Below are 55668 nucleotides of genomic sequence, written 5' to 3' on the forward strand. Positions count from 1 at the left end.
GCATGGTCGGCCGTCCGGTCGAGCTGCTTAACCGCGTCCTGCGACCGGGAAGCCGCGTGCTGGCGCTCAGCGCGGACGCCACCACGCCGGGTTCGATCGCCGGGCTCGCGACCTCAAGGGGTTACGGCGGTAGCGCGATGACCGTGCTGGAACAGCTCGGCGGCCCGCACGAGCGCCTGGTGAGGTCCACGGCCGCTCGATGGGAGGCGGAGGTGGATCCGCTGAACATCGTGGCCCTGGAGTGCCGGGCCGATCCGGACACGGCGGCTCTGGGGTCGGTCCCCGGCCTGCCGGACGACGCGTTCGAGCACGACGGGCAGCTGACGAAACGCGAGGTCCGCGCCGTGACGCTGTCCCGGCTGGCGCCCGTGCCCGGTGAGCTGCTCTGGGACGTGGGCGCGGGGGCGGGAAGCGTGGCGATCGAGTGGATGCGTACCCATCCGGCCTGCCGGGCGGTCGCCGTGGAGAGCCGTCCCGAGCGGGCCGCCCGCGTCGGGCGCAACGCGTCGGCGCTCGGCGTACCCGGGCTGCGGGTGGTGACCGGAACGGCCCCCGCGGCTCTCGCGGGCCTCGAACCACCCGACGCGGTCTTCGTCGGAGGCGGGAGCACCGCGCCGGGCACCGTCGAGACCTGCTGGAACGCCCTGCGCCCTGGCGGACGGCTGGTGGTCAACGCGGTGACCGTGGAGTCCGAGGCGGTGGTCGCGGCCTGGCACGCCAAGGTCGGCGGCGACCTCCTGCGAATCGCGGTCCAACGGGCCGGCCCGGTAGGAGGCTTCACCGCGTGGCGCCCGTCGATGCCGGTGACGGTGTGGACGGCGGTCAGCGGATGACACCGGGGCCGGGAACGGGCGACGCGGACGGCGGTCCGCGGATGACACACGGGGCGGGAACAGGCGTGAGGCAAGGGGAGGCATGACGTGGCGGTGCACTTCATCGGGGCGGGGCCGGGAGCGGCCGATCTCATCACCGTGCGGGGACGCGACCTGATCGCCTCCTCGCCGGTCTGCCTGTACGCCGGTTCGCTGGTGCCGAAGGAACTGCTCGACTTCGCGCCGGCGGGCGCGCGACTGGTGGACACGGCGCGGATGACGCTGGACGAGATAGTGGAAGAGATGCTCTCCGCGCACGCGGCCGGGCACGATGTCGCGCGGTTGCAGTCGGGTGACCCGTCCATCTTCAGCGCCATGGCCGAGCAGATGCGCCGCCTGGAGGCCGCCGGGATCCCGTACGACGTGACCCCTGGCGTTCCCGCGTTCGCGGCGGCGGCCGCCTCGCTGGGCCGCGAGCTGACGGTGCCGGGAGTGGGACAGACGGTGGTGCTGACCCGCACGTCCGCCCGCGCCACCGCCATGCCCGACGGCGAGGACCTCGGGACGCTCGGCCTCAGCCGTTCGACGATGGTGCTGCACCTGGCCGTCCAGCGGATCGACGCCCTGGTGGAGGAGCTGACGCCGAACTACGGCGCCGGCTGCCCGGTGGCGGTGGTGGCACGGGCGAGCCGTGACGACGAGGTCGTCCTGCGGGGGACCCTGGCCGACATCGCCGAGCGGGTGCACGAGGCGGGCGTGGTACGCACCGCCGTGGTCATCGTCGGCGGCGTGCTCACGGCCTCGGAGTTCCCCGACAGCCACCTCTACTCCACCGCACGCGAACGCGACTAGCGGTGCGCGGAGATCAGAAGGAGATCGTGATCGACTACATCCGAGACGGGGCGGAGATCTACCGCCGGTCTTTCGCCACCATCCGCGCGGAGGCCGAACTCACGGGTCTGCCGGACGACGTCGCGCGAGTGGCCGTCCGGATGATCCACGCCTGCGGCATGGTGGACCTGACCACCGACCTCGCCTGGTCGCCCGGCGTGGTGTCCGCCGCCCGTACGGCCCTGCGTGCCGGGGCGCCGGTGCTGTGCGACGCGAACATGGTGGCGTCCGGCGTGACGCGCGCCCGCCTTCCCGCCGGGAACGACGTGCTCTGCACGCTGGGAGACGCCCGGGTGCCGGACCTGGCGCGCCGGCTCGGCACCACGCGCAGCGCGGCGGCGCTGGAGCTGTGGCGGGACCGGCTGGACGGCGCCGTGGTGGCCGTCGGCAACGCGCCCACCGCGCTGTTCCGGCTGCTGGAGCTGGTCCGGCAGGGGGCGGGCAGGCCGGCCGCCGTGCTCGGCGTCCCGGTCGGGTTCATCGGCGCCGCCGAGTCCAAGCAGGCCCTCGCCGCGTACGGCGACGGCCTCGACTACCTGGTGGTAAACGGCCGCCGGGGTGGGAGCGCGCTGGCCGCCGCGGCCGTCAACGCGATCGCGAGCGAGGAGGAATGAGCGACAGCATGGACGACGATGCCGGGGGCACGGGGCGTGCCGAGGGGTCCGGGGGAGCTCAGGGTGGGGAGCGGGCTCTCGGACGTTTGTGGGGGGTGGGGCTCGGGCCCGGTGATCCGGAGCTGGTGACGGTGAAGGCCGCGCGCCTGGTCCGCCAGGCCGACGTGATCGCCTACCACAGCGCCCGGCACGGGCGGAGCATCGCCCGCACGGTGGCCGAGCCCTACCTTCGCGGCGACCAGATCGAGGAGGCGCTGGTCTACCCCGTCACCACCGAGACCACCGACCACCCGGGCGGCTACCGGGGCGCGATCGACGCGTTCTACGTGACCTGCGCCGAGCGCCTGGCCGCGCATCTCGACGCCGGGCGCGACGTGGTCGTGCTGTGCGAGGGCGACCCGCTCTTCTACGGCTCCTACATGCACCTCCACAAGCGGCTCGCGCACCGCTACCCGACCGAGGTGGTCCCCGGAGTGACCTCGGTGAGCGCCGCGTCGGCCGTACTGGGCCGTCCGCTGGTCGAGCGCGAGGAGACCCTGACCATCCTCCCGGGCACGCTGCCATCGGAGGAGCTCGCGGCACGGCTGGCCACCGCCGACTCGGCGGCGATCCTCAAGCTGGGCCGCACCTTCACCTCCGTACGCGAGGCGCTCGCGCGGGCCGGCCGCCTGGACGAGGCCTGGTACGTCGAGCGGGCGACCACCGGCGGGCAGCGGATAGCCCCGCTCGCGCGGGTCGACCCCGGTGAGGTGCCGTACTTCTCCCTGGCCATCCTGCCCAGCCGGATGGACACCCCGTCGCCGGTGCCCGCCGGTCCGGGCGCGGGCCGCACGGACACGCTGTCCCCGATGCCCAGGACGGCCGGGCCGGGGGGCGGCCTCGGGGAAGTCGTCGTGGTGGGGCTCGGCCCTGCGGGCCGCCACTGGCTGACTCCGGAGGCCCAGGACGCTCTGGCGACCGCCGACGAGCTCGTCGGTTACGGCCCCTACCTGGACCGGGTGGCTCCCAACCCCCGCCAGCGCCGGCACCCGACCGACAACCGCGTCGAGGCCGAGCGGGCGGCGCACGCGCTGGAGCTGGCGAAGGCGGGCTCCCGCGTCGCGGTGGTCTCCTCGGGTGACCCCGGAGTGTTCGCGATGGCAGCCGCCGTGCTGGAGGTGGCGTGCGAGCCGAGGTTCGCCGGGGTGCCGGTGCGCGTGGTGCCGGGCCTGACGGCCGCGCACGCGGTGGCCGCTCGGGCCGGTGCTCCACTCGGTCACGACTACTGCGTGCTCTCCCTGTCCGACCAGCTCAAGCCGTGGGACGTCATCGCCGGGCGCGTCACGGCCGCGGCACGCGCCGACCTGGTGCTGGCGATCTACAACCCGGCGTCGCGCAGCCGTACGTGGCAGGTGGCCGCGGCGCGGGACCTCCTGCTGGAGCACCGCGCCCCGGACACGCCCGTGGTCGTCGGGCGGGACGTCGGCGGCCCTGCGGAGAGCCTGCGCGTCACCACCCTCGCCAAGCTGGACCCGGCCGGCGTCGACATGCGCTGCCTGCTGGTCATCGGCTCCTCGACGACCCGCACGGTGTACCGGAACGGCCGCCCCGTCGTCTTCACCCCCCGCCGCTACCCCGCCTGAACGGCGCGGCCCGCCCCGGAGCCCAGCGACTCACGAGGCCATGGAGCCAGGTGAGGGCCTCTTCCGTGGTCTCCACAGCGGGGATCCGGGGGAGGGGCGGGCGGCGTACGACGACGACGGGGAGGCCGAGTTCGCGTGCGGCCGACAGCTTGGCCATGGTCATCGTTCCGCCGCTGTCCTTGGTGACCAGCACGTCGACGCGGTGCCGGCGCATCAGCGCCCGCTCGCCGTCCAGCGTGTACGGACCCCGGTCGCGCAGGAGGCGGCAGTGGCGAGGAAGCGGCGGATCGGGTGGGTCGACCGTGCGGATCAGGAACCACAGGTCGTCCAGGCCGGCGAAGACCGGCAGGCCCTGGCGTCCGGTGGTGAGGAAGACCCGCCTTCCGAGCCCTGGCAGCGACGCGGCGGCTTCCGGCAGGGACGACGTCCAGTGCCAGTCGTCTGCGGCCTCCTGCCGCCATCCTGGCCGACGCAGCACGAGCAGGGGGACCTCCGCCGCCGCGGTTGCGCGTACGGCCGAGGCGGTGATCCGTTCGGCGAACGGGTGGGTGGCGTCAACCACGGCCCTGATGCCCTGCTCGCGCAGCCAGTCGGCCAGGCGTTCTGGCCCGCCGAACCCCCCGACGCGCACCTCGCCCTCAGGAAGGCGGGGATCGGTCACACGGCCCGCGAGCGAGGAGATCACGCGGACCTCGGGACGGGCCGCCAGCGCCGCCGCCAGCGCCCGCGCCTCACCCGTCCCCCCGAGAACGAGCACGCCTGACCTCACCAGACGCCCCTGTCCACGGACACGAACCCGGATCCCTCCATCACGCCCCGGACCGTCTGGACGTGCCGGCCACCTGGCGGGCCGCGGTGACCGCGGCCGTCGTCTCCTCGATGTCCTCGCAGTGCAGGCTCCGGCCGCCGGCGTCGACACGGTAGCCGTCGCCGGTGGCCACCACGAGTACGGCCTGCCCGGCGGGCCGTCCGCACCGGCGCTCGCACCCGGCCCAGTGCACGCGAAGCACACCGGCGCCCGGCGCGCGGGCGGTGGTCGCCTGGATGTGCGCGATCGACGCGGCGTCCGCCTGGACATCGGAGAGTGACTTCGCGCAGCCGGGTCGTCCGGTGCAGGCCGTGACCCCGGTCCACGGGGAGGCGGGATCGGTGACCAGGCCGGTGGCCGCGAGCCTGGACAGCCATGACTCCGCGTCCGCTCCGCTGACGCCGGGCACGACGGCGCCACGCCATGGCGTCAGCCGGATCTCGCCGTCGCCCGCCTGCGCCGCCGTCGCCAGTGCTCGCGCCTGGGCGCCGGTCAGCCGGCCGAGCGGCGGCATGACGACGAGCGCGACCCGGGGGACGGCCCTCTCCCCGGGCCCGGGTACGGCCCCCCGCGCGGGCCGGTGTACCAGGCCGAGCGGCGGCGATGACGGCACGTCCGGGGAGACCACCGGCACGGGGTCGTGCTCCCCGGACCCGGTGGGGCCGTCGGCGTGGGCGGGCGTCCCGACGCGGGCGGAGCCGCCGAGGTGGGTGGCGATCCTCGCCGGGCCGTCGTCGAGTTCGGCCATGCGCCAGGCCGTCGAGTTCTGGGCGGTTCGTTCGGCGAGGAAGGCCTCGGCCGCCGCCATCATCGCGGATACCGCCTGTGTCGGGGCGAGGCGTACTCCGTGGTCCTCTCCCGCCAGGAGGAGCGCCCCCTCGACCGGCTCTCCGCCGGCCGGCGCGGGGATCGGGACGAAGGTGAGGTCGGCCTTGAGGGCGGGCAGGTCGCCTCTGCCGTCGTCCAGGGCGAACAGGAACCGGCCGGGCAGTCCCGCGAGGGCCGGGCGGGAGCACAGCGCCTCGTCCAGTTCGCGTACGAGCGGTGCCACCTCGATCAGGCCGCGACCGTCGAGCCCGGCCATGGGGGAGGCCAGGATGTTCCGCACACGTTCATGGGTCGCGGAGGGGAGCAGCCCCGCGGCGGCCATCCTCGCGGCGAACGCGGTCTCCCCCTCGGCGTTCAGCCCTCGTACCTGCACGTTGGCACGGGAGGTCAGCTCGACCACCCCGGAGCCGAGGGACGTGGCGGCGGCGCCCAGCTCGCGCAACTGGGCGGCGGTGAGGACGCCACCCGGCACCCGGATACGGGCGACGGCACCGTCCGCGGCCGGATGCGTCTGCAACGCACCGGGACAGGCGTCCACCCGCGACCTGTCCGGGGGTTTCCGGACGTGGAATCGCGACGAGGACTCCGGAAAGTCGACGACAGACACGTTGAGGATGTTAACCCGACTTCTCGCAATAAGTCGGACTCCGTGATCTGATAGGGGAGCGACGGCACAAGGAGGAAGCCGGTGTGAATCCGGCGCGGTCCCGCCACTGTCACCGGGGAGCGAACCCCATCCAAGGCCACGGCCCGGCAACGGGCGGGAAGGCCGGGGTGAGCGTCGATCCGGAAGCCAGGAGACTCCAGGCCGTGTGGACCCACGACCCGGGGCGCGGACCCCGAGTGAGGATGTGCCGTGCGCCATCTCCCCGTACTTCTGCTGTCGACCTCCGACACCGACCTGCTGAGCGCACGCGCGAGCGGCGCCCCGTACCGCCTGGACAACCCGGCGCGGCTCGCCGTCGAGGACCTCTCCCCGCTGCTCGACGACGTGGAGCTGGTCGTCGTCCGCCTGCTCGGCGGGCGGCGGGTATGGGAGGAGGGGCTGGACATGCTGCTGGCGGGGCCCCGCCCCGTCATCGTGCTCGGAGGCGAGCAGGCTCCCGACGCCGAGTTGATGGAGCTGTCCACCGTCCCCGGTGGAGTGTGCGCCGAGGCGCACGCCTATCTGGCGCACGGTGGCCCGGCCAACCTGGCCGAGCTGTACAGGTTCGTGTCCGACACCGTGCTGCTCACCGGGCACGGCTTCGCGGCCCCCGCGCCCACGCCAAGCTGGGGCGTCCTTGAGAGGACCGACGGCGCCGAAGGTGAGGGGCGGCCGGTCGTGGGGGTTCTGTACTACCGGGCTCATCATGTCGCGGGGAACACCGGGTTCGTCGAGGCGTTGTGCGGCGCGATCGAGGACGCCGGAGGCCGGGCGCTGCCCGTGTACTGCGCGTCGTTGCGCACCGCGGAGCCCGGCCTGATGGAGGTTCTCGGCGGCGTGGACGCGCTGGTCGTCACCGTGCTGGCGGCGGGCGGCACCCGTCCGGCCACCGCCTCGGCGGGCGGCGACGACGAGGCCTGGGACGTGGGGGCGCTCGCCCGGCTCGACGTTCCGATCATCCAGGGCCTGTGCCTGACGGGAGACCGGGAGACCTGGGCGGCGAGCGACGACGGGCTGTCCCCGCTGGACGCCGCCTCGCAGGTGGCCATCCCGGAGTTCGACGGGCGGATCATCACCGTGCCGTTCTCCTTCAAGGAGGTCGACGAGGAGGGCCTGACCGTCTACGTGGCGGACCCCGAGCGCGCGGCCCGGGTCGCCGGCATCGCCGTACGGCACGCCGCGCTGCGGCACGTGCCCCCGGGGGACAGGCGGATCGCGGTCATGCTGTCGGCCTACCCCACCAAGCACGCGCGGATCGGCAACGCCGTGGGCCTGGACACACCCGCCAGCGTGGTCCGCCTGCTGGCCGCCATGCGCGCGAGCGGGTACGACATCGGGCCCGAGGGCGAGGGCGGCCTGCCGGGCGTGGACGGGCAGGACGGCGACGCGCTCGTCCACGCGCTCATCGCCGCGGGCGGCCAGGACCAGGACTGGCTCACCGAGGAGCAGCTCTCCGGCAACCCCGTGCGCGTCTCCGCCGCGCGTTACCGGGCCTGGTACGCCACGCTTCCCGAGGACCTCCGCGCGGGGATGGAGCGGCACTGGGGACCGCCGCCCGGCGAGCTGTTCGTCGACCGTTCGCGCGACCCCGAGGGGGAGATCGTGCTGGCGGCCCTGCGCGCCGGCAACGTCGTGGTGATGGTCCAGCCGCCGCGTGGGTTCGGCGAGAACCCCATCGCGATCTACCACGACCCCGACCTGCCGCCCAGCCACCACTACCTGGCCGCCTACCGCTGGCTCCAGGACGGGTTCGGCGCGCACGCGGTGGTACACGTCGGCAAGCACGGCAACCTGGAGTGGCTGCCGGGCAAGTCCGCCGGGATGTCCGCCTCCTGCGGGCCGGACGCCGCGCTCGGCGACCTGCCGCTGATCTACCCGTTCCTCGTGAACGACCCCGGCGAGGGGACCCAGGCCAAGCGCCGCGCCCACGCCACCCTGGTCGACCACCTGGTGCCGCCCATGGCCCGCGCCGACACCTACGGCGACATGGCGCGTCTGGAGCAGCTCCTCGACGAGCACGCCTCCATCGCCGCGATGGACCCCGCCAAGCTCCCCGCGATCCGCGCCCAGATCTGGACCCTCATCCAGGCCGCCCGGCTCGACCACGATCTCGGGCTGGACGACAGGCCGCACGACGCGGAGTTCGACGACTTCCTGCTGCACGTCGACGGCTGGCTGTGCGAGGTCAAGGACGTGCAGATCCGCGACGGCCTGCACGTGCTGGGTCAGGCGCCCGTGGGCCGGGCCCGCGAGGACCTCGTGCTGGCGATGCTGCGCGCCCGGCAGATGTGGGCCGGGGCCGAGGCGCTACCCGGGCTGCGCGAGGCCCTCGGCCTGGCGGAGGACGGCAGCGCCGCGCGGGCCGACACCGACCGGGCCGAGACGGTCGCGGCGGCGCTCGTCCACGGCATGGAGGAGCGCGGCTGGGATCCCGGCGCGGTGGAGGAGGTCTGCGCGGCCGTACCGCCGGTGGCCGGGGAGGCGGCGGGGGTGGCCGTACCGCCGATGGCCGGGCGGATCCTGCGCTTCGCGGCCACCGAGATCGTTCCGCGGCTGGCGAGGACCAGCGACGAGATCGGCGCCGTGCTGCACGCGCTCGACGGAGGGTACGTGCCGGCGGGGCCGAGCGGGTCGCCGCTGCGCGGGCTGATCAACGTGCTGCCCACCGGCCGGAACTTCTACTCGGTCGACCCCAAGGCCGTGCCGAGCCGCCTTGCCTGGGAGACGGGGCAGGCCATGGCCGACTCGCTGCTCGCACGCTACCGCGCCGACACCGGCGACTGGCCGCGCTCGGTGGGCCTGTCGATCTGGGGGACCAGCGCCATGCGCACCTCCGGTGACGACGTGGCCGAGGTGCTCGCGCTCCTCGGCGTACGACCGGTGTGGGACGAGGCGTCCCGCCGGGTCACCGGCCTCGCGCCGATCCCCCACGAGGAGCTGGGCCGCCCCCGCGTGGACGTCACCGTCAGGATCAGCGGCTTCTTCCGCGACGCGTTCCCCCACGTCGTCGTGATGCTGGACGACGCGGTGCGGCTGGTCGCCGGGCTGGAGGAGCCGGAGGAGGTCAACTTCGTACGGGCGCACGTGGTGGCCGACCGCGCGGAACACGGCGACGAGCGCCGGGCCACCACCCGCGTCTTCGGGTCGAGGCCGGGCGCCTACGGGGCGGGGCTGCTGCCGCTGATCGACAGCCGCAACTGGCGCGACGACGCCGACCTCGCCGAGGTGTACGCGGTGTGGGGCGGCTTCGCCTACGGCAGGGACATGGACGGCACGCCCGCGAGAAAGGACATGGAGACCGCCTACCGGCGCATCGCCGTGGCCGCCAAGAACGTCGACACCCGCGAGCACGACATCGCCGACTCCGACGACTACTTCCAGTACCACGGCGGCATGATCGCCACCGTGCGCGCCCTGACCGGCAAGGCGCCCGCCGCCTACATCGGCGACAGCACCCGTCCGGACGCGGTGCGCACCCGGACGCTCTCGGAGGAGACGGCGCGGATCTTCCGCGCCCGGGTCGTCAACCCGCGCTGGGTGGCGGCGATGCGGCGGCACGGGTACAAGGGGGCGTTCGAGCTGGCGGCGACCGTCGACTACCTGTTCGGGTACGACGCGACCACCGGCGTGGTGGCCGACTGGATGTACGACAGGCTCGCCGCCACCTACGTCCTGGATCCGGAGAACCAGCGGTTCCTCGCCGAGTCCAACCCGTGGGCCCTGCACGGCATGGCGGAACGCCTGCTGGAGGCGGCCGGGCGCGGCATGTGGGAGCACCCGGACCCCGAGATCCTCAACGACCTTCAGGAGGTCTACCTCAAGGTCGAGGGCGACATCGAAGGCGGCGCGGACGAATCCGCCTGAACGTGGACCGCGCCTTCGCCCGGGATCGACGGCGGCCGATTCTCAAAGATCCATACAAGGATGGTGATCAAGCGCGAAGATGGCGGGCATGATCCGCCGGGAGACGCCGTGGGGAACCTGGGATCCCGCGCCGCTTTCTGACGTCGCCGCGCTCTTGTCGATCCTGCCGGGCCCCTGGTGGATCGCGGGCGGCTACGCCATCGAGCTGGCGCTGGGCCGTTCGTTCCGGGAGCACGGGGACATCGACATCCTGCTGCTCCGTTGTGATCAGCTCGCCGTGCAGCGGGCGCTGCCGCACTGGGAGTGGTGGGCCGCGGATCCCCCGGGGGTCCTGCGACGCTGGGCGCCGGGCGAGATCCTGCCCGAGACCGTCGACGACATCTGGTGCCGCCCCGGGCCTGAGAAGCCGTGGCGCATCCAGGTGATGCTCGACGAGTCCGACGGCGACGAGTGGGTCTCGCGGCGCGACAGCCGGGTGCGGCGCCCCATCGGCGAGCTGGGCCTGGTCTCGCCGGAAGGCATCCCGTACCTGGCGCCCGAGGTCCAGCTGTTCTACAAGGCCAAGCGCCCCCGCGCCAAGGACGAGCAGGACTTCACCGAGACGCTGCCCGCGCTCGACGGCTCCCAGCGCCGCTGGCTGGCACGCGCCATCGCGGAGGTGTACGGCGAGCATCCGTGGACGGACCGTCTGTGCGGCTGATCACCGCGCGGCCGGGTCGAAGCGCCAGGCCAGCAGCACGAGCACGCCGGCGCCCCCGGTGAGCGCGGCCGAGACGGCGATCACGCTGAGCCAGCCGCCGGTCTGCCACTGGTGGGTGGCGATCGCCCCGAACGCCGAGCTGCCGAGGTAGTAGACCAGCAGGTAGAGCCCGGACGCCTGCCCGACCCCGACGCCGACCCGGTGGGCCCGGCCCGCCACCCACCCGCTCGCCAGCGAGTGGGTGCCGAGGAACGCGAAGGTCAGCACGCCGAGCCCGGCGACGACCACCGCGAGCTGGGCCGGGATGGTCAGCAGGACCCCGGCGAGCAGGAGGCCGACGCCGATCAGCGCGGCGGGTCCGCGCCCGAGCCGGGCCGCGACCCGTCCCGCGGCGTGCGGCGCGAACAGGCCCACGGGGTAGGCGAGGAACACCAGCACCGCCGCGCTGCCCAGCAGGTAGGGCGCGACCTCCAGGCGGAACGCCATCGCGTTGTACAGGCCGACGAACGCGCCCATGATCGCCGCTCCCACCAGGCACAGCATGACGAGGGCCGGATCCCGCAGGGTGAGCCAGGTGGTGCGCAAGATGCTCATCGGCCGGGGGCTCGACCGTACGAAGCGCCGCGACGGCGGGACCAGGGCCCACAGCCCGGCGGTCGCGGCCGCGGTCAGCAGCCCGACGGCCAGCGCGGCGCCCTGCCAGCCCCACAGGGCGTCGAACGGCCCGGGGAGCAGCCGGCCCGCGGCCCCGCCCACCGCCGTGCCCGTGATGTACGCGGCGTTGGCGCGCAGGTGCGCCCCGCTGTGGATCTCCTCGCCGAGGTAGGCCATCGCCACGGCGGGCAGCCCGGCCAGCGCGACGCCTTCGAGGCCCCGGATGACCAGCAGGCCGTGCCAGGTGGGCGCGAAGGCGGCGGCGATCCCGAGCGCCGCCGACCCCGCCAGGGAGATCCGCATGATGGCCACGCGCCCGACGACGTCCGAGATCGGCCCGACGAACAGCAGCGTGCCCGCCATGGTGATCGTGGTCAGGGACAGCACCGCCGACGACGACGACGCCGACACCTGGAAGTGCCTGGCGACGCTCGGGAGCAGCGGCTGGACGTAGTACAGGGCCATGAAGTTCGCGAACCCGCCCAGCATCAGCCCGTACATGATCCGCCGGTAGGCGCGCTCGCCCGGCCGGTACCCGTCGTGGGCGGCGGGGCGGGTGAGGCGTCCGGACAGGGCGGGGAGGGTCGTCGTCACCAGGCCGATGCTGCCCCTCCGACCCTGATGCTCAAAATGCGGATTTTGACACTGCTGATGCGCATAACGCATCATCGCTGGATGGACCTGCAAACGCTGCGCTGGTTCCTGTCTCTTTGTGACACAGAGAACATGCGGGACACGGCCGCCGCCGAGAGGGTCAACCAGTCCACGGTGTCACGGTCGCTCGCCCGGCTGGAGGCCGATCTGGGGGTCGAGCTGTTCCACCGGCACGGGCGCAGGCTGACCGTCAACCGGTTCGGCGCGCTGTTCCGCGACCACGCCCGCCGGGCGGTCGGCGACCTGGACGCGGCCCGCCGGCGCATCGGCGCCCTGGCCAACCCCGACACCGGGCTGATCCGGCTCGGCTTCCTGCACTCCGTGGGCCGCTGGCTGGTGCCGGAACTCCTTCGCGACTACCGCGCCGTCACACCGGGAATCCGGTTCGAGCTCCACCAGGGCTTGGCGCGCGAACTGTACGCCTGGCTGCGCCACGGGGACATCGACGCCGCACTGGTCACCCCGCCCCGCGACGGCGGCGACCCGCTCTGGCACGGGCTGCGGGACCAGCAGCTCTGCATCGCCCTGGCCGCCGACCACCCGCTCGCCGGCGTGCCGGGGCTCGCGCTCAGGGACGTACGCGACGAGCCGTTCATCGCCTTCGCCCAGACCACGGACCTGCGCCGGGTGATCGACAGACTGTGCCAGGACGCCGGGTTCGCGCCCGTGATCGCGTTCGAGAGCGAGGAGATCGCCACGGTGCGGGGGCTCGTCAGCGCCGGGCTCGGCGTGGGGATCCTGCCGCGCCCCGCGGTGCTCGAACACGACGACCCCGTGTACCGCCCGCTCGCACCGGAGCGGCGGCGGCCGATCGGCCTCGCCTGGCACCCGAGTCCGGCCCCCACGGCCGCGACCGCGGGGTTCATCGAGCACCTGCGCCGGGGCGGCGCCGGCGACCGGGAAACCCAGACCGCGAAGGGACGCGGGCGACCGGCCTGACCCCCGGGCCCGTACCGGGTCAGGAGCGCAGGGGGACGGTCCTCGTGCCCGCGTAGGTCGAGTGGGAGGTGACGGCCGACGGGGTGCGCAGACCGGGGTTGGCGAGGAACAGGTTCCTCAGCAGGGAGAACGGGCCGCCGTCGCTCTCGGCGTCCGCGACCGTGTCCAGCAGCCTCAGCTCGGAGTCCTGGAGGTCCTTGTGGAACCGCTCGGCGAGGTCCCAGCCGTCCCATGGCAGCACCTCCACCTTGTTCAGGGCCGCCAGGTCGCGCACGACGCTGCTCTGGACGAAGTCCATGCCCGACAGGTTGAGGAACGGCATCCCGAACTTCTCCGGGTCGGAGCGGCCCGCCCGGCAGGCCCGCCAGGCGTCGCCCGCCACGAGGAACCCGTCCCTCGGCACGTCCATGGGGTCGAACGAGATCTTGAACTCCTCCATCAACTCCGGGGCCGGAAGCTGGGCGTCGGCCAGGGTCCATCCGCGCTCGGGGCTCCAGTACTCGGCGACCCAGTGGTCCTTGTAAGACCCGGCGAAGAAGTACGAGGCGAAGCCGCAGCGGATCCGGGCGGGCGTGCCCGTGCTCCTCAGCAGCGAGCACAGCAGGAGCGCGAAGTCGCGGCAGGTTCCGGCGAACCGCTTCTCGGGCGGGCGGGCGACCGTCAGGGGCCGGCCGTCCCGCTCGCTGATGATGCTGAGGATGGCGGAGACGTAGCGCGTCTCGGCCTCGTTCTTACGGTGGTCCGGCAGCGTGAAGCCGAAGTAGGTGGTCTCCTCCCGGTGGATCAGGAGGTTTCGGACCATCAGGGCGAGCTCGGACGGGTCGCTCGGAACGCCTTCCAGCCTGCCGAGATCCCCGGGGTCGCTGAAAACGCTGTGGGCGAGATAGAAGGCCTGCTCTTCGGCTTCAAGAGTGTGAGGTGCGTCGGTCATTGTCGCCTTCCCTCGCTGTAGACCGGAACCGCGCGGCCTTAGCTTGACGGGCGCTAATGGCAAATGTCCACAATATCGTTTGTAAATTCGGCGGTACCAGAACATGGACCGGCCGCGTCCCCTTCACATCACCCGCCCCACCGGCCCAGCGGAGCGACCTCCGGAGCGTGGTCAGCGCCGGTTCGGAGGGAGCGGGACGGGAGAATCGGCCCGATGCGTGGGGCCGTGCGGATCCGCGCAGTGCGCGTCGGCCTGGCCGATGGCGAGGAGCTCGGGCGTCGCGTGGTCGACCTGCAAGGTGGTGTGCCCGATGCCGTACTCGTCGCGGACCAGGCGCTCGGCGGCCACCCGTACGGCGTGGCAGTGGGCGCCCGGTGTCACCAGGATGTGCGCGGACAGCGCCGCGTAGCCGGAGGTGACCTCCCAGATGTGCAGGTCGTGTACCTCCACGACGTGCTCAAGCGCGGCCGTCTTCCTGCCGATCTCGGCGGGGTTCATCCCGGCGGGCGCGGCCTCCATGAAGACCCTGGCCGAGTCGCGCACGAGGCCCCACCCGGCCCTGAGCATCAGCGCGGCGACCACCAGCGCGGCGATCGCGTCGGCCCGGCCCCAGCCGGTGAGCCAGATCACCAGTCCTGCGACCGTCGTGGCCACGAAGGCGTACAGGTCGTTGAGTATGTGCTGGAAGGCGCCCTCGACGTTGAGGCTGGACCGGTTGGCCCTGCTGAGCATCCAGGTGGCGGCGATGTTGACCGCGATCCCGGTCAGGCCGGTGAAGACGACGTACGCTCCCTCGACCACGGGGGGCGTGATGAGGCGTCCGATGCCCTCGTACACGAAGTAGGCGCTCAGCAGGAGCAGGGTGATGCCGTTGATCTGCGCGGAGATGATCTCAGCGCGTTTGAGCCCGTAGGTGAAGCCGCCCTGCGGCGGACGCTGGGCGATGCGCATCGCGACCAGCGCGAAGACGATGGCGATGGCGTCGGTCAGCATGTGGCCCGCATCCGAGATCAGCGCCAGCGACTGCGCGATGAAGCCGATGACCACCTCGACGGCCATGAAGCCCACGATGAGCGTGAGCGCCCCGGTCAGGTAGCGCCGGTCGGCCTCGGCGCTGACCCCGTGCCCGTGCCCGTGGCCATGGCCGTGTCCCCGCTCGGCGCCGGATGTGTCACCCATCGCCCAGTTCCCCTTCCGTGTGTCTGGCATGGGTGATGGCGAGGTCGAACAGCATGCGCACGTGGGAGTCGGCGAGCTGGTAGTAGGCCATCCGCCCGGACCGGCGCACCTTGACCACCCGGCGCATCCGGAGCAGTCTCAGCGCGTGGGAGGCCCCCGACATGCTCTGGCCGGTCGCGGCGGCGAGGTCGCACACGCACATCTCGCCGCCCTCCAGCAGGGCTGCCATCATCCGCAGCCGGCCGGGATCCGCGAGCAGGCCGAACACCTGGGCGAGGTCCTGCACCGTCTCCTCGCCAGGGAGCGCCCGGCGTACCGACGACACCCGCTCCGCGTCCACCACCGGTACCGAGCACGCGTCGGGCTCCATCGCTACAACGCTTGAACGATCCTTCATATATCGAAGTGTAGGAAACGGGGGCTCCACCTGTCGACTCCGGGAGTGGTGCCGTGGGAGGAGCGCTGTGCCGTACCGGAGCCGGGCCGGTACGGCACAGCCTGGGGGGATCCAGGATCAGACGGTCGTGGCCTGACGGAGGGTCACAGGGGCGTGAAGGCCCCGGTCTCCGGCTGGTAGTTGGAGACCACGCCGGTGTGCACTTCGTAGAACCAGCCGTGCAGGCGCAGCCGCCCGCCGGCGATGCGCCGGGCCACCCGGGGGTAGCGGCGCAGCTTGTCGAGCTGGGCGATGAGATGGGCGCGCCCGGGCTCCTCGTCCCCTGTCACCCGCGCCTCCCGCCAGCGGTGGGTCTGGAGCAGCCACCACCGCGTGGTCGGGGCCGAGCGGAGCGTCCAGGAGCGGATCCGGCCCTGTACGGCGCCGCAGTGGGTGTGGCCGCACACGATCAGGTCCTCCACGCCGAGGATGTTGACCGCGTACTCGATGGTGGCGGCCTCGGCGGTGAGGCGGCCGAGGCGGTAGGGCGGGATGACGTTCCCCGCCGTGCGCAACTCGAACAGCTCGCCGGGCCGGGCTCCGGTGATCAGCGACGGGATGACCTGCGCGTCGGAGCAGGTGATGAACATCGCCTGGGGCGAGACGCCTTCTCTGAGGGTGGCCGCCTGTTCTCGGCCCCCGCTGACCTTCTGGTGGAACGTCCGGGCATGGTCGATCAACGACTGCATGGGAGTGGACTCCTTCGTGCTGATGACGGGCATGGAAGACCGGCCGGACGCGCGCGAGCGCGCCCGGTCCCCGCGTTCGCGCGCGGAGAGCCCGTCGATCAGCAGCGGAAGATCGGCAGTCGCGGCCCCGACGCCCGCGTCCATCGCAGGGCGGAGACGCCCGCGCCGTAGGGCCTCGCCGGGCGGGCCGATCTCCCGAGCGCTCTCGCGGGGCGCCCGTGACGTGACGGCGGCTGGGGAGGCTTGGCCCATCCGGCGGAGCAGGGATGCCCCCCCGGCTTCGGGCAGCCGTCGTGGTCGATGTCCTCGGGAGCCTGCGGAGGGGCGGGGTCCGGCGGTGACGCGGCCGTGGGAACGACCGGACCCGCCTGGGCGACCGGAAGGCCGCCGAAGTGACCGCCGTGCGGAGCGATGCCGTGGACGAGCAGGATGACGGCCGCCACGGCCACGAAGGTGCGAAGAGCCGCCCGCACCTCAGATCGTCGCTCCGTCAACGCATCGCTCCACTACTTATAGCATGCAGTTGACTACTGATAGTAGTCGAAGGCTCGTGTTCCGTACATCGGCTGTTTGGCAAAGGCGCTGGTCACGGTGGGGGGCAGGGCCGAAAACCCCTTATTGCACGGGATTTCGTGAGCACGGGCTCCTCGATCACGACACGGCACCTGCGGGCCATCCGGCGTTGTGCCGCCGGTCACGAGGCATCCCTAACGTGACGGCCATGAAGAGAACCATGATCGGCCTGAGCGCCGCCGTACTGGCGCTGAGCCTTTCCGCTCCGGCCTTCGCCGCGGACCACGGGCACGACGGCCACGGCGGCCGCCCGGGTCACGGCGACGGCAAGTTCGGCCGCGCGACGCTGACCGGCTTCGCGTCCCTCCCCGCCGAGACCTACGTTCCCGGCAGCGAGCCGTCGGGCTCCGCGCTCGGCACGACCCCGGTCAACGGGATCGCCGCGCCGTTCCCCGGCCAGCCCGTTCAGGGCTTCAGCGGCGTGCTCCGCCGTGACGACGGCAGCTTCGACGTGCTGTCCGACAACGGGTACGGCAACAAGGCCAACAGCGGCGACTTCCTCCTGCGGATCCAGCGGATCAAGCCCGACTTCCGGTCCGGCGCCGTCAAGGTCATCGGGGGTGTCAACCTGAGCGACCCCGACCGCCGCGTCCCCTTCCCGCTGACCCGAGCGGACCGCACGCTCACGGGTTCCGACTTCGACGTCGAGTCGATCGTCAGGGACGCGGACGGCACCTACTGGATCGGCGACGAGTTCGGCCCGTTCCTGCTGCACTTCTCGGCCAAGGGCAAGATGCTCGAAGCCCCGATCACCCTGCCGGGCGTGCAGGCTCCCGAGAACCCCTACCTCAACGGCGCCCAGCCCAACCTCGGCGGCAGCAAGGGCTTCGAGGGCATGGCGCGCTCGGTCGACGGCCGCAAGCTCTACCCGATGCTCGAAGGCACCGTGGCCGGCGACCCTGCGGGCTCGCTCCGGATCAACGAGTTCGACCTGCGCAAGCGTTCCTACACCGGCCGCAAGTGGATCTACCAGCTTGAGGCGCCGAGCAACGCCATCGGCGACATGATCACGGTGGACGAGAACCGTTTCCTGGTCATCGAGCGGGACGGCGCGCAGGGCGACGCCGCGGCGCTGAAGAAGATCTACCTGATCGACGTCCGCGACCGCGACCGTGACGGCAAGGTCGACAAGACCCAGGTGGTCGACCTCCTCGACCTGGCCAACCCCAAGGGCCTCGGCGGTTTCGGGACGACCTTCCGCTTCCCGTTCGTGACCATCGAGGACGTCGTCATCCTCGACGACTCGACGCTCGGCGTGCTGAACGACAACAACTTCCCCGGCTCGTCCGGCCGCACGCCCGGCAAGGCCGACAACAACGAGTTCATCACCGTACGGTTGTCGCGCCCGCTGGGCGCCGACCCCCGCGCCACCCGCTGCTGACGGCGCCCTTCCCCGCCGGCTCGGTCAGCCGGCGGGGAAGGTGGCGGTGACGCGGGTCCACTCGATGCGGGCCTCGGCCGCGTTGCCGTGCGAGGTGCCCGTCACCCAGTGCGTCACCTGCGGGTTCTCGCGGCTGCTCTGCACCGCCCAGGTGGCGCCGGTGTCGGCGCCGTCGCGGTGGAGCCTGGCCGTCCCCGCGCTGTCGACCGTGACCTTCCAGGTCGACGGCGCCGGGGAGGTGGCCGAGGAGTAGACCTTCTCCCACACAGAGGAGCCCTTCCTGATCGTCCAGACCCCGCTCTTCTGTACCGCCAGCATCAGCCGCACGTAGCCGTTGGCGACCTTGGTCCCGAGGCTGACGCCCTCGCCGGTGACGGGGTCCAGGGCGCTGTCGTCGTCCACCCGGCCCCGGAACTCAAGCGTGAAGTCGCAGCCCCTGGTGACGTCGAGCCCGATGGACGCCTTCGACGCCTTCTGGCCGGCGCTGCGCAACCGCAGGGCGCCGTCCTTCACCTCGGCCGTACCTCCGGAGGGGTCGAGGGTCCAGTCGCCGAACGTGTCCCACGTGCTGCTCGCGACGTTGTCGGCCACCTCGACGAAGTCGACCAGGGCCCCGGCGGGGGCGGCGGCGGTCCCCGAGCACCACACCGACACCTGCGGGGCCTCGCCGGAGGCGGAGACGGCCCAGCGGGCCGCCGTCTCGGCGCCGTCGCGGTACAGGGCGGCGTTCCCCCGCGCGTCGACGGCCACCTGCCACAGGTGCGGGGCCGCGGTGTCGCCGGCCGCCGCGTACACGCGGCTCCACCCCGGCGTGCCCTGGACGAACGCGTACACGCCGTCGGGCTGGAGGGACAGCATCAGCCTCCTGACGCCGGTGGCGACCTTCAGCGCGAGGCCGGCCCCGGCCCCGGTCGCGGGGTCCAGCCGGGAGTACGCGGTGACCTGGGCCTTGATCGCCGCCACGAACCCGCTGGACGGGCCGTACCGCTGGGTGATCCCGGAGAACCCCGCCCCGCCGGCCGAGGCGTCGGCCAGGCGCAGGCGGCCGGACCCGTCGAGCTCGACAGTCCCCCCGCCGCCCCCGCCGCTCGTCACCGTCCAGCCGGCGAGGTCGTTCCAGCCGGGGCCGACTCCGGTGAACGCCCCGGAGACGTCGAGCCTCGCCACCTTGATGTTGGTCTGGTTGTGCTCCCAGACGACGAAGAACCGGCCGGGCTCGTACTCGTCCGCGCTCGCGTACACGTCCCAGCCCCGGGCCGCGCCCCTGGTCAGCCGCGCGCCGTCGGCGAAGAGCCGCCCCGGGCCCCACGGGGCGTGCGGCCGCTTGACCTTGTAGCAGAGGACCTCGCGGTACTGATCGGGCTTGTCGGCCCCCGCGCCCGTGAACGGCCCGGCGAGCGTGGTGTAGATGGTGAGGTACTGGTCGTTCGCGTCCTTGGCGAAGAACCCTTTGACGTAATAATTCGGGATATTGGGGTCGAGGGTCATCGGGGACCACGTGAGCCCGCCATCCGTGCTGGTCGCGGTCGCGGCGTACGAGGTGTGGGTGCGGTAGAAGGCGTCCCTGGCTGCCGCGGACGTGCCGCCCGTGAGGTTCAACGTGCGCGCCACCATCAGCAGCGTGCCAGGGTCGTCATGGGAGACGGCGAGCTGCGGCTCCTCGACGCCGACGCCGGGAGGGTTCGCGGCGAGTGCGCCCGAGGTCCAGGTCGTCAGGTCGGACGAGCGGAGCACGCCCGCCCGCGTGGCGCCCTCGGACTCCCGCCAGTAGGGGACGAGCCAGGTTCCCTCGTGCCTGATCGGCTTGCCCGCCACCACCACGCCCCTGCCGTTGGCCGGGACGTCCACGGTGACGGGGAAGCCGGCCCAGGTACGGCCCCCGTCGGTGCTCTTCTTCGCCACCATGGCCACCGGGAAGCCGTCCGCCTCGCCCCGCGCGTCCCGGTCGGCGGCCGTGGTGATCCGGCCGAGGAGCGCGTACAGCGTGCCGCCGTCGTTCAGGAAGATCACGTAGTGGTAGCGGTGGGTGGAGGTCGCCGCCGCGAGCGTGCCGGTCGTCCAGGTGAGGCCCCCGTCGGCGGACCGGGCGTACAGGATGGAGCCCTGGTCGGTCGGGGACGGGTCCCGCGGGTCGCGCGCCCCCGCCCGCCAGGCGGCCACGACGCGCCGGGCGTCGAGCGCGACGACGTCGGGGACGCGGTTCCCCTCGTGGGCCAGCTCACCGTGGGAGTCGGTCTCGACCGTCCGGTAGACGGTGACGGGGGCGCTGACCGCCTGGCCGACGACGTCGGCGTCCGGCCAGGCGGGGGCGCGGTTCCGGTCCGGGGGGACGGTCGGGCTCATGGATCACAGCGAACATGACCCGGCTCGCGCGGCGCAGGAAGTCCACCGCGCTTTCACCGGGTGTTCACCGGCGCCCGCCGCCCCCTCACCGGGTTCCTCCTATGGGCTGGTGCAGGTGAGCGCCGGAGTCCCGGCGGTCCCCGACGCCACGTACCCGAAGGTGGTGGTGCCGTTACCCGCGATGGTGCGGTTGTAGTCGGCGTTCTTGACCGTGATGGCCGATCCGCTGACGGTGTACGTGCCGTTCCACAGGCTGTTGATCGTCGTACCGCTGGGCAGGGTCCACTTGACCGTCCAGCCGTTGATCGAGGCGCTGCCGTTGTTCTTGACCGTGACCTCGGCCTGGTAGCCGCCGGACCAGGTGCTGGTGGTCTTGAAGGTGGCCGAGCACGCGCCGGTGCCGCCGGTCGGGGTGGGGGTGGGCGTCGGCGTCGGAGTGACGGTGGGCGTGGGGGTGGGCGTGACGGTCGGGGTCACCGTGGGGGTGGGGGTGGGCGTCGGGGAGGGCCCGCCGCCGCCGGGGCCGACGCCGGTGACCTGCCCGTTACCGCCGTCGAAGACCACGTCCGAGCAGCCGTAGAAGGTCTCCTGGCTGTCCGAGCGCTGCCACACCGAGTAGATGATGTGACGCCCGCTCTTGCCGGACGGAAGCGTCGCGTTCCAGTAGTAGTAGGAGTCCGCGTTCCCCGGCGATCCCACGCTCGGCGGGTCGGGGGCGGTGTAGAACGGCGTGCTCTCCAGGTCGCTCCACGCCAGCGGGCGGGTGGGGCTCCAGCTGTCCTTGGTGATGTAGGTGCGGAAGGACCCCGGGTGCGCGGCCCACTTGTTGTAGCGGAACTGGATGTTGGCACCCGAGGTCAGGTGGGTCACCGGCCAGTCGTTGCGGGCGAGGTCGAAGCCGTTGAAGTCGTACACGACCGCGCCGCCGCTGCACAGCTTGCCGTCGGGGATGAAGCCGCTCATACGGCCTCCGCCGTCGGAGCGCAGCACGGCGAACCAGTTGTACAGGGAGTTGGTACCACTCTGCGCGACCGCCGCCGCGCAGGCCGGGTTGTTGGGCACGATGGCGCCGTTGGAGGTCAGCCCGTCCTTCCAGCAAAGGTACGTCCGGCTGCCGGGCATCATCATCGCCCCGTGCGCCGACGCCGTGCCCGGGAACAACACCACCACGAGCAGGGTCGTGACGATCGCGGCGGCGCCGGCGAGCGTGATCTTTCGTCGCTTTCTCATGGAACACCTTTCGAGGGTTACGACGCAGGCCCCCGGCGCACACCTTCGACGTCCATGGCGGCAGCACGTCCGGCACGCTTGAGCACGTCACGGACATCAAGCACGTCAAGGAGTCACCGAGGACCTGGTGAAGTAACCGGTCGTCGCCGTGGGGCGAACAAGCCGTCGACTGCGGACCAGCATGCGAAAGCGCTCACGCGTAACGAACTGTAGGCCGCCGCCGCTGGGGTGGGAATCGGCCCGCGGCACGGCCGGCCGTACCCTCGGGGGGACGGCGGTCCCGTCGCAGCTAGGACCCGTGATCCGCGCCGGGGCGTGCCGTACGCCGGATGAAACAGCGTGAAATTTTCGCGAATCCCGGAGATCGGTCAGGATGATGGGGTGGACGTACGCCCCATCTCGCCCTCGGCGCTGGCCGAGGAACTCGCCGATCGCATAGCCGACGCTCCCGAGGACGCCTGGGTGAGGGTCGCGCTCGACGGAGCCCCCGCGGCACGGCCGGGAGAGCTGGCCGGGGCGCTGGTCGCGCCGCTGCGCCTGCGTGGTCGCGAGGTCCTCCGCGTCTCGGCCGCCGACTTCCTGCGCCCGGCGTCGCTCCGCTTCGAGTACGGCCGCACGGACCCCGACGCGTTCTACGACGACTGGCTCGACCACGGCGGCCTGTCGCGTGAGGTCCTGAACCCGCTCGAACCCGGCGGTTCGGGCAAGGTGCTCCCGACGCTGTGGGATACCAAGATCGACCGGGCCACACGGGCGTCCTACGTGACCATGCCGCGGGGCGGCGTCCTGGTCGTGGACGGGGCGCTGCTGCTCGGCCGCTGGCTGCCGTTCGACGTGACCGTTCACCTGTGGCTCTCGCCCGGCGCGCTGGCCCGGCGGACCGCCGAGGACCAGCGGTGGACCCTGCCCGCCTACGCGAGGTACGAGGAGGAGGCCGCTCCTCTGGACACCGCCGACGTGGTGGTCCGCGTCGACGACCCCCGGCACCCCGCGATCGTCACCCGGCCTCGTTAGCCGCCCTCGCCGGCCGCCCTTGTCGGCGGTCCTTGCCGGCCGGCCTGGTGGCGGAACGGTCAGGGTTGCCGCGGTCCTGTACAGGGCAGGGGGCCTATTAGGGGCTTGACCAGGTACGACTTGCTCTTCCGACGAAACGTGGGGTCGTCGAGATGTGCGGAATCTGTGGGTGGGTGGACTTCGAGGGCGATCTTCAGGAGTCACGGGACACCCTGCGCGACATGACGGAGACCATGGCCTGCCGTGGGCCGGACGACGAGGGGATGTGGCTCTCTCCACATGGGGCGCTGGGCCACCGGCGGCTCGCGATCATCGACATCGAGGGCGGACGCCAGCCGATGGTCGCCGAGGAGGACGGCGAGGTCCTGGCCGTCCTCACCTACAGCGGCGAGGTCTACAACTTCCAGGAACTGCGCGCCGAACTGGCCGCGCGCGGTCACCGGTTCCGCACCCGCAGCGACACCGAGGTCGTCCTGCGCGCCTACCTCGAATGGGGAGCCGATCTCGGCAGCCGCCTCAACGGCATGTACGCCTTCGGGATCTGGGACGCCCGCGAGGACCGGTTGGTGCTCGTCCGCGACCGGCTCGGGATCAAGCCGCTCTACTACTACCCGACCCGGGCGGGCGTGCTGTTCGGCTCCGAGCCCAAGGCGATCCTCGCCAACCCGCTGTCCCAGCCGCCCAGGGTGGACGCCGATGGGCTCAGAGAGCTGCTCTCGTTCGTCAAGACTCCGGAATGCGCGATCTACCAGGGAATGTACGAAGTGCGCCCAGGCGGGGTCGTCACGGTCAGCCGGCAGGGGGTGGCCAAGGACCGCTACTGGCGGCTGGAGGCCCGCGAGCACACCGACGACGTGCGGACCACCGTCCACACCATTCGCGGGCTGCTGGACGACATCATCGAACGGCAGCTGATCTCCGATGTGCCGTTGTGCACGCTGCTGTCCGGTGGCCTGGACTCCAGTGCCGTCACCGCGCTCGCCGCGAAGGGCCTCCGGGCCCACGGCAAGGGCAAGCTCCGCTCGTTCTCCGTCGACTTCGTCGGCTACACCGAGAACTTCAGCCCCGACGAGATGCGCGACACCCCGGACACGCCGTACGTCCACGACCTCGTCCGGCACCTGGAGGATCTCGGCGTCGAGCACACCGACATCGTCCTCGACTCCGCCGAGCTCATGGACCCGAAGATACGGGCCGCCGTGCTGCGGGCACGCGATCTGCCCGTGGGCATCGGCGACATGGACACCTCGCTCTACCTGCTGTTCAGGGCGATCAGGGCCTACTCGACGGTCGCGCTGTCGGGGGAGTCGGCCGACGAGGTCTTCGGCGGCTACCGCTGGTTCCACGACCCGGAGGCGGTCAACGCGGGCACGTTCCCCTGGCTGGCGGCCCACGGGGGCGCGCGGTTCACCGCCCTGGAGGACGTCCTCGACCCCGGTCTGCTGGCCAAGCTGGACATCCCCGGCTACCGCGCCCAGCGTTACCGCCAGGCGCTCGACGAGGTGCCGCGCCTGCCGGGGGAGAGCGGGTCGCAGGAGCGCATGCGGGAGATCAGCTACCTGCACCTGTCCCGGTTCGTGCAGATCCTGCTCGACCGCAAGGACAGGATGAGCATGGCCGTCGGCCTGGAGGTGCGGGTGCCGTTCTGCGACCACCGGCTGGTGGAGTACGTCTTCAACACGCCCTGGTCGATGAAGACCTTCGACGGGCACGAGAAGAGCCTGCTGCGTGCCGCCGTGACCGACGTGCTGCCGCGTTCGGTCCTGGAGCGCCGCAAGAGCCCCTACCCCTCGACGCAGGACCCCGCGTACGAGAAGGCCCTGCGGGAGGAGGCGGCCCGCCTGCTCGCCGGCGGGCGGCTCGCCGCGGAGCCGATGATCGACGTCAACAGGGTGCGGGCCATGCTGGAGCAGCCGCAGGGCACGGTCAGCCGCCACGATGTGCGGGCCGCCCTTGAGGGCCTTCTGCAGTTCAACGCCTGGCTGGAACAGTACAAGGTGCGAATCAACGTGTGACCGCACCCGCCCGGACACCCGTGTCTCCGGCGCGCGTCCGCGCCCGCCGAGATGAGCGACCCGCGTCCTGACGAGTCAGGCATGGGCACCGTGCCCGGCACATGCACCGCCACCGCCGGGTCGAGCGGCGCGCGGGCCCGTGTTGCGGCCGGCACTGCGGCCGGGGTCAGCTCACGCGTTCGAGGCCGTCGGCGATGCCCTGCCTTAGCATGTCGCCGTAGGGGCCTCTGGGGAGGTCACCTGCGTGGTCGGCCGCGAGGCGGAAGTAGCGCGCGGCCTCGGTGGGGTCGCCCATGAGCTCGTGCGAGGCGCCCATGTTGAGGTACAGCGAGGGGTAGAACTCCAGAACGCGCTCATCTGCCGTGGCGTTCGCGTGGTGCAGCGAGACGGCGTTCCACAGGAGGGTCTCCTCCGGGGAATCCTGCTGCCGGGCGACGTAGTGCGCGGCCACGCAGGCGTCGAAGTCGTCGCCCCGCTCGGACCACGCCTGGTCGAACAACCGGCGGGCGTCCTCCGGCTTGCCCTCGGACTCGGCCCGCATGCCGTCGGCGCACAGCCGGACGACCGCATTGTCGAGATCGAGTTCCACGGCTACCTCCCCTTGTCGTTCGTCCCCAGCAGCCTAAGCCGTGGCACCGACATTTCCAGGGACTAGCTGGGGCGGAGTTCGGGGATCCCGAGGGCGGCGCGGGCTCGCGGCGTTCCAGTGCCGGGGGTACGCGCGGCCGGGCCGATCATCCGAAGACCTGGGCCACACGGTGCTCGTAGGCGCGCTGCCAGAAAAGCCGGTAGAGCAGCCGCAGGATGAAGGGCCCGGTCCTGAAGATGTGCTCGCCGCCCTCGGGGCCCGCGGCGTCGATGGTCCAGGCGATGATCATCGGAAGGTCCCGGCCGTGGCCCCTGCTGGACGCCTTGCTCGTCTTCTCCCACCAGGCCGCGCTGACGTGCTCGGTGATCAGCGGCACGACCTCCGCCTCCTCCAGATCGAGGTGAGTCCTCAGCATCTCGTGGAACCTGCGCAGATCTTCGGCCTGTTCCCCGGCGGGCCTGCCGGCGACCGCCAGCCGCTCGACCACCGCGTCCAATTCCTGGTGGTCGGCCGCCAGCCGGTCGAGGACCGGGCCCGCCTCGGGGACGAGCCCGCGAATCAGCGGCCACAGGTGGGTGTCCTCGCAGGTGTGATGGTGGTGCAGGCCACGCAGCATCAGCGCGGTGTGCTCGTCGATCAGGGCGCGCCTGAGCACGTCACCGGGAGGGCACCTGTCGAGGGCGTCGGCCAGGCGCAGGAAGTCGCGGCGCAGGCCGGCGTGGAACGCCAGTGCCGTGACGAGGTCGGGGGCGGGCTCACCCGCACAGCGCCGGGGGGCGTTGGTCGCGGTTGTCATACTCCACACCCTGCGCGCCACTACTTCACGCCGACTTAACGCGAACTTGGAAGCCACTACCACCGAGGCTTCAAGGGCCTTGTCGCCCTTGCCGGGGCCCCGCGCCGGAGGGGCCGGAGAGATCGCGCGGTCAGGGAGAGGAGGCGCCGGATGCGCAGCCGGGGCACACGCCGAAGATCTCCACGGTGTGGTCGACGTCGACGAAGCCCGCCTCGGCCGCGACGCGGGCGGCCCAGCGTTCGACGGCCTTGCCCTCGACCTCGACGCTGCGCCCGCATGAGCGGCAGGTCACGTGGTGGTGGTGACCGCCGGTCGCGCAGCGGCGGTAGAGCGTCTCGCCGCTCTCGTCGCGGATGGCGTCGACGACCTCGTCCTCACTGAGGACCTGCAGGTGACGGTAGACGGTGGTCAGGCCGACGCGCTCACCCCGGCGGCGCAGCTCGGCGTGGATCTCCTGGGCGCTGTGGAACCCCGACAGCTTGCCGAGGACCGACACCAGCGCCTCGGCCTGCCGGGTGCCCCTGACCCGGGTGCCCCGTGTGGGCGGCCTGTCGAGATGTGGCGCCGGTTGGGTCGATTGCGACGTCATGCTGAGCCCTCCCACCCGTCGGCGAGTGCCTTCCGCGTACGGCTTCCGTCGCTGTGAACACTACCAACCGGGCCGCTCTTCCCAGCGCTCCACAGCGCGCTCTCCCTGGGCGCCGCGACGGCCCGGCGCCCGCTCACCGTACGTCGTGTGGGGCTCGGGCCGTAGGTCGTGTGGGGTTCGGGCGGCCGACGTGAGGCCGTCCCGCCGTGGACTACTCGCCGGGGGGGGGGGACACCGTGGCATGCTGGCCTGCCGAGCCCGACGGAGGAGCCGATGAGCGTGTCCTGGCGTCACTTGCCCAAGCCCGCGCGGGTCGTCGCCGAGACGGCCGCCGACGCCGTGGCGGCGGCGCGGTCGCGTGACGCGGAGACGTTCCAGCGGGAGGCGGCACGGCTCGGCGCGCTCGACTCCGAGCACGCGGGCCTCGTGCTGGGCGCCGTGGTGAGAATGTCGCTGGAGGAACTGCACCCCGACGGGCTGACCGCTGACGACGTCCAGGAGATGGTCGCGCGCTGCGCGCGGTCGGCGGCCGGCTGGTTCCCGGGCCTCGACCCCCATGTGCTGGTGCTGCTGGTCGCCGGGGCCCTCGGCGTGCACCAGGCCGACACGGAGGACTTCAGGCTCGACGCGATGGAAGTCGCCCGGCACGCGCCGCTGCTCGTCGCCGACCTGCTAGCGCTCTCAGGCCGTTCGCTGGACGCCTGCCTGGAGGCCGCCTTCGCCGACATCCAGCGGACACAGGCGTCGGAGATGCCTTGACGTGCTCCCGTGCCGTGTGGGCCGCCCCGTAGGCCGCGGGGAACGCCCACCGGCCGTGGGGCCGCGGGGAACGCCCGCGCGGCCTGTGGGGCCGCGGGGAACGCTCGCTCAGTACAGGCGGGCGGCGGAACCCGTGAGCGCCCGCCTGGTCAGGTGCCCCGAGGTCACCCGTACGCCGGTGGCGCGCTCGGCGAGGGCCATGGCGGCGAACACGGGATCGTCCTCGCCTTCGCCGGGTTCGCAGGGTTCCCCATCGTCGCTGGGGTCGCGGGGCTCGTCATCGGGATCTTCGCCCGCGTGTTCCCCAATGGGCAAGCCCAGTTCACGCATGTGCGCCAGGAGCAGGCCGGGGCTCGCGCCCCAGCGCGCGCCGGAGCCGTCCGGGTCGAAGCCGGTGATCAGGCGGCCGTCGGCGGCGTACAGGAACCGCCGTTCCAGGCCGAGGCCGCCGGAGACGGCCGCCATCACCGTGCCCGCCGAGAGCCGTCGTGTCACCTCGGCCAGCGTCCCGGCGAAGCCGTTCCGTTCGAGGAGCACGGTGCCGCCGAAGGCTTCGTACGCGGTGATGGGCCGGTCGGCGGAGAGCCCGCCGGGGCCGTCCGTCCGCCCGGGGCCGTCAGTCCTCCGGGGGGTCGCGCCGATGCGCTCGGGCGTGACGCTGATGTGCTCGGGGGTGAGATCGATCGGCTCGGGGGTGACGCCGATGCGGCGGAACGCCTCTTCGGGCGAGACGTCACGCACGAAGGTGACGCAGAAGCCGGAGTCGCATAAGTAGTCGTCATCGGACTCGCCCAACCAGGCGTAGTCCGCCGCGGTCGCACCGCTCATCGCCGAATCCTTTCGCCATGGCTCTAAGGCATCATGATCCTTTCAAGGACGACCGACAGAATCGGCGGCGTCATAGGACTTTCCGGCAAGACCGCGCCACGGTTGCACGGGCCACTTCGGCGGTCCGGGAGAATGGAGGCGTCAGGCTTTCCTAGGAAGGATGTGCCCATCGTGGCTATGAGCGCCGAGGCCGACTGGGTCTCACGGTTCGCGGACGAGGTCATTGCCGAGGCGGAGCGCCGCGCTCCCGGCAAACCCATCGTCTGCGCCTCGGGCCTCAGCCCCTCTGGCCCCATCCACCTCGGCAACCTCCGCGAGGTCATGACGCCCCACCTGGTCGCCGACGAGATCCGGCGCCGGGGCCACGAGGTCGTCCACATCATCTCCTGGGACGACTACGACCGGTTCCGCAAGGTCCCCGTGGGCATCGACTCGTCCTGGTCGGAGCACATCGGCAAGCCGCTGACCTCGGTGCCCGCGCCGCCCGGCAGCGCCTACCCCAACTGGGCCGAGCACTTCAAGGCGCCGATGATCGCGGCGCTGGCCGAGATGGGCGTGGAGTTCCACGGCATCGACCAGACCGCGCAGTACACCTCCGGCGCCTACCGCGAGCAGATCCTTTTCGCCATGCGCGAGCGCGAGCGCATCGACGCGATCCTCGACCGCTACCGCACCAAGGACAAGCCGGCCGCGCCCAAGAAGCCGCAGCAGAAGCTCGACGAGGCCGACGCCGCCGCGGCCGAGGCGGCGGCCGAGGGCTCGGGCGCCGCCGAGGAGGACGACGGCACGGCGGCGGCGGGCTACTTCCCGTACAAGCCCTACTGCTCGGTCTGCGAGCGCGACCTGACCACGGTCACCGCGTACGACGATGAGACGACCGAGCTGTCCTACACCTGCGCCTGCGGGCACGCCGAGACCGTGCTGCTGTCGGAGCACAACCGGGGCAAGCTCGTGTGGAAGGTCGACTGGCCGATGCGCTGGGCGTACGAGGGCGTCGTCTTCGAGCCCTCCGGGGTCGACCACAGCTCGCCGGGGTCGTCGTTCGTGGTCGGCGGGCAGATCGTCAAGGAGATCTTCGGCGGCGAGCAGCCGATCGGGCCGATGTACGCCTTCGTCGGCATCAGCGGCATGGCCAAGATGAGCAGCTCCAAGGGCGGCGTCCCCACCCCGGCCGACGCCTTGGAGATCATGGAGGCCCCGCTGCTGCGCTGGCTGTACGCGCGGCGCAAGCCGAACCAGTCGTTCAAGATCGCCTTCGACCAGGAGATCCAGCGGCTGTACGACGAGTGGGACGCCCTGGAGCGCAAGATCAGTGACGGCTCCGCGCTGCCCGCCGACGTGGCCGCGTACAGCCGTGCCACCGGCACCGCCGCCGGACCGCTGCCGGTCACGCCGAGGCCGCTGCCCTACCGCACGCTCGCCTCGATCGTCGACATCACCACCGGCCACAGCGAGCAGACCCTTCGTATCCTGCGCGACCTCGACCCCGAGCACCCGATCACGTCCCTCGACGAGACCCGGCCCCGGCTCGACCGCGCGGAGCGGTGGATCACCACCCAGGTCCGGGCCGAGCAGCGCACCCGCGTGCGCGACGAGCCCGACGCCCCGTTGCTCGCGTCCCTCGGCGACACCGAGCGCGAGTCGCTGCGGCTGCTGCTCGACGGGCTCGACGAGCACTGGTCACTCGACGGGCTCACGACGCTCGTGTACGGCGTGCCGAAGGTCCAGGCGGGCCTGGCCCCCGACACCAAGCCCACCCCGGAGCTCAAGGTCGCCCAGCGCGAGTTCTTCGCCCTGCTCTACAGACTTCTGGTCGGCCGCGACACTGGCCCGCGCCTCCCGACGCTCCTGCTCGCGGTCGGCGCCGACCGCGTACGCAAGCTCCTGGGCGGCTGACTCGGCCCGTACGAGAGATCTGTGTTCTTGCTCTGAACGCGAGAGAGCCCTCGCCGTAGCGAGGGCTCCCCGGGCCTGACGTCTGCCAGGTTGACGGTCAGCAGTGGGCTCAGGCGTCGAATTCGCCGGTCCTGACGCCGCTCACGAACGCCGACCATTCGCCAGGGGTGAAGATCAGTGCTGGTCCGGCCGGGTCCTTGCTGTCCCTGACTCCGATGACGCCAGGCAGATTCGATGCGACCTCGACACAGTTGCCGCCGTTGTTGCTATAGCTGCTTTTGCGCCATAGAAAGAGAGACAGGTGAGCCTCCGTCCCTGCGCCGTCAATGTTCACGATCATCACGCTTCCTTCGACGCCTGAGCAAATAGGCTCCGGGTCTGATCCGGATCGAGGGCCTTCGCTCGCAGGTGGTTGAAGACCAGGTTATACCGATCAACCCCTGTAGGTTCCTCCAGATAAAGGCTACCTACCTGGTTCTCCAGGTAGACCACGTCAGGGTCTGGGGCTTCCGGAAAACCGAGGATGACGAACCCGCCGTCCATCGCCGGGTGCGGTCCTGCGGCGAACGGGAGTACTTGCAGGGTGACGTTCGGTCGTTCGGACGCTTCCGTCAGGTGGAGAAGCTGTGCCCGCATAGTCGTCGTACCGCCGACAGGGCGACGGATGACGGCCTCGTTCATGACCGCCCAAAGCTGCAACGGGTTGGCGTCGGTGATCCGTGCCTGTCTGGCTTGGCGGAAATCGATCTTTCGGTCGATCTCCTCGGGGCTCGACGCCATGGGTGCCGTTCTGATGTAGCCCCGGTAGTAGTCGGGCGTCTGGAGCAAGCCGGGCACGAGTTCGGTGTCGTAGCTGCGTAGTTCCGACGCCTCGGCCTCCAGGCCGACGAAGACCTGAAACCATTCCGGGATCACATCGCCGAAGGAATGCCACCAACCTCGTTGCCGGGCCTGGCGAGCGAGAACGAGAAGCTCCTCCCGGGCAGTGCCGTGAATGTTGTAGACGTCCAGGAGCGCACGGAGATCGATCGCGCGGATACCGCGCCGTCCGGTCTCGACACGGCTGACCCATGACGGATCAAGTTCCAGTCTTTCAGCGACCGCTTCGGCCGTGAGGCCGGCCTCTTTGCGGATGCGGCGTAGTTCGCTGGCAAGTCGTCTGCGCCTCACGGTGGGACTGCTCCCGATGGCCAACGGATACCTCTCCTCAGAAGGCGGTTCGACCCGTTGAGAGTCCCCGCATGGGACAGGCACGGGCAAACCGGAAACTTGTATTTGGCATCTTGCCAACAACAGCATGCTGGCTGCACCATGATATCGGCAAGGAGGTATGACCGGTCGTAGTCGGCCGAGACCGACGCTAGGAAGAGAGGCCAGAGATGGCGGCGCGTACCCGGCAGGAAGAGCAGTTCATTCACTTGGTCCGGTTGGCGTGGGATCTGCACAAACGGGGCCTGAGCGCGGCGGTCGACCTTCCGAGTCGTGAGGAGCCGATCCTGCTGGTTCCTCGGACATCGGGGCCGTTGAAGGTCATGGCGATGTCGCGTAAGGGCACGTGGTTCTTCACGTGGGGTCGGGGCGAGGGCCAGAGGGTACGCGCGCTGTCGGGTGACGCGGCGGACCGTATCTGGGACCTGGCCCAATGAGGACCGTGGGGCTCCTGGGGGCGATCGATCTCCCGGGTACGGTCACGGCGGCCTCGGTCGCACGCGCGTGTATGCGCGAACTGCTGACCGCGGCCGGCCACCAGGGCGTGGACGAAGTCGAACTGTTGGTCAGCGAACTGGTCACGAACGCCGTGCGGCACACCGACAGCGGACGTACGACCTGCGGGGTGGTAAGGCTCGTGGCGAGGGACACCGGTCACGCCGTGCGTATCGAAGTGATCGACCAGGGCTCGACCGGCGCCATTCCGCAGATCCCCGCACAGGTCGACCCGCTCAGTGAGAGCGGCCGTGGGCTGTGGCTCGTACGCGAGCTGTCGTCGGCCTGGGGCTGGGAACAGGACACGACAGGCCGGACCATCTGGTTCGAGGTGACGGGATGATCGGGTCCTCGGCCTACGTCGGGGAACGGGCGTCAGATCTATCAGAGAATTCGCCGTTCGGCCGATCAAAGCAAGGCCAATGGTCATTACCACCGAGACTCCCGCCGGGAGGAAGCCGCGATGAGCTCCTTCACCCGGTCCGACCGGCATCCGGCCAACTCCTCGACCCTGATGAGCGGGATTGGGACAACGACGGTCTTTAAGCGGTCCGGGACTGGCTGGTGCCGGTCAAGCTGCGGGTTCTCGGCGCCGTGAGACGATGAGGCCGCCTGCCATGATCAAAGCGTAGGCCAGCAGCGGCCACCCCCACGGGCGGCGGGGCGACCACGAGTCGAGAAGGATGGCGGCGCCGCAGATGAACGTCGCGGCGGTGAGCAGCCATCCGGCGACGAGCCCTGGCCGGCGGCGATGACGCGTCAACAGGACCGCCAAGACGATCACCATGGCGATCCCGGGCCAGCCAAGGGCGATGAAGTCCAAGATGCCGCTCGAGGTGCCGGCCGGGCCACCGCGCAGCGCGTTGAAGACCATGTCGCCCACCAGCCAGTCGACGATCGACACAGGTAAGGCCAGGAGGACCATGAGGAGGCGCCCGTAGATCTGATCACCCAGAAGGTTGCCGACCGTAGCCCAGGTCACGGTCACGACCGCCGCCCCATAGGCGATGACCGTTATGGCCCGTGCAATTCGCGTCGACATGCCGAAGTTTCTGCTCATCGCGTAATTCCTCATTTCCTCTTCGCCGCAACCGCAGGCGTGGATTGTGGCGGACCTGGTGGGCGCGAGACAGCGCGCCCACCAGGAAACCGTACTAATGAAGCCAGGGTCGTTTACAGGAAACCCGTCCCGGTCAGCTTCCCGCAGATGCGGGTCTTGAGGATGGTCTGGAAGGCCGCGTCTACAGGCGGGCGCCAGGTTTGAGCGAGGGGCGAAAAGGGGAAAGTGAAAAGTTTTTGACTCTTTATCATTAGCAACCGGCCATCGTGGAAACCACGCACATCGCGCCGTTTGGCTACGTCAGGTATGGGCGGGCACGGTGCTGAACGCGGACGTGAACGGCGGGGGCACCACCTCCTAATGGAGGCCGAGGGGCCCGGGATCGGTTCGGAACCCCGAGAAGATGGGCAGCGACGATGCCCAAGTGCACGCCGCAGAGTCGTGAAACAGCGATGCATATGCATGCGCAGCGAGATCTGTGTCAATGAGTCACCGCTGGCCGATCCGCTCACCCCTTAGGGGGACTGAATCCCGCCACGGTCAGGTCGAGTAGCCGGCCTGCCTCGGCGGCGGGGTCAGGGTGCTGTTCGGTGGCCAGGGCGATGCCGGTGATCAGGGTGAGAAGGTCGGTGATGGTCACGCCCGGTGTCAGCGCGCCATCGCTTGCGGCGCGGCGCACCAGTGGGGCGCCCGCCTCGGTGAGCTGCGCCGAGCAGCAGTTGTCGTGCGTCACGTCCGGCTCGCTCGCCCGGTCGCGGGCCATAGCGATGGCCAGCCCCCGGATGGTCGCGGCGTCCGCGGTGACGGCGCTCAGCCACTCCAGCAGCGCGGCCCGGGTGTCGGCCCTGCCGGTCAGGTCGCGGGCGTGGGCGCACAGGGTCTCGGCCCGTTCACGGAAGACCGCCTGCAGCAGCGCGTGGCGGCTGGGAAAGTGCCGACGCACGGTGGCGGATCCGACTCCCGCGGTGCGGGCGATCTGCTCCAGGGACGCGTCGGCGCCGTGCGCGGCGATCGCCTCCTCGGCCACGGCGAGCAGGTGTGCGTAGTTGCGCCGGGCGTCCGCACGCTGGACGGGCATGGCGATCACCTCACAGTTGCTAAATGGCGGGGCCCGCCGTATCTTACCGAAGCATAAACGGCGGGGTCCGCCGTTTAACGGCTGCGCACCAGAGGAGACGCCTCATGTCCACCGATCCCGCACCTGTCCTGGTCACCGGCGCCACCGGGCGGCAGGGTGGTGCCACCGCCCGCGCCCTGCTCGCGACCGGCGTCCCCGTCCGGGCGCTGGTACGCGACCCCGCGACCGACCGGGCGAGGGCGGTCGAAGCGATCGGGGCCGAACTGGTCACCGGCGACCTCCACGACCGCGACTCCGTGGTCAGGGCCGCGCAAGGAGCCCGAGCCGTCTTCTCGGTGCAGATGCCCGCGATGAAGGGAAGCGCTTTCGACTTCGAGGGCGAGCTGACCCAGGCCGTCAACCTGGTCGAAGGCGCGCTGGCCGCGGGCGTCCCGCAGTTCGTGCACACGTCCGTCACCGGCGCGGGGCACCACACCGAGGCCCCAGGCTGGGCCGAGGGCCGCTGGGCCTCGATGGAGCCCGTCTTCGCCGCCAAGGCCGGCGCCCAGGACCGTGTGCGTGAGGCGGGCTTCACGCACTGGTCGATCATCAAGCCGGGCTTCTTCATGGAGAACTTCCTCCCGTCCGTGGCCTACCTGTTGCCCCGCGGCGTCGAGGGCGGCCTGGTGACCGTGCTGAAGCCCGGCGCCCGGCTCTCCCTCGTCGCGGTCCACGACATCGGCACGACGGCCGCCGCGGCCATCGCCGCACCAGAGCGGTTCCACGGGGTCGAGCTGGAACTGGCCGGCGACTACCTGACGCTGACGGACATCGCCGAGGTCCTCTCCCGCGCCTTCGGCACCGAGGTGCCCGCGCCCGACATGACCATGGAGGAGGCGGTCGCCGCGGGAATGCCAGGGCCGGGCGTCACATCCCACGAATTCATCAACGTGGCCGGTCAGCGCGCCCGCCCGGAGTACGCGCGGGCCTTCGGCATCCCGCTCACGACCTTCGAGGAATGGGCGCGACGTCGCCCGGGAGAACCGCGAGTTCCTGGTCCGCACGGTGACCTACCTCAGTGAGCAGGGCGTACGGCAGTTCCTCGACGTCGGGGCGGGGCTGCCGACCCAGCGCAACGTCCACCAGGTCGCCCAGGAGCTCGCGCCGGAGTCCCGGGTCGTCTACGTGGACAACGACCCCATCGTGCTCACCCACGCCCGCGCGCTCCTCGCCGAGAACGACCGGGTGGCGGTCGTCGGGGCCGACATGCGCGGCGCGCAGGAGCTTCTCGACCATCCGGACGTCCGCGCCCATCTCGACTTCTCCCAGCCCGTGGCGATCCTCCTGCTGGGCGTCCTGCACTTCATCCCGGACGACGACGAGGCCATGAAGATCGTCACGACCTTCCGATCGGCGCTCGGGCCCGGAGGCCATCTGGTCGTCTCCCACGGTTCGATCGGCGACCTGAGCGAGGACAAGGGCGCCGAGGGGCACAAGGTCTTCAGCCGTACCTCGGCCCCCGGGGTCACCTCGCGGTCCCCCGGGCAGGTGCGGGCGTTCTTCGAGGGGCTCGATCTGGTGGACCCCGGAGTGGTCCCCCTGCACGACTGGCGGCCCGAGATGGGCTTCGCGATCGTCAAGGAGGGTGAGGCGGGCGCCGTCGGCGGCGTCGGCAGGATCCTCTGACCCGACCCCCGTCAAGCAGCGAAACAGGGCCCCGGCTGGACGCCGGGGCCCTGTTTCGTACCCGGCCATCGGCTAGCCGGACGGTGTTATCGCAGGTGAGCAGCTTAGGTAAAGAATAACTTCATGCTAGGGTGTACGGAGGAAAAAAATTGACCACCCTGCCCTGGCGCCCGTATGGTCCTGGCAATCGGGGACCTGGAGCACTTCATGAAGCGACTCGCAGCGATCGCGGCCCTGGCGGCGGTCGCCACAGCCACTGCCGCCTGCGGCACCACGGAGACCGGTGATTCGGCCGGTTCGGGAGGCATCTACACCACGATCGACGGCGCGAAGCAGATCGACGCGACCGCACCGATCAACCCGTTCAACCCTCAGGGGAGCACGTTCGTCGGCTACGACGCGATGTCGCTGGCCTGGCCCAAGAACGACCTGATGGACCCGAACCAGTTCTACCCGGGTCTCGCCGCGAGCTGGACCGCCACGCCCGACCAGGGCGAGGTCGTCATCCACCTGCAGCCGGACGCCCGCTGGTCTGACGGCAAGCCGGTCACCAGCGAGGACATCCGCGTGTCCATCGGCCTCGCCTACACCCAGGGCGGCAGCGCGTACACCGTGAACGCGGGCGCGGCGGGCGCGGCGGCCGACATCCAGATCGTGGACGCCAAGACCGTCAAGATCGTTCAGGGGGCCAACCGGAGCAACGCGTTCCTCAGGAACGTGCTCTCCACGGTCGTCGTCCCCGCCCACGTGTACGGTCCGCTGCTGCCCGCCGGCTTCTGGACGACGCTGACGGCGGCCAGGGGCACCGGCCCCGCCGCCGAGAAGGCCAAGACCGAGATCACCGGGCTGTCGCAGAAGGTCATCGCCTTCGCGCCGCGCGAGGACGTCTCGGCGGGCCCGTTCGTGCTGGAGCGGGTCAACCCCGGCGCGGCCCTGCTGAAGAGGAACCCGTACTTCTACGACGCCGCCAAGATCGTGCCCGACAAGGTGAAGGTCCTCAACTACACCGGCAACGAGCAGATCTGGAACTACCTGGTCTCCGGCAAGCTGGACAGCGCGCCCTTCACGGCCGTGCCCGCCGCGGTCATGACGCGGATCAAGGAGACCCCGGGCAACGACATCCGCAAGGGCTACTCCCCGGTGGCGGCGTCCCTGGCGTTCAACCAGGCGCGCAAGCCGTACGACAACGTGCACGTGCGGCGCGCCCTCGCGTACCTGATCGACAGGAACCAGGTCACGAAGATCGCCTCTCCGGAGGCGGGCACCCCGTCGGTCACCACGACCGGCATCCACGGCAGCGCCGCCAAGGCGTGGCTGGGCGACCAGATCGGCGCCCTCGACCAGTACAAGGTCGACGCCGCCAAGGCGGACAAGGAGCTGAGGGCCGCCGGCATGGTCAAGAAGGGCGGCACGTGGGCGATGCCCGACGGCAAGCCCTGGAAGGTGCAGCTCAACGTGCCCGCGTCGTTCTCCGACTGGGTCGCGGCGGCCAAGTCGATCACGAGCCAGCTCAACGACCACGGCATCGAGGCCAGCGTGGTCACCTCGGCCGACTACATCCTCTACCTGGACGAGCTGTCCTCAGGAAAGTTCGACATCGGGTTCTGGCTGATGGCACTCGGGCCCTCGCCGTACAACATCTACCAGCGCGTGTACGGCTCGGCCAACGGCTGGTCGCTGCTCGCCGGGCGGCTCAGGCACTCTCCGCCGGGCAAGAACGGCAACTGGATGGCCGGCCCCGAGACGATCGGCGGGGTGAATCCCGGAGAGCTCACCAACCAGCTCAACCTGGCGTCCCCGGAGGAGCAGAAGAGGATCGTCGGCACGCTGGCCAGACTGACGAACGAGCAGCTCCCCGTCATCCAGATCTACGACTACGTCAACACGCAGTTCGTCAACACGACCCGCTACACCGGCTGGCCGGAGGCGGGCAGCGAGGCGCTGCGGCTGCCCGCGGGTGTGTGGATGCAACTCGGGATGATCAGGAAGAACAGCGTATGAAGCTCTTCGCGCCCCGGGGCGGTCCCCGGAAGAACGCGGTACCCCGACGGCTCGCGGGCCATCTGGTCCGGGGCCTGGTGATGATCTGGGTGGTCACCACGATCAGCTTCGTGATCATCCGCAACATCCCCGGCAACCCGGTGCTCGGTCAGTACGAGACGCTGATCGAGCGCGGCATGTCCCCTGACCAGGCCGAACGCGCGACGGCGGCGCTCTACGGGTTCCTGCCCACCGGCAGCCTGTGGGAGCAGTACGTCGGCTACATGAAGGCGCTGATCCACCTCGACCTCGGCCAGTCGCTCAGCACGCCGGGCACCGAGGTCGTCACGCTGATCGCCTCGGCCACCAAGTGGACCGTGCTGCCGGTCCTCGGGGGCACGCTGCTGAGCTTCGTGCTCGGCGTGACGCTCGGGGTCTACGCGGGAATCAAGCGGTCCGGCAAGCTCGGCGACCTGCTGTCGATCTCCGGCTCGCTGCTCCACGGCGTGCCGCAGTACGTCATCGGGCTGCTCGTCCTGGCGATCTTCACGACCCTGTGGCCGATCTTCCCCGCCGGGGGCCCGGTCGACGTCGAGTTCGTGCCCGGCTTCAACGCCGGCTACCTGGCCTCGCTCATTCACCACGCCACCCTGCCCGTGCTGACGTACGCGCTGGCCAGTTACGGCGGGTGGGTGCTGGCGATGAAGTCCAGCGTGGCCACCGTGCTCGGCGACGACTTCATCCTGGCCGCCGAGTTGCGCGGACTGTCCAGGGGAGTCCTGTTCCGGTACGTGGCGCGCAACGCGATCCTGCCGCTCTTCACGATCCTCGCGCTGTCGCTCGGCATGCTGTTCGGCGGCGCGATCTTCATCGAGCGCATCTTCAACTACCCCGGGCTCGGGCTGCTGCTCGTCAACAGCATCGGCGCCCGCGACTACGCCCTGATGGGCGGCACCTTCCTGGTGACCACGATGGCGATCATCGTCGCCAACATCGCGGCGGACCTGCTGTACGCCGTGATCGACCCCCGGGTGCGGACTGGAGGCGCGGCATGACGGTGACCACACTCCTGCCCGGGGGAACCGGGGGGAGCAGCCAGGGCCCGGGGGGCATGCGCGCGACCCTGCGGCGCAACTTCTGGCGGGGCGTCGGGCGCGTGCTGCGCCGCAAGCCCAGCCGCATCCTCGGTGTGGCCATCGTCGCGCTGTTCGCGATCATGGCGGTGGCCGGGCCGATGCTCTACCCCGCCCACCTCCCGCGCGACGACGACGCGCTCTACGCCGCGCCGAGCCTGGCCCATCCCTTCGGCACGGACTTCGAGGGCACCGACGTGCTCGCGCTGGTCGTCACCGGCTCGCGGTACGTCATCCTCACCGGCCTCGCCACCGCGGCCATCACGGTCGCGCTCGGCACGGCCCTCGGGCTGCTCGCCGGCTTCCACCGCGGGCGCTGGGACAGCGTGCTCATGCGGATCACCGACCTCCAGCTCACGATCCCCGGCCTTCCGCTGCTGCTGGTGCTGTCGACCGTCTGGAAGTTCAACAGCCCGCTGGAGATGGGCCTGGTGCTCGGCCTGCTCGGCTGGGGCGGGGTCGCGCGGGCCGTACGGTCGCAGACGCTCTCCCTGCGCGAACGCGGGTTCATCGAGGCCGCCAAGGGCCTCGGCCTGTCGACCCGGCACATCGTCGCCCGCGAACTGCTGCCCAGCATGGCGCCGTACATCGCGATGAACGTGCTCATCGCCGTGACCGGCGCGATCTACGCCCAGGTGGGCCTGTTCTTCCTCGGCGTCCTGCCCTTCGACTCCAACAACTGGGGCGTGATGCTGAACCTCGCCGTCTTCGGCGGCGGGGCCCTGACCAGCACGGCCGCGCTGCCGTACCTGCTGGCGCCGCTGCTCGCCATCCTGCTGCTCACGCTCGGCATCGTGCTCATCGTGGACGCGATGGACGAGATCTTCAACCCACGGCTGCGTGAGGAGTAACCAGGTGACCACCACCGCACCTCCCGGCTCCGGCGACCTGGTCGCCGGGCCCGGCGCGAGCACCGCCCCCGGCGTTCGCGTCCGCGATCTCACGGTCGTCTACAAGACCCCGCTCGGCGAACTGCCCGCGCTCGGGGGAGTCAGCCTCACGATCGAGCCGGGGACCATCACCGGCATCGTGGGGGAGTCCGGCTCCGGCAAGTCCACGCTGGCGCTCTCGCTGCTGAACGCCGTGCAGTCGCCCGGCCGCGTCAGGAGCGGCAGCGTCGAGATCGACGGTCTCGGAGACGTCCTCGAACTGGCGGGGAACGACCTGCGCGAGGCGCGCGGCCGTCACCTCGGGTACGTCTTCCAGGCCGCCCAGAACTCCCTCAACCCGCTCAAGACGGTCGGCAAGCAACTGCTCGACCTCGGCCGTTCCCACGGCGTCGAGGACCAGCGCGCGCTCGTACGGGACGCCAAGGAACTGCTGGAGCGCATGGGCCTGGACGGCGCGCGCGTGCTCGACTCCCACCAGCACGAGCTGTCGGGAGGGATGCGCCAGCGCGTCGGCATTATGCTCGCCCTGGTGCTCAACGCGCAGCTCGTCATCCTGGACGAGCCGACCACGGCGCTCGACATGATCACGCAGGCCACCATCCTGCGCATCGTCCGCGAGGTCCACAAGGAGCGCGGCCTCACGACCCTGCTGGTGACCCACGACATCGGCGTGGCGGCCGAGGTCACCGACCACCTCGCCGTGATGTACGGCGGGCGCGTGGTCGAGCACGGCCCTACCATGCAGGTGCTGGGCGCGCCCAGCCACCCCTACACCAAGGGCCTGATCCGGGCGATCCCGCGCCTTTCCGGCGACACCGACGAGGCCCAGGCGCTGCCCGGACGGCCCCCCACGCTTGGCACCCTGCCCACGCGGGGATGCGTCTTCCGGGAGCGCTGCCCGCTCCGCATGAACATCTGCGAGACGGTGGACCCGCTCCCGACGCGGTACGACGAGCGGATCGTCGCGTGCCACGCGGTCGAGCGGTCGAACTCCCCGGCGGAACACGAGGAGCACGCGTGATCACAGGCACCGGCATCACCAAGACCTACAAGCAGCGCGGCAACGTCCTCGGCGCCCGTGACGTGCGGGCGCTGCGCGGCGTCGACTTCGCCATCGAAAAGGGCGGAGCGGTCTCGTTCATCGGCGAGTCCGGATGCGGCAAGACCACGCTCGGGCGGATCATCGCCGGGCTGGAGACCTACGACTCCGGCGAGATCGTCATCGACGGCACCCCGATGTCCTCCCTCCGGCAGCGGCGCCGGCAGCCGTACTTCCGCAAGATCCAGCTGATCCACCAGGACCCGTACTCGGCGCTCAACCCCACGCGCACGATCCACCAGACCCTGCAGGCGCCGCTGACCCTGCGCGCGCGTCAGACGGGCCGCTCGAAGGACTGGGTGGACGATCGCGCCGAGGAGCTGCTCTCCCTGGTGGGCATCGACCCCGGCTACGTGCTCGGCCGCTACCCCCACCAGCTCTCGGGCGGCATGCGCCAGCGCGTTGTCATCGCCCGCGCGCTCACCGTCGACCCCGAGATGCTCGTCGCCGACGAGTCGGTCTCGATGATCGACGTGTCCATGCGGCTGAGCATCCTCGCCCTGCTCAAGGACCTGCGCGAGCGGCTCGGGGTCAGCGTGCTGTTCATCACCCACGACATCGCCACCGCCAGGTACATCGGCGACGAGGGCGAGCTTTACGTCCTCTACCGGGGGCAGGTCGTCGAGCGCGGGCTCACCGAGACCGTCATCTCCGGCCCGACGCATCCGTACACCCAGTCGCTGCTGTCGGCGATCCCCGTCCTGCACGGGCTGGAGCAGCCCGGCCCGGAGCGGGTCGTGCCGACCGAGGCGCTCGACGAGCGTCTCGCGGACGGCGGATGCCTGTTCGCCCGGAGGTGCCCGTTCCGTACCGAGCGCTGCGAGATCGAGCTCCCCACGCTGGAGCGGGGCGCGGAGTCGACCCACGAGCACGCGTGCTTCCACCCGCAGCGCCGGAACGTCATCCCGGTCGAGGCGGTCGCGTGAGCGACGCCGCCCGCGACGACCACGCAGGTGCCCCCCGCGACGACCGCGCGGGCCCTCCCCGCGACGACCGCGTGGGCGCGCCTTCGGGCGGCGGACGTTCGGGGAGTACGGGCAGCGGCATCCGCCCGGCGGTCCCGGCCGAGCTGCCCGCCATCGGCGAGCTCGCCCAGGCGTCGCTCACGCTGGACGCCACCGACGCGCCGCAGCTCGTGGCACGGCTCGCGGATCCGCCCGAGGGACGCGACCGGGCCGCCCTGGTGACGCCCGGCCTCGACGGCGTCGTGTTCGTCTCCGCCTCCGCCACCGAGGGCGTGGGCCACGTGGACCTGCTGGCCGTGCGCCCGTCCGCCCAGGGCCACGGGACGGGACGGGCGCTGGTGGCGGCGGCCGAGGGATGGCTGCGGGAACGCGGAGCGCGCGAGGTGCGCCTGGCGGGAAACCCGCCCTGCTACGCCTGGCCGGGCATCGACGTCCGCTACACCCCTGCGGTCTGCCTGGCCGAGAGCCTCGGCTACGAGAGGTACCGCACCGCCTGGAACATGACCGCCGACCTCATCCGCTACCTGCCCGCCGACCGTACGGGACACCTTCCCGCCGGACGTACGGGACACCTGCCCGCCGACCGTACGGGACACCTGCCCGCCGACCGTACGGGACACCTGCCCGCCGACCGTACGGGACACCTGCCCGCCGACCTCACGGGTCACCAGCCCGGCGAACTCACCGGCCGGCCGCCCGGCGGCCGTACGGGCGCGTCGGCGGACGAGGAGATGGCCCGGCTCGCCTCGGCCGGGGTAGCCGTCCACGCGGCGCCCGCCGGGGAGCGCTCGGAGGTGATCGCGTTCGTCCGAGAGCACTGGAACGACGCGTGGGCCTGGGAGGTCGCCCAGGCCACCGGATGCCACTACGCCACCCGTCAGGGCGAGATCCTCGGCTTCGCCGCCTGGGGGGCCAGGCCGGGGTGGTTCGGCCCGATGGGCACGGCCGAGGCCGCCCGGGGGCTCGGGGTCGGCGGGGTGCTTCTGCGGCGGTGCCTCGAAGAGCAGGCGGTGGCGGGGTACAGCAGCACGCAGATCGGCTGGGTGGGGCCGGTGCGCTTCTACGCCAAGGCCGTGGGCGCCCACGTCGAGCGGGTCTTCTGGCTCTACCGCCGCCCCCTCGCCTGACGCGCCCCCGCCCCCCGGCTGACGCGCCCGGCCCCTGGCCTGACGCGCCGCCCCTGGCCTGACGCGCCGCCCCTGGCCTGACGCGCCGCCCCTGGCCTGACGCGCCGCCGTCCCCCCGGCCGAGGCGACGCGCGACCCGGTGAACCACTATCGACACCCTGGAAGATGAGGAGTCATGGCCCGACCACTTGCGCTGTCCACGACGGAACAGAGCGACCCCCGCTACCGCCAGATCGACAGGCTGCCGACGGACGAGATCGCCCGCCTCATGAACGCGGCGGACTCCACCGTCCCCGCCGCGGTGGCCAGGGCGATCCCGCGGATCTCCGCCGCGATCGACGACATCGCCGCCCGCATGCAGGAGGGCGGGCGGCTGCTCTACGTCGGCGCGGGCACCTCCGGTCGGCTGGCGGTGCTCGACGCCTCGGAGTGCCCGCCGACCTTCGGCACCGACCCCGAGGTGGTGCGCGGCATCATCGCGGGCGGCGTGCCGGCGTTGACCCGGTCGGTCGAGGGCGCGGAGGACGACGCCGAGGCCGGCGCCGCGGCCATCCGCGAGCAGGGCGCGGGACCGCTGGACTCGGTGGTGGGGATCTCCGCCAGCGGCCGGGCGCCGTTCGTGGTGGCCGCCGTGACGGAGGCCCGCCGCCTGGGCGCGGTCACGGTGGGGCTCTCCTGCAATCCTGGGGTGCCGCTCTCGCGGGCCGCCCACCACGCCATCGAGGTCGTCGTCGGGCCCGAGGTGGTGACCGGTTCGACGCGGCTGAAGGCCGGCACGGCGCAGAAGCTGGTCCTCAACATGATCTCGACGATCTCGATGGTCAAGTGCGGCCGTACCTTCGGGAACTACATGGTCGAGGTGTCGGCGAGCAACGCCAAGCTCGTCGACCGGGCCGCCCGCATCGTGGGCGACATCACCGGCGCCGACCTCCCCGCCGCCCGCCTCGCCCTGGAGGCCGCGGGACACCAGGTCAAGACCGCCGTCGTGATGATCGAGCGCCGGCTCGACGCGCACGAGGCGCGCCTGCTGCTCGCGGCCTACGGTGACCGGCTCGACAGCGCGCTCGAAGCCGGCCGCTAGGACCGGGTACGCAGGGTGAGGGCCGTTGATCTGGGCATACTCTCGGTGAACAGCTGGTGCCGCACGACGGACGGGGGAGCGATGCCACCGCCTGTACGGGTGTGCCGCGTCTACGACGATCCCTCTCAGGGCGACGGGAAACGCGTGCTGGTCGACCGCCTGTGGCCGCGCGGCCTCGCCAAGGAGGACGCGCACGTGGACGAATGGCTCAAGGACGTCGCGCCCTCCAACGAACTGCGCACCTGGTACGGCCACGACCCCGCGAGGTTCGAGGACTTCCGGGGCCGGTACCTCGCCGAGCTCGACGGCCCCACCCGCCGGGCCGCGCTGGACGAGCTGCGCGGGCTGCTCAGGGACGGGCCGGTGATCCTGCTCACCGCCACCAGGGACGTGGAGCACAGCCACGCCGCCATCCTGGCCGACCTCCTGCGCCGGCCCATCTGACCGCCCTGCGCCAGTCCGTCTGACCGTCCTGGGCCGGTTCAGCTACCGCTCCCGCGCCGGTCCAGCCGACCGCCGGGTCGTCCGGGTGAGTCCGGATTCGCCGGGGTCCGCTCGTGAAAGCGGGGCCGGAATCACCGGCAAAGCCTGAGCGGAGGGCGTCCAGAGGAGTACCTTCTCTCAGCGTGTCCTCAGGGCGTACTCACCAGGCACCCAGTGGCGTAGGGCACCATAGAATCATGCCCTATCCACCCATGAGCGACATAAATGCTCATAACCGGCATTCCAGGCGAGCCCTCGGGGCCGTACGCCGGGCGCGGTTCAGGGTGGGCGTGACGCTGCTGTCCATGGTCGCCTCCCTCGGCGTCACGCTCGACGCCGTCTCGGCCTCGGACGCGCCGGGCCGTCAGGGCGTGTCGATCGCCACCCCGCCCGCGGGCCCGGCCGGGTCGCCGGGCTCCGGGAGGCAGGGGCCGTCGGTTTCAGCGGCTTCGTCGGTTTCATCGGGGTCGGTCGGTACGGTCGGCATGGTCGTGGGGCTGGGGGACTCGGTGCCGGCGGGCTCGGCGTGCGACTGCGCCACCTACGTCTCGCTGGTAGGCCAGGGCCTGGCGACCCGGCAGGGAACCGAGGTCGTCAGCAGGAACCTCGCCGCCGCCGGGCTCACGACCAAGGGCCTGCTCGACCAGCTCGCGGACGACGCGGCCGAGGAGTCCGTGGTGGAGGCCGACGTCACGATCATCACGATCGGCGCGAACGACTTCGACAGCGCCTCCATCGAGGACGACGCCTGCGGTCCGGACGCGGATCTGGCCTGCTTCAAGGACGACCTGGCACAACTGCGGGCCAACATGGACGCCATCCTGCGGAGGGTCCGCGCGCTGGAGAAGCGCGACGGGAGCCGGATCATCGTGACCGGCTACTGGAACGTCTTCATGGACGGCGCCGTCGGCCGCGCCCAGGGCCAGGCGTACGTGACGACCAGCGACAGGCTCACGCTGGCCGTGAACGAGACCCTCGCCGCGGCGGCCGCCGCCGCTGGCGCGCGGTACGTCGACCTCTACGTGCCCTTCAAGGGCGCCGACGGGACGCGGGACGACACGGAGCTGCTGGCCGACGACGGCGACCACCCCGACGCCACCGGGCACCGGCTCATCGCCGGCTCGGTCCTCTCCGCCCTCTACGACGTCTGACACAGAAACCCCGGCCGGGTTCAAAATGCCTTTCATCAGAAATGACTTGATGGCGGTTTAAATGCCTTCATCTCCTTGCCGTCGACAAGGAGCATGCGGTCGTGATTGAACAAATGTCCCCCGGCGGCGGATTCGTGAGATATCCCGAGTTATCGTTGAGCCCAGGGGGAGAGCATGATGAAGCGAACATTCGCCGTGACCTTGCTGCTCATGGTGATGGCGGCGGGCCTGGTCGTCACCGCGTCCGCCTGGGGGAGCACGGCTCAGGCGGCGGCGAGGACGACGGTGAGCAAGGCGCAGTACAAGATCCTGTACCACCAGTGCCGGTACGCGAACACCAAGAGGCTCCGCAGGCAGTGCCGGGCGGACGTGAGAAGGAACTACCGCATCGGCAGGTGGAACCCAGATCTCGACTGCCGCACCTATTCCGGCATCACCGTGTGCGGCAAGCTGAAGCTGAGCAGGAGGGAGCGCCGCTGCGTCGTCCGCTCGGTGAGGGACGAGGGCCTGTCGCGCCGGCGTGCCGAGGTGGAGTGCTACGCGTTCGCCTAGAAAGGCGGATATAGCGGATATATCGCCGAAGGGCTGTCATAAGCGCCTAATTCCCGGCGCGGCAGCCGGTGATCGCGACGAACCTGTTGACATGGTCATTTCGTCCGCCAAAATCGGGATCATGCCCCATATCGCGCTCAATAATGACGCTCCCGGCATCGTCGGTCCGATGCTCTACCGCCCAGAGACGGCCCGCCCCCTCAACGACCTGGCCGATGTGCTCCTGCGCGGCCCCAGCACACTCTCCCGGGGTGAGCGCGAGCTGATCGCCTCATACGTCTCCCGGCTCAACGACTGCGACTTCTGCGGCTCGATCCACGGGGCGGTCGCGGCCGAGCAGCTCCCCGGAGGGATGGCCCAGGTGACGGCGGCCTACGCCGATCCCGGCACCGCCGACGTTTCGCCGAAGATGCGCGAGCTGCTCGCCATCGCGGGGCTGGTGCGGGAGAGCGGCCGGTCCGTCACCGCCGAGGCCGTCGACGCGGCGCGCGAGGCGGGCGCCACCGATCGCGAGATCCACGACACCGTGCTGATCGCCGCCGCGTTCTGCATGTTCAACCGCTACGTCGACGGCCTGGAGACCGTCACGCCGCCGAGCCAGGACGCCTACCAGCCCATGGCCAAGCAGATCGTCGCCGAGGGGTACGCCGGTGTGATGCAGGCGTTCGGCGGCTGACCGGAGACCCACGGCCAGGACCCTGGCTCCCCGGCCGCCTTCACCCTGTCCTGGGCGGCGGGCAGGGCGCGATCCGTCCCTCATATACGGAATGCATGGAATATGCGGAGCCGCCTGACGGCCGGTCGGGGAAAGGCGCGGAACCCCTGGAAACGCGGGCTTTGTTCCTCTCGCGCCTTTCCTCCGGCGGGCCAGAGCGGGCGTAAGCCGCAGGTCATGGTGTTTCCCGGCGATCTCACCGGGTAACGCCGACCCGGGCTTGGGTCGCTCATGCCGAGGAGGAGACAGTTCCATGATGGAGCACGACGGCGACGTCATCACCGTGCTGACCACCGATCACCGCGAGGTGGAGCAGATGTTCGCCGAGCTGGAGGCGTCGCGCGGCAGCGGTGACGAGGAACGCCGCAGGCACGTGACGGAGAAGGTGATCATCGAGCTGGTCAGGCACTTTGTCGCCGAAGAGGCCTACCTCTATCCGGCGGTGCGCAGGCTCATCCCCGGAGGCGACGACCTGGCCGACCGTGAGATCGGCGAGCACGCGGAGGCCGAACGCCTGATGAAGGACCTGGAGCGCACCGACACCGGCGACCCCGCCTTCGGTCACCTGCTGGACAAGCTCATGGCCGCCGTGCGCGAGCACATGCGGGAAGAGGAGAGCCGGCTGTTCCCCGAGCTGGTCAAGTACGCCGACGCGGAAGAGCTGCACGGCATCGGCAAGAAGATCACGGCCATCAAGAAGATCGCTCCGACCCGGCCGCACCCCGCCGCGCCCGGCAACCCTCTGGTGGGCAAGCTCCTCGCCCCCGGCACGGGCCTGGTCGACCGGATCCGCGACCTCGCCAGCGGGCGGGGAAAGGACTGAGGGCGAGAGCGGTTCCGGTGGCGGCCGTACCGAGATCCGCCACCGGAACGGGGCTCAGGAGGGGACGTGGTTGCGCAGGCGCAGCTCGTCCGGGTAGGGGAAGAAGTACGTCTGGTCCCGCAGGTACGTCGCCTCCGCGCCCCTGATGTGGTGGCGGAGCAGGGCCAGCGGCACGCTGAGGGGCACGTGGCGGGCCTGGTACGAGTCGATCACCTCGACGAGGTCGGCGCGCCGCGCCGGGTCCAGATGGCCGCTCACCATACCGAGGCAGTGCTGGAGGACGTTGACGTTGCGGCCGGTCGTCGCCCTGACGGCGAGAGCCGTACAGAAGGCGTGGCGGTACGAGGCGGCGAGCCGGTCCCTCGGGCACGTGCCGGCCTCGGCGACCAGCCGTCCGATCGCCCGGTAGGCGTAGGGGTCGTGGGCCAGGAGCTGCATCTTGTGGCGGGAGTGGAAGGCCACCAGGTCGCGGGGCCGCCAGTCGCCCTCGAACAGCTCCCTCAGCCGGGCGTGCGCGAAGATCCGCTCGACGAACGCCTCGCGCAGCACGTCGTCGTGCAGCCGTCCCTCGTCCTCCACCGGCAGCAGCGGGTGGGCGTTCATGATCCCGTCCGCGAACAGGCCCCGGTTGCGCCGGTCGGCGACCGCCTCCCCGTTGTGGACGGGGACGCCGTGGATGCCGCAGCTCGGGCTCTTGGACTTGAAGACGTAGCCGTCCGCGCGCAGGGCCGCCGCGCGCTCCGCCGCGAGGGCCGTCATCGGCCCGGTGAGGTCCCTGCGGGTCTTGTGGGTCAGCAGGCGCGGACCCTCCGGGGCGTGTTCGAGGCGGAGCGTCTCGCGCGGGGCGCCGAGGCCGATGTCCATCTCCGGGCACATCGGCACCCAGTCCACGTGGTCCGCCAGCGCGTCGGAGAGGAACCGGTCACGGCTGTGACCGCCGTTGAAGCGCACCGCCGCGCCGAGCAGGCAGCTCGACACCCCCACGCGCGGCCGGACGCGCTCGCCGCTCATCCCGCCGCCACGTCCAGCAGCGAGGACAGGCGGTGGAGTCCGCGCGTCGTACGGGCCTTGATCGTGCCGAGGGGGACCTGGAGGCGCTCCGCGATCTCCCGCTGGGTCAGGTCGCCGTAGTAGGCCAGCTCGATGGCCTGCCGCTGGGGAGCGGGCAGCTTGGCCAGGGCCCTGCTGAGCTGGTCGCGGTCGGCGAGGTCGTCTCCGGCGGCGCGGCCGTCCTGGCCCGGGGGGTCGCCGACGGCGTCCAGGGGCACGGTGTACGGCGCGCGCGCCCGCAGGTGGTCCACGGCACGCTTGCGGGCGATGCCGAGCAACCAGGCCTCGATGCTCCTCGCCGGGTCGAACCGGTGCCGGCAGCGCCACACCTCGGTGAACACGATCTGCAGCACGTCCTCCACGTCCTGCGCGGGGACGAGCCGCCGCAGGTAGCACCTGACCAGCGGGGCGTACGCGCGGTAGCAGTCGCGGAGCGATTCCACCTCGCCCATGGCGAGGCGGGCCCCAATCGTGTCGTCCATGAGCCCCCGCGACCCATTCAAGGTCACCGGGATCGGGCAGTTCAAGATCATTCCATGGCGAGCCACCCAAGAAACGGTCAATTCGGTACGGCCCTGACCTGGGGCCCTCTTGCCCGCAAGGAGGTCATCCAGGGCATGCCGAGCGGGAGCCCGCACCGCCGGTCTTACGCCCATCGCTCCTCCTTCCGGCCTACCCCTTGTTCCTTCGGGTCCTGGCCCCGTACGGACGCATCCCGCCCCGATGCGATCGGCGCCCCCGCGCGCTGCCCCCGGAACGCCCGCCTCACGATCTGCGCAGCGTGTGTGTCGATCCGGAACGCCCGCCAAGCGATCAGCGCAGCGTATGTGCATCCGGAACGCCCGCCACGGCCGAAAGGGTTAGCAGCGATCAAAGGAGCTGCCCCTATGGTGATGGCGAGGCGAGGCCCGGCCGTGGTCATCGGAGCGGGTCTGGGCGGTCTCTCCGCCGCGATCCGGCTCGCCGCGGCGGGGCGGGAAGTGATGGTGGTCGAGGCCCGGGACGTGCCGGGAGGCTGTTGCGGCACGGCGAGCCTTGGAGGCTACCGCTTCGACACCGGGCCGTCCGTACTGACGATGCCCGGCGTGCTGGCCGACACGTTCGCGGCGGCGGGCGAGGACCTGGATCACTGGCTGCGGCTGCGCAGGCTCGACCCCTACTACCGGCTCAAGTACCACGACGGCTCCCACCTGGACATCGTGGCGGGGGAGGAGGCGATGACCGAGCAGGTGCGCGCCCTGTGCGGACCGGCCGAGGCGACGCGGTACCAGGGCTTCCGGCGGCTCCTCGGCGAGATGTTCGAGGCCGAGTGGCCCTCGTTCATCGACCGCGACATGACCCGGCTCAGGAGCCTGGCCCAGCCGTACGCGCTGTCGCGGCTCGCCGCGCTCGGCGGGTTCCGCAGGCTCGACCGGCTCGTCAGGCGGCACCTCACCGACGACAGGCTGATCAGGGCCCACACGTTCCAGGCGCTCTACGTGGGCCTGTCGCCACGGCGGGCCCTCGGCATCTACGCCGTGGTGGCGCACATGGACACCGTCGGCGGCGTCTACTTTCCCGAGGAGGGAGGCATGCACGCCATCCCGAGGGCCATGGCCGCCGTCGCGGAGAAGGCCGGGGCCACCTTCCTGTACGGCGTGCGCGCGACGAAGATCGAGACGGACGCGTTCGGCGTCGCCGCCGTCCGGCTGGAGAACGGCCTGCGCCTGATAGCGGGCAGCGTCGTGGTCGCCTGCGACCTGCCCCGCGCCCACGCGGGCCTGCTGCCGGACGGCGCGGGGGACTGGCGGCTGTGCCGCCCGAAGTTCTCACCCTCCTGCCTGGTGCTGCACTTCGGCCTCGACCGGCGGCTCCCGGGCCAGGCGCACCACACCCTGCACTTCGGCAAGGAGTGGGACTCCACCTTCACCGCCTTGTCCGCGGGCCGGCCACAGCCCGACCCGAACCTGCTGGTCACCTACCCGGAGTCCGACGCGGGCGCGGCACCGGCCGGGCACGCCACGCTGTCGGTGCTGGAGCCCACCGCCAACATGCTGGGCGGCGGCGACTGGGACCGGCTGACGCCCCGGCTGGAGAACCGCCTGCTCCACCGGCTCGCCGACCTCGGGTACGGCGACCTGCGGGCCGCGCCCCGGCTCACCCTTGACCCGCCCGAGTGGGAGCGGCGCGGCCACACGGCGGGCACCCCGTTCGCCCTGGACCACCGCTTCACCCAGACGGCGTGGTTCCGGCCGTCGGGAAGGGCCAGACAGGTCCCCGGGCTGCACTTCGCGGGCATGCACACCGCTCCCGGGGTGGGGGTGCCACCGGTGCTGATCTCCGGCCGGCTGGCCGCCGAGCGCATCCTGGAGGCCTCACCATGACGCTGACCGCCAGCTACGAGCGGTGCCGGAGGCTCAACGCCGCCCACGGCCGCTCGTACTACCTCGCCACCCTGCTGCTGCCCGCCTGGAAACGCCCGCACGTGCATGCCCTGTACGGCTTCGCGCGCTACGCGGACGAGATCGTGGACTCCTTCGGCATGACCGAAGACCGCGAGACGGCGCTGGACGGCCTCACCGCCCGGCTGGTCCCGGCCCTCGCGGGCGAGCCGGTGCACGACCCGGTGCTGCCCGCGTTCGCGCACACCGTGCGGTCGTTCGGCATCGACCACGCCGACATCGAGGCCTTCCTGCGGTCGATGCGGGCCGACCTGACGGTGAACCGCTACGCGACCTACGACGACCTGCTCGGCTACATGGAGGGCTCGGCCGCCGTCATCGGCACGATGATGCTGCCGGTGCTCGAACCCCTTCCCGGGGCCGGGGAACGCGCCCGCGAGCCCGCGCGCCAGCTCGGGCTCGCCTTCCAGCTGACCAACTTCCTGCGCGACGTCGCCGAGGACCTGGAACGCGGCCGGGTCTACCTCCCACTGGAGGACCTCGGCAAGTTCGGCGTGGAGGTTTCGGACCTCGGGCGCCCGCGAGCCGTCCCGGCCGTACGCGAACTGCTCGCGTACGAGGCGCAACGGGCCAAGGACCACTACCGTCAGGCGCTCGCGGGCATCGAGCTGCTGGTCCCCTCCTCACGGCCGTGCATCCGCGCCGCGTATGAGCTGTACGGGGGAATCCTCGACGAGATCGAGGCCGCCGGGCACGACGTCCTGGTGGCCAGGGCACGCGTGCCCCGGCGCCGCCGAATCTCGATCTTCGTACGGCACCTGCTGGCGGCGTCCTCGGCGGACAGGGCCGAACGGCGCGTGACCGTCGAGACGCCGTGAGAGCCGTCGGCCACGGCCGCCGGAAGCGCGCGACGCCGGGGCCGGTCGTCGTCGACGCGATGGGCGGCGACCACGGACCGGCCGAGACGGTGAGGGGAGCGGTCTTGGCGGTACGGGACCACGGCGTGCGCGTCACGCTCGTCGGCAGGGCGGGCGAGATACGCCGGGAGCTCGCCCGGCACGGCGCCGCCGGAGAGATCGACGTGGTGGACGCCGAGGACGTCGTTCCCATGACCGAGCGCGGCGCGGGCGCGGGCGGGCGGGCCGCGTCCAGCCTGGTGGTCGGCTGCGGGCTGGTCCGGCGGGGTGCCGGAGTGGCCTTCGTGTCGTCCGGCTCCACGGGCGCGGTCGTGACCTGCGCGATCCGGGGACTCGGCAAGGCCGAGGGCGTGCTACGGCCCGCGCTGGCGGTGGCCCTGCCCAACGTCGCGGGCGGCTCCACGGTCCTGATCGACGCGGGCGCGACCTCCGACCCCACCCCGGAGATGATCGCGCAGTTCGCCCTCCTCGGCGCGTCGTACGCCGAGTTGGTGCTCGGGGTGGCCGACCCGTCGGTGGGGTTGCTGTCCATCGGCTCCGAGCCCGGCAAGGGCAACCGGCTCACCCGCAGGGCGGAGGAACTCCTGCGTGGGCTGCCACTGCGGTTCCACGGCAACGTCGAAGGCCATGACGTGCTGGCGGGCACCGTCGACGTGATCGCCACCGACGGCTTCACCGGGAACGTGGTGCTCAAGAACGTCGAGGGGTCCGTCAGGGCGGCACTGACCATGGTCGCGCAGGAGGGCATCGCGACTCCGGACCGGTTGCGCGAGGTCGCCGGACGCTACGACCCCCGCACGCACGGCGGCGCGGCCCTGCTCGGGCTGAACGGCACCGTCGTCGTGGCGCACGGATCCTCGCGAGCCGCGACGATCGCGCGGGCCTGCGTGGTGGCCCGCGAACTGGCCGAGGGAAAGATCGTCACTCGCCTCCCCTCCCACCTCACCGCAGGCCCCGCCACATGAGCCCCGACCACCCCGGCCACGATGGCACGGGTTCCCGAACCGCGCGCCTGGACCCGTGGCTCCCCTCACCCGAGGGGGATGGCACGGGTTCCCGAGGTGCGGGCCTGCGGCTTCGACCGTACCCGTGGCGCCGCGCCTCAGCCGAGAGGGTCGGCCCCGTCCCACGTGCCCTCGCTGCCATAGGGGGCGAACCGGGCGAACAGCTCCTCGGAGTACCAGCCTTCGTCCCGCACGCGACCGATCACCTGGCGGTGGGCGGCACCCCGGTAGGCGAAGGACCGTACGGCGGCGGCGTCGCGCCACAGGGAGAACGTGGCCTGCCGGGCCAGCGGCCACTCTCCGACACCGACCGAGGCCAGGCAGCCGTCCTGCTCCCGCAGGTCACGATCCACCGCCGCAACCGAGCGGTAGAACGCGGCCAGCCGCCCCACCCGGATCGAAGCCCTGGTCACCACCGCTACCGGCCCACGGCTGTCGGCTCTGCTGGGTGGAGTCGTCATCGGCTCGTGGGTGTCGGCTCTGCTGGGTGGAGCTGTCATCGGCTCGTGGCTGTCCGATCCGCTGAGCGGGACCGCGACCGGCCCGCGGCTTTGTGTCTGGTCGATGGGACCGAATGGCTCTGTGCCGCCCCAGCTTCCGCGGGACGTCAGCGGTCTCAGCCGTACGTGCCATGCCTCCAGGGACTCGCCGCGCCAGCGGGCCGCGATCGGCGAGCGGTCCATGAACTCCTCCAGCGACGGCTCGTCGCGCCAAACCGCCAGCATCGCCCAGCGGCGTAGGTCGGCCCCGAGGCTCATGGACGTACCCCGGCCGGTGCCCAGCAGCCGCCAGAACAGCAGCCCCTCGGTATGGCGCAACACCGGCCGGTCGAAGGCCATATACCGCATGCCTCCCATATCGACGTATCTGATGAGGTGAAACGAAGCGATGGTTCCCGTGCTCGTCGCGGTCATCGGCGGCTACCTGCTCGGCTCGGTGCCGGTCGCGGTACTGGTCGCCCGTGCCCACGGGTTCGACCCCCGTGACGTGGGCGACCGCAACCCCGGCTTCTGGAACATGAAGGAGCGGCTCGGCTCACGGGCCGCCGTGCCCGTCTTCGCGGGCGACACCCTCAAGGGGACGTTCGCGGGTCTGCTCGCCCTACTCGCCAGCGGCGCCCACACCACCGGGTTCGCGGGACTGCTCGGCGGAGGCGCCCACACCACCGGGTTCGCGGGACTGCTCGGCGGAGGCGCCCACACCACCGGGTTCGCGGCTGTGACGGGAGCGAGCGTCACGCCCGTGTACGCGGCGGTGGCGGGGGCGAGTGTCGTACCCGTGTACGCGGCGGTGGCCGCCGCGATGATCGGCCACGCCTGGCCGGTGTTCGCGGGGTTCCGGGGCGGGCGCTCGATCCTGGCGTTCGCCGGGGGCGTCGCCGTCATCTGCCCGCCGGCGTTCCTGCTCGCCGTGGCCCTCCTGATCGTGACGGCCCTGCTCACACGGTCGTTCGCGATCGGCGCGCGGGCCGGGGTGTTCAGCGTCCCGATCCTGCAGTTGTTCTTCACGCCCGTGGCGTACGTGGCCGCGACCGGCGCGCTGATGTGCCTCATCGGTCTGCGTTTCGGGCAGGCGGCTCTGGCGGGCCGCCACTCCTGACGTTCGGACCCGTCCCGGTGCTCGTGCGCTCCGGGTACGTCCCGGCCTTCGCCCGCTCAGGGTACGTCCCGGCCTTCGTGCGCTTCGAGTACGTCCCGGTCTTCGCGCGCTTCGGGTACGTGCGCCCCCGCCAGGTGCGCACCGGCCGCAGGCTCGCCTGCGTCAGCCGTACGGCCGTGACCGGGTCCAGCAGCGGGGACAGGAGCACGCCGAGCCCCGGCCGGGTGTAGCTGCCGCGCAGCGCCCCGGTCAGCAGAAGCCTCGTGGCGAGCAACCCGAGGTCGAGCCGGGTCGGCCGCCCCACGGCCAGCCGCAGCACGGGAAGGGCGGTGGTGAGCCACACCACGGCGAGGTCGCCCGCCAGCCATACGGGATCGGTGACATCCCGCATTGCCAGCGTTCGTCCCCACTCGCGCCACACGTCGGCCGTGGACTCGTGCATGTCGACCGCCAGCAGGTCGCCGGCGTCCAGGAAACGCACGGCCCAGCCGTCGCCCGCCAGGGCCCGGGCCAGCGCCACGTCGTCCGTCATGTGCCCGCGGACCCGCGCGAAGCCGTCGGCCGCCAGCATCGCCTCCCGGCGGAAGGCCATGCACTGCCCGTTGGCCACCACCCGGTGCGGGGCCGGGAGCACACGGGAGCCTATCGGCCCGAACCGGTAGACCAGTGTCGCGAGGAAGGACGCGTGCAGGGCCTGCTCGGCGGGGCCGTCGCAGACGAAACGGGGACCGAGGCTCAGCAGATCGCAGCCGTCCAGCGCCGAGGCCAGTGCGCTGAACAGGCCTGGTCGCGGACGCGTGTCCGCGTCGAGGGTGACCACGATCTCGCAGGCCGCCGCGTCGAGCCCCTGGTGGAGGGCCCACTGCTTGCCGATCCAGCCGTCCGGCAGCGGCTCGCCCGCGAGGACCCGCGCACCGAGCCCGGCGGCCAG

The 55668-nt window shown here is 71.5% G+C and carries 54 protein-coding genes and 1 riboswitch (2 of these 55 only partly in view); of the genes, 32 read left to right on the forward strand and 22 right to left on the reverse strand.

Features of this window, described 5'->3' with window-relative positions; genetic code table 11:
• The 4 genes from cbiE to ACGFIV_RS09110 all read left to right on the forward strand — a co-directional run.
• On the forward strand, positions 1 to 833 hold the 3' portion of the coding sequence (gene cbiE, locus ACGFIV_RS09095; RefSeq protein ID WP_392833377.1) for a precorrin-6y C5,15-methyltransferase (decarboxylating) subunit CbiE. 421 nt of this gene lie to the left of the window's left edge; the window shows 833 of its 1254 coding nt (coding positions 422-1254); the start codon falls outside the window, past its left edge; it ends in the stop codon at positions 831 to 833.
• Between the two features lie 87 nt (positions 834 to 920).
• Positions 921 to 1664 carry a precorrin-4 C(11)-methyltransferase gene (gene cobM / locus ACGFIV_RS09100; RefSeq protein ID WP_392833380.1) on the forward strand — a complete coding sequence of 248 codons (744 nt, stop codon included), beginning with the start codon at positions 921 to 923 and terminating at the stop codon, positions 1662 to 1664.
• A gap of 26 nt (positions 1665 to 1690) precedes the next feature.
• Complete coding sequence (locus tag ACGFIV_RS09105) at positions 1691 to 2317, forward strand: precorrin-8X methylmutase (protein ID WP_392833383.1); 627 nt, start codon at positions 1691 to 1693, stop codon at positions 2315 to 2317.
• The gene (locus tag ACGFIV_RS09110; RefSeq protein ID WP_358549069.1) at positions 2314 to 3939 is read left to right on the forward strand and encodes a precorrin-2 C(20)-methyltransferase; all 1626 of its coding nucleotides are present in this window, start codon (positions 2314 to 2316) and stop codon (positions 3937 to 3939) included. Before ACGFIV_RS09105 ends, ACGFIV_RS09110 begins: the two co-directional genes overlap by 4 nt.
• Here the strand turns inward: ACGFIV_RS09110 and ACGFIV_RS09115 are convergent.
• Together ACGFIV_RS09115 and cobG are read right to left on the reverse strand one after the other, a co-directional pair.
• Positions 3914 to 4696 (reverse strand): cobalt-precorrin-6A reductase, encoded by a 783-nt coding sequence (locus ACGFIV_RS09115; RefSeq protein ID WP_358549072.1) that lies wholly within the window; start codon positions 4694 to 4696, stop codon positions 3914 to 3916. The two genes, ACGFIV_RS09110 and ACGFIV_RS09115, sit on opposite strands and share 26 nt — an antisense overlap.
• Positions 4697 to 4748: 52 nt before the next feature.
• Entirely contained in the window at positions 4749 to 6182 is a 1434-nt protein-coding gene (gene cobG, locus ACGFIV_RS09120) for a precorrin-3B synthase (protein ID WP_392833388.1), read from the reverse strand.
• A gap of 18 nt (positions 6183 to 6200) precedes the next feature.
• Positions 6201 to 6398: riboswitch (cobalamin riboswitch) on the forward strand.
• Positions 6399 to 6431: 33 nt separating this feature from the next.
• On the opposite strand from cobG, the gene cobN reads away from it, so the two are divergent.
• A complete protein-coding gene (cobN, locus tag ACGFIV_RS09125; RefSeq protein ID WP_392833390.1) occupies positions 6432 to 10085 on the forward strand; it encodes a cobaltochelatase subunit CobN in 3654 nt (1217 codons plus the stop codon).
• Between the two features lie 88 nt (positions 10086 to 10173).
• Positions 10174 to 10785, forward strand: a complete 612-nt coding sequence (locus ACGFIV_RS09130) for a nucleotidyltransferase domain-containing protein (protein ID WP_358549080.1) — start codon at positions 10174 to 10176, stop codon at positions 10783 to 10785.
• Here ACGFIV_RS09130 and ACGFIV_RS09135 read toward each other — a convergent pair whose 3' ends face one another.
• On the reverse strand, positions 10786 to 12033 hold the full coding sequence (locus ACGFIV_RS09135) for an MFS transporter (protein ID WP_392833395.1): 1248 nt from the start codon (positions 12031 to 12033) through the stop codon (positions 10786 to 10788).
• 81 nt (positions 12034 to 12114) lie between these two features.
• Between ACGFIV_RS09135 and ACGFIV_RS09140 the strand changes: the two genes are divergently transcribed.
• Complete coding sequence (locus ACGFIV_RS09140) at positions 12115 to 13032, forward strand: LysR family transcriptional regulator (RefSeq protein ID WP_392833398.1); 918 nt, start codon at positions 12115 to 12117, stop codon at positions 13030 to 13032.
• A gap of 19 nt (positions 13033 to 13051) precedes the next feature.
• On the opposite strand, the gene ACGFIV_RS09145 is transcribed toward ACGFIV_RS09140, so the two are convergent.
• The 5 genes from ACGFIV_RS09145 to ACGFIV_RS09165 all read right to left on the reverse strand — a co-directional run bounded on the left by ACGFIV_RS09145 (position 13052) and on the right by ACGFIV_RS09165 (position 16761).
• Positions 13052 to 13963 carry a transglutaminase-like domain-containing protein gene (locus ACGFIV_RS09145; protein WP_392833401.1) on the reverse strand — a complete coding sequence of 304 codons (912 nt, stop codon included), beginning with the start codon at positions 13961 to 13963 and terminating at the stop codon, positions 13052 to 13054.
• A 171-nt stretch (positions 13964 to 14134) separates the two neighbouring features.
• Positions 14135 to 15142 carry a cation diffusion facilitator family transporter gene (locus tag ACGFIV_RS09150; RefSeq protein WP_358547765.1) on the reverse strand — a complete coding sequence of 336 codons (1008 nt, stop codon included), beginning with the start codon at positions 15140 to 15142 and terminating at the stop codon, positions 14135 to 14137.
• Complete coding sequence (locus ACGFIV_RS09155) at positions 15135 to 15539, reverse strand: metalloregulator ArsR/SmtB family transcription factor (RefSeq protein ID WP_358547767.1); 405 nt, start codon at positions 15537 to 15539, stop codon at positions 15135 to 15137. The genes ACGFIV_RS09150 and ACGFIV_RS09155 overlap by 8 nt, the downstream gene beginning before the upstream one ends.
• A gap of 143 nt (positions 15540 to 15682) precedes the next feature.
• Complete coding sequence (locus tag ACGFIV_RS09160) at positions 15683 to 16267, reverse strand: carbonic anhydrase (RefSeq protein ID WP_358547770.1); 585 nt, start codon at positions 16265 to 16267, stop codon at positions 15683 to 15685.
• 98 nt (positions 16268 to 16365) lie between these two features.
• Positions 16366 to 16761: a hypothetical protein gene (locus tag ACGFIV_RS09165; protein ID WP_358547773.1), complete on the reverse strand. Its 396-nt coding sequence runs from the start codon at positions 16759 to 16761 to the stop codon at positions 16366 to 16368.
• 227 nt (positions 16762 to 16988) lie between these two features.
• Between ACGFIV_RS09165 and ACGFIV_RS09170 the strand changes: the two genes are divergently transcribed.
• Positions 16989 to 18221 (forward strand): esterase-like activity of phytase family protein, encoded by a 1233-nt coding sequence (locus tag ACGFIV_RS09170; RefSeq protein WP_358547776.1) that lies wholly within the window; start codon positions 16989 to 16991, stop codon positions 18219 to 18221.
• 24 nt (positions 18222 to 18245) lie between these two features.
• Here the strand turns inward: ACGFIV_RS09170 and ACGFIV_RS09175 are convergent, their stop codons facing one another.
• Together ACGFIV_RS09175 and ACGFIV_RS09180 are read right to left on the reverse strand one after the other, a co-directional pair.
• Positions 18246 to 20564 carry a sialidase family protein gene (locus tag ACGFIV_RS09175; RefSeq protein ID WP_392833408.1) on the reverse strand — a complete coding sequence of 773 codons (2319 nt, stop codon included), beginning with the start codon at positions 20562 to 20564 and terminating at the stop codon, positions 18246 to 18248.
• Between the two features lie 99 nt (positions 20565 to 20663).
• Entirely contained in the window at positions 20664 to 21794 is a 1131-nt protein-coding gene (locus tag ACGFIV_RS09180) for a lytic polysaccharide monooxygenase (protein WP_392833411.1), read from the reverse strand.
• A 381-nt stretch (positions 21795 to 22175) separates the two neighbouring features.
• Here ACGFIV_RS09180 and ACGFIV_RS09185 point away from each other — a divergent pair, with 381 nt between their 5' ends.
• Together ACGFIV_RS09185 and asnB are read left to right on the forward strand one after the other, a co-directional pair.
• Positions 22176 to 22808, forward strand: coding sequence for a uridine kinase (locus ACGFIV_RS09185; protein ID WP_358547784.1), 633 nt, complete (start codon positions 22176 to 22178; stop codon positions 22806 to 22808).
• 152 nt (positions 22809 to 22960) lie between these two features.
• Positions 22961 to 24823 (forward strand): asparagine synthase (glutamine-hydrolyzing), encoded by a 1863-nt coding sequence (asnB, locus tag ACGFIV_RS09190; RefSeq protein WP_358547787.1) that lies wholly within the window; start codon positions 22961 to 22963, stop codon positions 24821 to 24823.
• A gap of 166 nt (positions 24824 to 24989) precedes the next feature.
• Here asnB and ACGFIV_RS09195 read toward each other — a convergent pair whose 3' ends face one another.
• From ACGFIV_RS09195 to ACGFIV_RS09205, 3 genes are all read right to left on the reverse strand, one after another.
• Positions 24990 to 25412, reverse strand: coding sequence for a hypothetical protein (locus ACGFIV_RS09195; RefSeq protein ID WP_392833415.1), 423 nt, complete (start codon positions 25410 to 25412; stop codon positions 24990 to 24992).
• Between the two features lie 145 nt (positions 25413 to 25557).
• Positions 25558 to 26208 carry a hemerythrin domain-containing protein gene (locus tag ACGFIV_RS09200; RefSeq protein ID WP_358547793.1) on the reverse strand — a complete coding sequence of 217 codons (651 nt, stop codon included), beginning with the start codon at positions 26206 to 26208 and terminating at the stop codon, positions 25558 to 25560.
• Between the two features lie 130 nt (positions 26209 to 26338).
• Complete coding sequence (locus ACGFIV_RS09205) at positions 26339 to 26797, reverse strand: Fur family transcriptional regulator (RefSeq protein ID WP_358547796.1); 459 nt, start codon at positions 26795 to 26797, stop codon at positions 26339 to 26341.
• A gap of 279 nt (positions 26798 to 27076) precedes the next feature.
• Here ACGFIV_RS09205 and ACGFIV_RS09210 point away from each other — a divergent pair, with 279 nt between their 5' ends.
• A complete protein-coding gene (locus ACGFIV_RS09210; RefSeq protein ID WP_358547798.1) occupies positions 27077 to 27556 on the forward strand; it encodes a hypothetical protein in 480 nt (159 codons plus the stop codon).
• A 108-nt stretch (positions 27557 to 27664) separates the two neighbouring features.
• Here ACGFIV_RS09210 and ACGFIV_RS09215 read toward each other — a convergent pair whose 3' ends face one another.
• The gene (locus ACGFIV_RS09215; RefSeq protein ID WP_358547800.1) at positions 27665 to 28384 is read right to left on the reverse strand and encodes a DUF6461 domain-containing protein; all 720 of its coding nucleotides are present in this window, start codon (positions 28382 to 28384) and stop codon (positions 27665 to 27667) included.
• A 177-nt stretch (positions 28385 to 28561) separates the two neighbouring features.
• Here ACGFIV_RS09215 and lysS point away from each other — a divergent pair, with 177 nt between their 5' ends.
• The gene (lysS, locus tag ACGFIV_RS09220) at positions 28562 to 30280 is read left to right on the forward strand and encodes a lysine--tRNA ligase (protein ID WP_392833523.1); all 1719 of its coding nucleotides are present in this window, start codon (positions 28562 to 28564) and stop codon (positions 30278 to 30280) included.
• A 109-nt stretch (positions 30281 to 30389) separates the two neighbouring features.
• Here lysS and ACGFIV_RS09225 read toward each other — a convergent pair whose 3' ends face one another.
• Entirely contained in the window at positions 30390 to 30620 is a 231-nt protein-coding gene (locus ACGFIV_RS09225; RefSeq protein ID WP_392833421.1) for a DUF397 domain-containing protein, read from the reverse strand.
• Entirely contained in the window at positions 30620 to 31450 is an 831-nt protein-coding gene (locus ACGFIV_RS09230; protein WP_392833424.1) for a helix-turn-helix domain-containing protein, read from the reverse strand. The genes ACGFIV_RS09225 and ACGFIV_RS09230 overlap by 1 nt, the downstream gene beginning before the upstream one ends.
• 209 nt (positions 31451 to 31659) lie before the next feature.
• On the opposite strand from ACGFIV_RS09230, the gene ACGFIV_RS09235 reads away from it, so the two are divergent.
• Together ACGFIV_RS09235 and ACGFIV_RS09240 are read left to right on the forward strand one after the other, a co-directional pair.
• Entirely contained in the window at positions 31660 to 31926 is a 267-nt protein-coding gene (locus ACGFIV_RS09235; RefSeq protein WP_392833427.1) for a hypothetical protein, read from the forward strand.
• A gap of 5 nt (positions 31927 to 31931) precedes the next feature.
• A complete protein-coding gene (locus ACGFIV_RS09240; protein ID WP_392833430.1) occupies positions 31932 to 32327 on the forward strand; it encodes an ATP-binding protein in 396 nt (131 codons plus the stop codon).
• A 228-nt stretch (positions 32328 to 32555) separates the two neighbouring features.
• On the opposite strand, the gene ACGFIV_RS09245 is transcribed toward ACGFIV_RS09240, so the two are convergent.
• Both ACGFIV_RS09245 and ACGFIV_RS09250 read right to left on the reverse strand, forming a co-directional pair.
• Positions 32556 to 33044 (reverse strand): hypothetical protein, encoded by a 489-nt coding sequence (locus ACGFIV_RS09245; RefSeq protein ID WP_392833433.1) that lies wholly within the window; start codon positions 33042 to 33044, stop codon positions 32556 to 32558.
• A 508-nt stretch (positions 33045 to 33552) separates the two neighbouring features.
• Positions 33553 to 34122, reverse strand: coding sequence for a TetR/AcrR family transcriptional regulator (locus ACGFIV_RS09250; protein WP_392833436.1), 570 nt, complete (start codon positions 34120 to 34122; stop codon positions 33553 to 33555).
• A 104-nt stretch (positions 34123 to 34226) separates the two neighbouring features.
• Here ACGFIV_RS09250 and ACGFIV_RS09255 point away from each other — a divergent pair, with 104 nt between their 5' ends.
• The 14 genes from ACGFIV_RS09255 to ACGFIV_RS09320 all read left to right on the forward strand — a co-directional run bounded on the left by ACGFIV_RS09255 (position 34227) and on the right by ACGFIV_RS09320 (position 47786).
• Positions 34227 to 35183: an NmrA family NAD(P)-binding protein gene (locus ACGFIV_RS09255; RefSeq protein WP_392833439.1), complete on the forward strand. Its 957-nt coding sequence runs from the start codon at positions 34227 to 34229 to the stop codon at positions 35181 to 35183.
• On the forward strand, positions 35167 to 35787 hold the full coding sequence (locus ACGFIV_RS09260; protein WP_392833442.1) for an SAM-dependent methyltransferase: 621 nt from the start codon (positions 35167 to 35169) through the stop codon (positions 35785 to 35787). The genes ACGFIV_RS09255 and ACGFIV_RS09260 overlap by 17 nt, the downstream gene beginning before the upstream one ends.
• A gap of 207 nt (positions 35788 to 35994) precedes the next feature.
• Positions 35995 to 37788 (forward strand): ABC transporter substrate-binding protein, encoded by a 1794-nt coding sequence (locus tag ACGFIV_RS09265; RefSeq protein ID WP_392833445.1) that lies wholly within the window; start codon positions 35995 to 35997, stop codon positions 37786 to 37788.
• Positions 37785 to 38822 (forward strand): ABC transporter permease, encoded by a 1038-nt coding sequence (locus ACGFIV_RS09270; RefSeq protein ID WP_392833448.1) that lies wholly within the window; start codon positions 37785 to 37787, stop codon positions 38820 to 38822. Before ACGFIV_RS09265 ends, ACGFIV_RS09270 begins: the two co-directional genes overlap by 4 nt.
• The gene (locus ACGFIV_RS09275; protein ID WP_358547828.1) at positions 38819 to 39751 is read left to right on the forward strand and encodes an ABC transporter permease; all 933 of its coding nucleotides are present in this window, start codon (positions 38819 to 38821) and stop codon (positions 39749 to 39751) included. The genes ACGFIV_RS09270 and ACGFIV_RS09275 overlap by 4 nt, the downstream gene beginning before the upstream one ends.
• Positions 39752 to 39755: 4 nt before the next feature.
• Positions 39756 to 40811 (forward strand): ABC transporter ATP-binding protein, encoded by a 1056-nt coding sequence (locus ACGFIV_RS09280; protein WP_392833451.1) that lies wholly within the window; start codon positions 39756 to 39758, stop codon positions 40809 to 40811.
• Positions 40808 to 41815 (forward strand): ABC transporter ATP-binding protein, encoded by a 1008-nt coding sequence (locus tag ACGFIV_RS09285; RefSeq protein ID WP_358547832.1) that lies wholly within the window; start codon positions 40808 to 40810, stop codon positions 41813 to 41815. The genes ACGFIV_RS09280 and ACGFIV_RS09285 overlap by 4 nt, the downstream gene beginning before the upstream one ends.
• Positions 41812 to 42981 carry a GNAT family N-acetyltransferase gene (locus ACGFIV_RS09290; RefSeq protein WP_392833454.1) on the forward strand — a complete coding sequence of 390 codons (1170 nt, stop codon included), beginning with the start codon at positions 41812 to 41814 and terminating at the stop codon, positions 42979 to 42981. The genes ACGFIV_RS09285 and ACGFIV_RS09290 overlap by 4 nt, the downstream gene beginning before the upstream one ends.
• A gap of 175 nt (positions 42982 to 43156) precedes the next feature.
• Positions 43157 to 44062 (forward strand): N-acetylmuramic acid 6-phosphate etherase, encoded by a 906-nt coding sequence (gene murQ, locus ACGFIV_RS09295; RefSeq protein WP_358547837.1) that lies wholly within the window; start codon positions 43157 to 43159, stop codon positions 44060 to 44062.
• An 81-nt stretch (positions 44063 to 44143) separates the two neighbouring features.
• A complete protein-coding gene (locus tag ACGFIV_RS09300; protein WP_358547839.1) occupies positions 44144 to 44506 on the forward strand; it encodes a DUF488 family protein in 363 nt (120 codons plus the stop codon).
• Between the two features lie 236 nt (positions 44507 to 44742).
• Positions 44743 to 45696, forward strand: a complete 954-nt coding sequence (locus ACGFIV_RS09305; RefSeq protein WP_392833459.1) for an SGNH/GDSL hydrolase family protein — start codon at positions 44743 to 44745, stop codon at positions 45694 to 45696.
• Positions 45697 to 45870: 174 nt separating this feature from the next.
• A complete protein-coding gene (locus ACGFIV_RS09310; RefSeq protein WP_392833462.1) occupies positions 45871 to 46248 on the forward strand; it encodes a hypothetical protein in 378 nt (125 codons plus the stop codon).
• Positions 46249 to 46369: 121 nt separating this feature from the next.
• A complete protein-coding gene (locus ACGFIV_RS09315; RefSeq protein WP_392833465.1) occupies positions 46370 to 46924 on the forward strand; it encodes a carboxymuconolactone decarboxylase family protein in 555 nt (184 codons plus the stop codon).
• Positions 46925 to 47216: 292 nt separating this feature from the next.
• Positions 47217 to 47786 (forward strand): hemerythrin domain-containing protein, encoded by a 570-nt coding sequence (locus tag ACGFIV_RS09320; RefSeq protein WP_358547847.1) that lies wholly within the window; start codon positions 47217 to 47219, stop codon positions 47784 to 47786.
• A 54-nt stretch (positions 47787 to 47840) separates the two neighbouring features.
• Here ACGFIV_RS09320 and ACGFIV_RS09325 read toward each other — a convergent pair whose 3' ends face one another.
• The gene (locus ACGFIV_RS09325) at positions 47841 to 48797 is read right to left on the reverse strand and encodes a YbgA family protein (protein WP_392833468.1); all 957 of its coding nucleotides are present in this window, start codon (positions 48795 to 48797) and stop codon (positions 47841 to 47843) included.
• Positions 48794 to 49318: a sigma-70 family RNA polymerase sigma factor gene (locus ACGFIV_RS09330; RefSeq protein ID WP_358547853.1), complete on the reverse strand. Its 525-nt coding sequence runs from the start codon at positions 49316 to 49318 to the stop codon at positions 48794 to 48796. Before ACGFIV_RS09330 ends, ACGFIV_RS09325 begins: the two co-directional genes overlap by 4 nt.
• Positions 49319 to 49729: 411 nt before the next feature.
• Between ACGFIV_RS09330 and ACGFIV_RS09335 the strand changes: the two genes are divergently transcribed.
• From ACGFIV_RS09335 to plsX, 3 genes are read left to right on the forward strand one after another with little or no spacing between them, the layout of a single operon-like run.
• The gene (locus tag ACGFIV_RS09335; RefSeq protein ID WP_358547855.1) at positions 49730 to 51199 is read left to right on the forward strand and encodes a phytoene desaturase family protein; all 1470 of its coding nucleotides are present in this window, start codon (positions 49730 to 49732) and stop codon (positions 51197 to 51199) included.
• The gene (locus tag ACGFIV_RS09340; RefSeq protein WP_358547858.1) at positions 51196 to 52095 is read left to right on the forward strand and encodes a phytoene/squalene synthase family protein; all 900 of its coding nucleotides are present in this window, start codon (positions 51196 to 51198) and stop codon (positions 52093 to 52095) included. The genes ACGFIV_RS09335 and ACGFIV_RS09340 overlap by 4 nt, the downstream gene beginning before the upstream one ends.
• A complete protein-coding gene (plsX, locus tag ACGFIV_RS09345) occupies positions 52092 to 53099 on the forward strand; it encodes a phosphate acyltransferase PlsX (RefSeq protein WP_392833473.1) in 1008 nt (335 codons plus the stop codon). The genes ACGFIV_RS09340 and plsX overlap by 4 nt, the downstream gene beginning before the upstream one ends.
• A 137-nt stretch (positions 53100 to 53236) precedes the next feature.
• Here plsX and ACGFIV_RS09350 read toward each other — a convergent pair whose 3' ends face one another.
• A complete protein-coding gene (locus ACGFIV_RS09350) occupies positions 53237 to 53986 on the reverse strand; it encodes a spheroidene monooxygenase (protein ID WP_392833476.1) in 750 nt (249 codons plus the stop codon).
• Between the two features lie 40 nt (positions 53987 to 54026).
• Here ACGFIV_RS09350 and ACGFIV_RS09355 point away from each other — a divergent pair, with 40 nt between their 5' ends.
• The gene (locus tag ACGFIV_RS09355) at positions 54027 to 54737 is read left to right on the forward strand and encodes a glycerol-3-phosphate acyltransferase (RefSeq protein ID WP_392833479.1); all 711 of its coding nucleotides are present in this window, start codon (positions 54027 to 54029) and stop codon (positions 54735 to 54737) included.
• On the opposite strand, the gene ACGFIV_RS09360 is transcribed toward ACGFIV_RS09355, so the two are convergent.
• On the reverse strand, positions 54688 to 55668 hold the 3' portion of the coding sequence (locus tag ACGFIV_RS09360) for a glycosyltransferase (protein ID WP_392833482.1). It continues 315 nt past the right edge of the window; 981 of the gene's 1296 nt are visible here — the last part of the coding sequence; its start codon lies off the right edge, out of view; it ends in the stop codon at positions 54688 to 54690. The genes ACGFIV_RS09355 and ACGFIV_RS09360 overlap by 50 nt on opposite strands.

It is taken from the genome of Sphaerisporangium sp. NPDC049003 (genome assembly GCF_043197795.1).
In the GTDB taxonomy this organism is placed as follows: Bacteria; Actinomycetota; Actinomycetes; order Streptosporangiales; family Streptosporangiaceae; genus Sphaerisporangium.

Bases quoted from the DNA above. Each gene is read 5' to 3' on its own strand.
- ACGFIV_RS09110 (WP_358549069.1), top strand. From the start codon at position 2,314: ATGAGCGACAGCATGGACGACGATGCCGGGGGCACGGGGCGTGCCGAG.
- ACGFIV_RS09130 (WP_358549080.1), top strand. From the start codon at position 10,174: ATGATCCGCCGGGAGACGCCGTGGGGAACCTGGGATCCCGCGCCGCTT.
- ACGFIV_RS09140 (WP_392833398.1), top strand. From the start codon at position 12,115: ATGGACCTGCAAACGCTGCGCTGGTTCCTGTCTCTTTGTGACACAGAG.
- ACGFIV_RS09145 (WP_392833401.1), bottom strand. From the start codon at position 13,963: ATGACCGACGCACCTCACACTCTTGAAGCCGAAGAGCAGGCCTTCTAT.
- ACGFIV_RS09150 (WP_358547765.1), bottom strand. From the start codon at position 15,142: ATGGGTGACACATCCGGCGCCGAGCGGGGACACGGCCATGGCCACGGG.
- ACGFIV_RS09155 (WP_358547767.1), bottom strand. From the start codon at position 15,539: ATGAAGGATCGTTCAAGCGTTGTAGCGATGGAGCCCGACGCGTGCTCG.
- ACGFIV_RS09160 (WP_358547770.1), bottom strand. From the start codon at position 16,267: ATGCAGTCGTTGATCGACCATGCCCGGACGTTCCACCAGAAGGTCAGC.
- ACGFIV_RS09170 (WP_358547776.1), top strand. From the start codon at position 16,989: ATGAAGAGAACCATGATCGGCCTGAGCGCCGCCGTACTGGCGCTGAGC.
- ACGFIV_RS09175 (WP_392833408.1), bottom strand. From the start codon at position 20,564: ATGAGCCCGACCGTCCCCCCGGACCGGAACCGCGCCCCCGCCTGGCCG.
- ACGFIV_RS09180 (WP_392833411.1), bottom strand. From the start codon at position 21,794: ATGAGAAAGCGACGAAAGATCACGCTCGCCGGCGCCGCCGCGATCGTC.
- asnB (WP_358547787.1), top strand. From the start codon at position 22,961: ATGTGCGGAATCTGTGGGTGGGTGGACTTCGAGGGCGATCTTCAGGAG.
- ACGFIV_RS09200 (WP_358547793.1), bottom strand. From the start codon at position 26,208: ATGACAACCGCGACCAACGCCCCCCGGCGCTGTGCGGGTGAGCCCGCC.
- ACGFIV_RS09205 (WP_358547796.1), bottom strand. From the start codon at position 26,797: ATGACGTCGCAATCGACCCAACCGGCGCCACATCTCGACAGGCCGCCC.
- ACGFIV_RS09215 (WP_358547800.1), bottom strand. From the start codon at position 28,384: ATGAGCGGTGCGACCGCGGCGGACTACGCCTGGTTGGGCGAGTCCGAT.
- lysS (WP_392833523.1), top strand. From the start codon at position 28,562: ATGAGCGCCGAGGCCGACTGGGTCTCACGGTTCGCGGACGAGGTCATT.
- ACGFIV_RS09225 (WP_392833421.1), bottom strand. From the start codon at position 30,620: ATGATCGTGAACATTGACGGCGCAGGGACGGAGGCTCACCTGTCTCTC.
- ACGFIV_RS09235 (WP_392833427.1), top strand. From the start codon at position 31,660: ATGGCGGCGCGTACCCGGCAGGAAGAGCAGTTCATTCACTTGGTCCGG.
- ACGFIV_RS09245 (WP_392833433.1), bottom strand. From the start codon at position 33,044: ATGAGCAGAAACTTCGGCATGTCGACGCGAATTGCACGGGCCATAACG.
- ACGFIV_RS09250 (WP_392833436.1), bottom strand. From the start codon at position 34,122: ATGCCCGTCCAGCGTGCGGACGCCCGGCGCAACTACGCACACCTGCTC.
- ACGFIV_RS09255 (WP_392833439.1), top strand. From the start codon at position 34,227: ATGTCCACCGATCCCGCACCTGTCCTGGTCACCGGCGCCACCGGGCGG.
- ACGFIV_RS09265 (WP_392833445.1), top strand. From the start codon at position 35,995: ATGAAGCGACTCGCAGCGATCGCGGCCCTGGCGGCGGTCGCCACAGCC.
- ACGFIV_RS09270 (WP_392833448.1), top strand. From the start codon at position 37,785: ATGAAGCTCTTCGCGCCCCGGGGCGGTCCCCGGAAGAACGCGGTACCC.
- ACGFIV_RS09275 (WP_358547828.1), top strand. From the start codon at position 38,819: ATGACGGTGACCACACTCCTGCCCGGGGGAACCGGGGGGAGCAGCCAG.
- murQ (WP_358547837.1), top strand. From the start codon at position 43,157: ATGGCCCGACCACTTGCGCTGTCCACGACGGAACAGAGCGACCCCCGC.
- ACGFIV_RS09300 (WP_358547839.1), top strand. From the start codon at position 44,144: ATGCCACCGCCTGTACGGGTGTGCCGCGTCTACGACGATCCCTCTCAG.
- ACGFIV_RS09305 (WP_392833459.1), top strand. From the start codon at position 44,743: ATGCCCTATCCACCCATGAGCGACATAAATGCTCATAACCGGCATTCC.
- ACGFIV_RS09310 (WP_392833462.1), top strand. From the start codon at position 45,871: ATGATGAAGCGAACATTCGCCGTGACCTTGCTGCTCATGGTGATGGCG.
- ACGFIV_RS09315 (WP_392833465.1), top strand. From the start codon at position 46,370: ATGCCCCATATCGCGCTCAATAATGACGCTCCCGGCATCGTCGGTCCG.
- ACGFIV_RS09320 (WP_358547847.1), top strand. From the start codon at position 47,217: ATGATGGAGCACGACGGCGACGTCATCACCGTGCTGACCACCGATCAC.
- ACGFIV_RS09325 (WP_392833468.1), bottom strand. From the start codon at position 48,797: ATGAGCGGCGAGCGCGTCCGGCCGCGCGTGGGGGTGTCGAGCTGCCTG.
- ACGFIV_RS09330 (WP_358547853.1), bottom strand. From the start codon at position 49,318: ATGGACGACACGATTGGGGCCCGCCTCGCCATGGGCGAGGTGGAATCG.
- ACGFIV_RS09335 (WP_358547855.1), top strand. From the start codon at position 49,730: ATGGCGAGGCGAGGCCCGGCCGTGGTCATCGGAGCGGGTCTGGGCGGT.
- ACGFIV_RS09340 (WP_358547858.1), top strand. From the start codon at position 51,196: ATGACGCTGACCGCCAGCTACGAGCGGTGCCGGAGGCTCAACGCCGCC.
- ACGFIV_RS09350 (WP_392833476.1), bottom strand. From the start codon at position 53,986: ATGCGGTATATGGCCTTCGACCGGCCGGTGTTGCGCCATACCGAGGGG.
- ACGFIV_RS09355 (WP_392833479.1), top strand. From the start codon at position 54,027: ATGGTTCCCGTGCTCGTCGCGGTCATCGGCGGCTACCTGCTCGGCTCG.